This is a genomic window from Butyricicoccus faecihominis, from assembly GCF_024462775.1.
Lineage (GTDB): Bacteria > Bacillota > Clostridia > Oscillospirales > Butyricicoccaceae > Agathobaculum > Agathobaculum faecihominis_A.
Map to the genome: position 1 here is coordinate 1 of NZ_JANGCE010000028.1, position 49,268 is coordinate 49,268.

Sequence of the window (49,268 nt, forward strand, 5' to 3'; positions counted from 1 at the left end):
GCACCGGGATAAGTGAGAGCATCAAACAGGCTGGTACGGCCGAGCGAAGGGACATAGTTTCTCAGGAAGTGTTACATCCCTTCGAGACGGCGCGCCGGGGGCGTCGCGCCCTACTAGCTCGGTGATTCCCTTGTTTTTTCCTATGCGTTTCCCTTAACTAAATGTTATTGATGCCCCCGCGCCGGGCGGCGCGACCGTCCCCCCGCGGCTACCGCCGCGCATTTTATTGCGAACATAGCAAGCCCCGCTACTTCCCCACATACTCCTCCAAGCATTCGCCGGATTCCTTCATGGCAAGCGCGGCTTCCGGGCCGACATAGCGGTAATGCCACGGCTCGTAGTCGATGCCCGTGATATCCTCTTTTTCCTTGGGATAGCGCAGGATAAAGCCGTAATCCGCCGCGTGATCCTTGAGCCACTGGAAGGCGGCGGTCTCCGCAAAGCCCTCGTCCAGCGTGGGATGATAAGGCGCGACGATATCGAGCGCCAAGCCGATGTGGTGCTCGCTGCACCCGGGCGGCTGCACCGTGCGGCCCGCCTTTTTCTTGGCCTTATCCTCGGAAGCGCCCTTATCGGTAAATTCCTTTACCTTATCCTGATAAAGCTTCGTCTGTTGACTGACGCTGCGGTAGCCGGAGCAGATTTTCAGCTCCACGCCGTCCGCTTTGGCGGCGGCCAGCATCATTTTGACCAGATCGCCGATGCGCGCGTCCACCCGGATATCCTCCACCTTTTGCAGGTCGAGGGTAAAGGCCCGGTCGAGCGGCTTATCCGCGCCGACGAGCAGCAGGCTCCACCGCTTGGGCTGCTCCTGCACCGCTTCGGCGGAAGCCGCGTCCGGCTCGGTTTGATCGGCCGGCTTTGCGGGCCACACCTTCCACCGCAGGAAGAACAGCGCCGCCGCAAGCACCATAATGAGCAAAACGGCGGGCACGGCGCGGCGCTTACGCTTCGGCGCCGGTTTCGCCGGGGGCTGCTCCCGCCGGTTCCCCGGCTGGTTCGTTTGGCCGTATCTCCTTGGCACGTTGCTCCTCCTCCCTTCCGCCGCCGGCGGCCCTTGATCGGGCGGCGACGGACAAAATCTCCGCGTAAATGGTGGCGACCACCTGATACAGCTCCTCCGGGATGCGCGCGCCCACTTCCAGCATGCAAAGCAGGGAGGACGCGCTGTCGTCCCGGTAAACGGGAATGCCGCGCTGCTCGGCCACGTCGATGATATTTTCCGCAACGCGCCCATAGCCGGAGGCAATGACCACCGGAGCCATATCCTGATCCGCGTTGTATTTCAGGGCAACCGCCCTCTGTTCAGACTTTGACATCGACACCCACCCTTTTATACGGCAAGGTTTTAAAAACATCCATCAGCGAGCGGGGCTTTTCCAGCGCCGCCACCGTCATGCGGCCCAAATGGTAGGCCCCATCCGCCAGCTTGCCGGGCAGGCTGCGCCGCAGCGGCAGCAGCAGCGCTTCCATGCCGGGCGGCGCGTAGATCGCCAGATCGACCGTGCGGCGGTAGAAGAACAGCTCGGCTTCAAACCGGCCCACACCCTCCACATCGATCACCAGCAGCAGGTGGCGGCCCCCCGCCGCGCCCTCGGGCATTTCGCCCTCGCCGCTTTCCGGGTTGATCCAAACCTCCGCGAAGGCGCGCACGTCTTCAAACAAGGTGGGCACGACGAAGTGCAAAAGCGGCGTGAAATTGCACGGCGAGGACAGCAGGCTGTGCAGAATGCCGTCCAGCTTGGCTTCGTCCCCGGCGGAAAGCCCTTCCCTGCCGGACTGCCGCCCGATTAGCTGCGTGAGCGTTTCCATGACCCGGGAGCCGCTCCCGCGCGTGCCCTCGGTAAAGCCGGCGCGAAAGTCCGCCAGAAAACGCGATAGCTCGCGCCGCTGGGGCGCGGGCAGCAGCTGGCGCAAATAGGCCGCCGCGTCGTCCAAAAACTCGCCGCTGTCGTTATAGCGGGAGAGATTGTATACCGTGATGGACAGGTTTTTCGCCAGCTTGGGCGAATACAGGATGCTTTCGCTCACCTCGCGCAGCAGGGCGAGCGCTTCGTCCTTTAGCTGGGCAAAGTTATCGCCCGCGTCCTCCTGCCGGAAGCGCTCAGACAACGCGGCGAGCCGCCCGGACAGATCGGCGCTGGGGGCAAGGCTTTTGGACAGAAAACCCAAATTATTCGCCGCCGCGTCCAGCACGTCCCGGCGGCCAAGGCTGCTGTTCATGGCTTTCAGCAAATTGGCCACCGCGCCCGGCAGCTCGGAACCGGAGGGCGCGGAATCGCTCAGTTCGCGCAGAAAATCGAAAAACGGGCCGCGGAACACGGTCGCGTCCTCCCCCTGCCGCACCAGCTCGGCCGCAACATCCCCCGGCTGCGCCAGCAGGCCGCCGAAAAGCTGTTCCAGCTCGGTGGTAACGGTTTCGTTATTCGCGGGAAGCAGCTTGAAAACCTCTTCCAGCAGGAAAATGTTCTTAAGATACGTGGCCGCCACCGACGGGTCCTTTAACAGGTCCATCAGCATGGCCGCGCCCTCGCCGCCGTTCAAGCCGTTGTTTTGGGCCAGCACATCGCTTTGGTTATGGGGCTGCAACACGCGGCTGGTGGCTTGCAGGCTAAAGGGGTTGACCGGGTCGGCCCCCTGCTTGGGCGGCACCGCTTGACTTTGACTGACGAGCGGTGTGGTTACTTTGAGCAGCTCCGCCAAGGCGACGCCCCCTTTCCAAAAATGTTCCTGATTAGATTATGATATGAAAACCGCAAAACGAAAGCGGCGCGGGCAAAAAAACGCGGCGGACTGCGGCAACAATGTCATTCCGTTGAGGCCTTTTTCAACAATTTGTCATCCTGAGCGTAGCGAAGGATCTCGCGCGAACGCGCGGGGTCCACGTAAGCGTCGCGCGTCCGCGCGAGATCCTTCGGCCTAACGGCCTCAGGATGACAACCTGAATAGCGCTGAACAAAATAATATCGTTGCGGCGAGGCAGTCCGCCACGAATAGGGTTCTACCGCCGCAGGCCGTTCACGACCTGCTCCATCTCGTCCGAGGTCTGCACCACCCGGGCGCAGACCTGAAAGGCGCGCTGGGCGGACAGCATATCCATCATGCCGTCCATCATATTCGCGCCCGAGCCTTCCAAAAAGCCGTGCAGCAGGTCGTAGGAATCCTCGTCCGCGCGCTCGGCCACGCCGGAAAACTCGTTCGGCGTGTAGCCGCTGCCCATGGCGGGGGTCAGGGCGTTCGGGTTGTCGAAGCGGAACACGCCGATGCGGTCAATCAAATCGCCGGTGTCGATCGAGCCGTCGTCCTGCTGGGTGACGCGGATTGGGTTGCCGCGCCGGTCGAGCACTTGCGCGCCGTCGATCGTGCACAGGTAATCCCGGCTGCCCTCGACCGAAATGGCGAACGCGCCGTTGCGGGTGTAGCCGATATCCCCATCGTTATTGACGGCGAAGAAGCCGTTACCGACGATGGCGAAATCCAATTCGCCGCCGGTGAGCTGCGGGCTACCCTGCCCCACCAGCACGCCGGTGGACACGGTGCGCACGCCGCTGCCGGTAAGCGGCGCGCGGTCGGTATTGGCGTACATATCGGTATGGAGCAGATCCTCAAACGCCGTCGTTTCCTTCTGGTAGCCCACGGTATTTGTATTGGCCAGATTGTTGCCGATGGTGTTCATGGATTGCTGATAAGCGGAAAGGCCGGAAGCGCCGGCGTAAAATGCGGCTTTCATAATTAATTTCTCCCTCTTCCGAATTTAAATTGAAGCGATCTGCGAAGCGGCCTTGCGGTCCATCCCATCGATGATCTGCAAAGCGGAGCTGCAGCTTTGGAACGCGCGCTGGGTGGCGAGCAGGCCCGTCAGTTCCTGCTCCATATTGACGTTGGACAGCTCGAGGCTGCCCTGCACCAAATGCGCGTCGTTCACGATGCGCATGTTCGCGCCCTGCGGCGCGCGGAACAGGCCGCCGTCCAACTTGGTAAGCGCAGACCCCTCTTCCGGCGCGGTGAGCATCAGCGAGCCGACGCGGCGGTCGTCCTGATTGTAGACCTGACCGGTCTCGTCCACGCGGAAGCCCGGGCCGCCGACGCGGAGCGTGTCGCCGTTCCGGCCGAGCACGCGGCCCACGCCGGGCAAGACCAGATCGCCGTTTTCATCCGTATCGAAATTGCCGCCGCGCGTCAGCATGATCTGGCCGTTTTCCGCGCGGATGTTGAAAAAGCCGTCGCCGTTGATGGCAAGGTCGAACGAGCGGCCGGTTTCGCGCAGGTCGCCGTTTTGCATCAGCGTCGCCACTTCGCTCACCACGGCGGCGGGCGCGCCGCGCCCTAACGCCGCGTCGCCCGAAGCCTCGCGGCGGGTGGCAAGCTCCATTTCAAAGGGGGAGATGAGCGTACGGTCCGCCCGGTAGCCGGGCGTTTGCTGGTTGACAAGATTGTTGCCGATCACGTCCAGATCGCGCTGCTGACTCAGCATGCCGGACGCGACCGTGTAAAAACCGGATAGCATGGCGTATCCTCCTAATCGATATAATCCTTTAGTACCTCGCCCAGCGAAGCGATCGCCGCCGAGCGGATCTGCGACACCCGCTGTTGGGTCAGATCCAGCACTTCGCCGATCTCGCGCAGGTTTAGGTTTTCATAATAGCACAGGGTGATTACCTGCCGCTGCCGGGGCGGCAGCGCTTCGATCGCCGCGCCGAGTGCCGCGGTCAGCTCTTCCCGCATCAGGCCGCCCTCCGGGCCGTCCGCCGGGGCGTGGGGCCGGGCAAGGAGCGCCTCGCCCGTTTGGTCCAAAAGCGCTTCGAGCGATACCGCGTCTACCGCGGCGATTTCGCCCAGATATTGGCCGAGCTTTTGCTCGCTCAGCCCCATGGCGTCGGCCAGCTCGCGGTCGGTCGGCTCGCGCAGCAGGGTCTGCCGCAGCTCCTCCGCGGTTCTCAGTATATCGCGCCGCGCGGCCTGCACGCGGTTGGGCAGCCAATTCTGCCGCCGCAGGTAGTTTAAAAGCGCGCCCCGCACCGCGCGGAAGCTAAAGGTCTCGAAGCTCGCGCCCCGGTCGGGGTCGTACTTCTCGATGCACTCCATCAGCGCCACGATTCCCTGATTGAAAAAATCCTCCGCCGGAATGCGGGAGAGCAAAATGGAACGCATGCTGCGGATCGCGGCGGTGACGTTCGCGGCGTAGTGCAGCACCAGCTGATTGCGCAGCTCGGCGTCGCCCGATTCCTTGTAGCGCAGCATCACGCCTTCCGGATCGGCCAGACAAACGCCGGTCTGCAATTTATCCAGAGCCATGTCCGGCCCTCCTTTCCGCCGGGAACGGGCCCGCGGGTTAAATCTCGATCATGCCAAGGGACTGGATCTGCACGTTGCTGTCGATATCGTTGAAGGACAGCACGGTCACATCCGGATAGAATTGATCGAGCAGCTTTTTGAAATACACGCGCACCACCGGAGAGGTGAGGATGATAGGCGTTTGCACCAGCTTTTTCATCTGGGTCAGCTTATCGGTGGTCGCGGCGATGATCTTTTGAATGGTGTTCGGCTCCAGCGCCAGATAAGCGCCGCCGTCCAGTTTTTTAACGTTGTTCAAAATCAGGTTTTCCAGCCCGCCGTCCACGCTGAGCACCTTCATCTGCCCCGCTTCGGAGAAGCGGCGGGTGATGGTGCGCCGCAGCGCCTGCCGCACGTATTCGGTGAGCATGTCGCTGTCCTTCACGCTGGGCGCGTAATCGGACAGGGTCTCCAAAATGGTCTCCATATCGCCGATGGGGATGTCCTCCCGCAGCAGGCCCCGCAGCACCTTATGCAGCTCGTTGAGCGATACGGACGAAGGGATGGTATCGTCCACAATGGTATCGTTCGTTTTTTTCAGGTTGTCCAGAATGCGCTTTACCTCCTGCCGGGTGAGCAGCTCCCAAGCGTGCTTGCGAATCAGTTCGGACAAATGGGTGATGATGACCGAGGTCGGATCGATCAGCACGTAGCCCGCTACCTCGGCGCGCAGCTTTTTATCCTCGCTGATCCACTTGGCCGGCATGCCGAAGGCGGGCTCCACGGTCTCGATGCCATCGATGTTATCCGGTCCGTCCGCCGGGGCAAGGGCCAGATAATGGTCGATCAGCACCTCGCCGACGGCCACGCGCTCGCCCTTGAGCTTGATCTCGTACTGGTTGGGGTTGAGCTGGCTGGAATCCTTGAGGCGCACGGACGGAATGACCATGCCCATTTCATCGGCAAACTGCTTGCGCAGCATGACGATGCGGTCAAGGAAGTTGCCGCCGCTCGATTGATCCACCAGCGGCAGCAGGCTGTAGCCCACCTCCACGCCGATGGGGTCCACATTGAGAAGGCCGTACACATTGTCGAGGTTCTTGTAAAAGCTCACCTCGCTCGTGACCTCTTCGGTCACGGGCGGGCCTTGCTCCAAAGCGGCGGACGCGGCGCGGCTTTTGCGCAGCAGCAGCGTGCCGCCCACGAGCAGCAACGCGGAAAGCAGCAGCACCTGCGGCACGGGGAAGCCGATCAGGCACAGGAGCGGCAGCGCCGCGCCCGCGATGACCAGCACCAGCGGCTGCGAGGTAAACTGTTTGATCACATCGGTGTTCAGGTCCGCGTCCGACGCGGAACGGGTGACGATCATGCCGGTCGCCACCGAAATGAGCAGCGCGGGGATCTGACTCATCAGGCCGTCGCCCACGGTAGAGGTGGAATAAATGCTGACGATGGAGCCGATATCGCCCTGCCCGTTCAGCAGGCCGACCACAAGGCCGCCGATCAGGTTGACGAAGGTGACCACGATGGAGATGATCGCATCGCCCTTGACGAACTTGGAAGCGCCGTCCATGGAGCCGAAAAAGTCGGCTTCGCGCTGGATTTTGCTGCGGCGCTCGCGGGCCTGCGCCTCGTCGATCAGGCCGGAGGACAGGTCCGCGTCGATCGCCATCTGCTTGCCGGGCATCGCGTCCAGCGTAAAGCGGGCGGATACCTCGGCCACGCGCTCGGCGCCCTTGGTGATAACGATGAACTGCACCAGCACGATGATGAGGAACACCACAAGGCCGACGGCCACGTTATCTTGAATCACAAAGTGGCCGAAGGTGGCGATGACCTCGCCCGCGTAGCCCTCGCGCGTCAGGATGGAGCGGGTGGACGATACGTTCAGGCCTAGGCGAAACAGCGTGGTGATGAGCAGCAGGGAGGGAAAAATGGAAAACTCCAGCGGCTCCTTGATGTACATGGTCGTGAGCAGGATGATAAGGGAAAGCGCCAGATTCAGGATGAACATAAAGTCCAGCACTTGCGTACCCAGCGGCACGATGAGCAGGGTCACGATGAGCAGGACGAACACCGCGATGAAGTTGTTGAGCAGTTTCATGCGTTTCATGCTTTGCCGTTCCCTTTCAAGCTGTATACAAAGGCCAGCACCTCGGCAATGGCCTGATAGAATTGCTCTGGGATCTCCTGATCCAGATCGACGGATTCATAGAGCGCGCGGGCCAGCGGCCGGTTCTCGGTCACATACACGCCCGCGTCCTCCGCGGTTTTGACGATGCGCAGGGCCAGCGCGTCCACACCCTTGGCCAGCACGACCGGGGCGCGGTTCTTGCTGCTGTCGTACTTCACGGCAATGGCGTAGTGGGTCGGGTTACGAATGACCACGTCCGCGTTCGGCACGTTTTGCATCATGCGCTGGCGGGATTTTTGCTGCTGGCGCGAGCGGATGGCGCCCTTGATCTGGGGATCGCCTTCGAGCTGCTTATACTCTTCCTTGACCTCCTGCTTGGTCATGCGCAGGTTTTTCTCGTATTCCCACCACTGGTATAAATAATCCGCGGCGGCGAGGAACAGGAAGATCACCCCGGCCTTGAGCGCGATGGAGAGCACCAGCCCGCCCGCGCTGATGAGCGCCTGCCCGGGCTCCATATCCATCAGGCGGGCCAAGGCGGGTATTTCCTTTTCCAGCGTGATGTACAGCAGGTACAGAAGTACCGAGATCTTCAAAATGGACTTGAGCAGCTCGACCAGCCCGCGCATGGAGATCATTTTTTTCAGGCCGGCGAGCGGGTTGATGCGCTCGCCCTTGAAGGAAAACGCCTTAGCCGAAAACAGGCCCCGCGTTTGGAACATGGTGATCGCCACGGCCACCGCGCAGCAAAGCAGCAGCAGCGGCATGGCGGTGAGCGCGAACACGCGGCACGCGTCCGAAAAGAACGGGAGCAGATCGCCGGGGCCGACCGCCTCGGTCACGGCGCACAGGTCGATATAATCAGTAAGCAGCCCTTCCATATTGCGCAGGATGGAGGGCGAAAGCACCTTGAGCGCGAGAAAGCAGGACAGCAGCGAGGCCACGGTAACGGCTTCCTGACTGAGGAACACATTGCCCTTTTTTCGTTCGTCCGCTTTTCGTTTGGGTGTTGCTTTTTCGGTTTTCTCACCGGCCACGGCTGTGTTCCCCCCTTCCCCGCGTTGATCGGTCTACGCGAACGCTTTCAAAAGGTCGCTCATGCTGGCGAACATCGTTTCGATATACCCGTTCATAAATTCTGTCACCGGCACGGCAAAGAGGAACAGAAGGACCATGCCCAGCAGGATCTTGGTTTGAAAATGTATGACAAACACGTTGATCTGCGGGATCAGCTTCATCAAAATGCCCATGGACAGCTCCAAAACGAACGAAGCCGCCAGAAAGGGCAGGGTTAGGCGCATGATCAGGTCAAAGGCGGTGACGAACAGCCCCGCCAGCACGCTGCCGACCGCGCCGGTCAGCCGCGCCGCCCCCATGGGCACCACGTCGTACGACGCGGTCATCACGCGGATGAGCAGCAAGTGGCTGTCCGTTGCGAAGAAATAAAGGATGAACAGCAGCTGCAGCAGGTTGCCAGACAGCGACATTTGAATGCTGCTGCCCGGGTCGAACACCTTGGCCATGGACAGGCCGAAGCCGGTGTCGATCACATCGCCCGCGAAAAAAAGCAGATAGAAAAAGAACTGCAAAACAATGCCGCAGGCGACCCCGATCATGAGTTCCTGCGCCGAGAGCATGATCAGCCGGAATGCCGCAGGCTCCTGCGGCATTCCGCCCCCTTTAAGAGGGGCGACGATGATTGCCAGACCGAGCGCAAGCCCTGCCCGGATGCCGGCGGGCACGCTGCGGCGGGACAGCACGGGGTTGAAGAACAGCGCGCCGCCCATGCGGCAAAAAGCCAGCAGCACGGCCGAAAACGCGCCGTATGTGATCTCCCAGCTCATACTCACAGCCCCGCCATCAGGGTCATAAGGGATTCAAAAAAATCGCTGAGCGAGGTGAGCATCCACGAACCCAGCACCAGAAGGAGCAGCGCCGTGAGCAGAATCTTGGGCACAAAGGTGATGGTTTGCTCGTGAATCTGCGTGGCCGCTTGAAAAACGGAGATCAGAAGGCCGACGGCCATGCTGACGATCAGCAGCGGCGCGGAAAGCTTTAAGATCAGCCCGATTGTTTCTCCAAATACCACCAGCACATCCTGCTGGGCCATGCGGCCACCTCCCCTCGTTTAAGAATCAAATACGCTAATAGAAGCTGCTCACCAGCATCTCCATGACGCGGCTCCAACCGTTTACCACCACAAAAAGCATCAGCTTAAAGGGCAGCGAGATCATGGAGGGCGGCAGCATCACCATGCCCATGCTCATCAAGGTGGAGGATACCACCATATCGATCACGAGGAAGGGCAGGTATAACAGAAAACCCATGGTAAACGCCCGCTTGAGCTCGCTCGTCACGAATGAAGGCACGACCACGTGCAGCGGCAGCTCGGTCAGGTTTTCGGGGGTTGATACGTCCAATTCCTCCTGCCCGTCGAGCGAGCAGAACAGGTTCAGATCAGCCGAGCGGGTCTGCTTGAGCATGAACACCTTGATCGGCTGCTGCATATTGGCGAGCGCCTGCTGCTGGGTGATCTCGCCCCGGTTTAGCGGCTCGATCGCGGCTTCGTTAATCTCGCCCAGAACGGGCGACATGATGAAAAGCGACAGCGCCAGCGCCAAGCCGATCAGCACCTGATTGGGCGGCGTTTGCTGTAAGCCGATGGCGTTGCGCAGCAGCGAAAACACGATGACGATGCGGGTGAAGCTGGTCATCATGAGCAGCAGCGTAGGCGCGAGCGCGATGACCGCGAACAGAAACAAAAGCTGCATGGTATCCGCGCCGCCCGCGCCGCTGGTGTTGATCTCTAGTGAGGCCGCTGCCGCGGGGGCCGTGAACGCGGCGGCCGCGGCGGCCGAAACCGGCAGCAGCCGTTTCAGGGCGAGCATGCGCCGGGGCGCTTCGTCGCCCGGCTGAATTTGCGTGTTCCATGTCATTGGCGCGGCCCGTCCTCCCCGTTTTGTTTTCCCCGTTTTTCCCGCACGGCCTTTTTCAGGCAATCCATAAAATCCGGCGGCGTGCGTGCCGCCTCCCCTTCCGGGTACAGCGCGGGGTCAAGCTCGTCCAGCTTCTGGATCTGGTGCGGGGTAACGCCCAAAAGCAGGACGCGGTCGCCCGCCCGCACCACGGCGAGCGAGCTGTCCCGGCCCACGGGGGTGCGTTCCAGCACCGTGACCCGGCTGCCGCCGGGCATTTTCAGTTGTCCGGCGCGGCCCACCAAACGCGAGACCCACCAAGCGCCGAGCAGCGTGAGCAGCATCAGCGCCAGCGTGCCGCCCATGGCCAGAATGGCCTTCCCTTGCTCCCAGTTCACCGCCCTATCACCTCGACATATTCAGCGAATCGAGCAAATCCTTGGTGCCCACGATCTCGGTGATGCGCACGCCGTAGTTGTCGCCGATCACGATCACATCGCCATAGGCCAACAGCTGGCCGTTTACGACGATCTCGGCGGGCGCGCCGGTCTGCTTGTCCAGATCGATGACGGTGCCCGGGCCAAATTCCAGAATATCGCGGATGCGCCGTTTGGTCTTGCCGATGACGATGGACACATCGAGCGGCACGTTCATCAGCAGGCTGGCGTTCACGCTGGTCAGCGCCTGCACCGCGCTGCTTTGGTCGGTGAATTGAGGGAACCGGGGACGGCGCACGTCCAGCTCGGGCGCTGTCTGCGCCGCCGGGGGCGCGGCCTGCACGGGCGCGAGATTCTGCTCCGCCGGCGCGGGCGCGGGGGCCGGCGCGGACGGCGCGGGCATTTCCGGCGCGGGCTCGCTATGGCTGTCCGCCAGCGCGAGGCCCAGCTCCGCCGGGATCAGGCAGCACAGCCGCCCTTCCAGCACGTCCCGGATGCTCTGCACGCCGGTCAGCGACAGAAGCGGCCGCCCCGCGGGCAACAGCGCCGCGAATTCCGCCGGAGAATCGACCGCCACGCCCTGCTCCACGGCAAAGCGCACCGGCCGCCCCATATGCGCGGCCAGCGCACCGGCCGCGGCGTCCAGCGCCTGACCGACCACCTCCATGGCCGCGGACATGTTCATTTCGTCAAAGGGCATGCCCTCCATGGCGGCGGGATCGCCGCCCATCAGGATGCCCAGCACCTGCCGCATGTCGTCCTGCGGAAGCAGCACAAGGCCCTTCTGTTCCGCGTCGTCCCCGGCGGTTACCTGAAACGCAAGGCTTTCGCCCAGCTCCGGTACCCGGAGCGCGCCGAAAACGCCCTGCTCCACGCCTTCCTCTCGCAGGCTCACCTGCCGGTTCAGCATGCCGGACAGGGCCGACCCCGCCGAAGCCAGCGCGCCGCCAAGGCCGTCCCTCACGGCGAGAAGCGCCTTATCGTCAAGGTGCATGCCGCCCTTATTCTGCTCTACACTGCCCATCATGGTATCCCTCACTTTAATTCTCTGCTACATCCACGATTTTGACCGCCTTTTTCCTGTCGGTCTCCCCCAGTCGCCCATGGTACCAGGGTACGCCCTCCACGGTGACGCATATGTTATCGCTGATTCGTTTGTTCAGCGTGATCACGTCGCCCACCTGAATGCGGAGGATGTCTCCAAGATTCATTTCGCACTGATCCAAAATGGCGCAGAGCTCTAGGTCGGAACGCTTTAAGTAGTCCATCATCAGGTCTTTTTTCTGAATTTCAAGCTGCGGGTCCGGGTGCTTGACCGCCCGGGTGTACCGCTGTGCAAAGCTGTGGATCAGCTTTTCTAGATTTTCCGCCAGCATACAGATGCGGATGGTGCCGCCGAAGCCCTCGCCCTCCAAGCTTAGGGTGACGCTCACCACCACATCCTGCGGGGAGTAAGCCTGCAGCAGCCTGCCGTTTGTCTCCACGCTGCGCAGCGCGGTCTCTACCTCTAGGTAGCTGCCCCACGCCTCGCGCAGGTAGTCGGATAAATGCTCCATCGCATACCGCAGCAGCGCGAGCTCAACCTCGGTATAGGTCCGCGCCGGTACCCACGGCGCTTCCGAGCCGCCCATCAGGCGCTCGACCAACAAATAGCCGAACGCGGTGGACATATCGAGCAGCAGGTTGCTTTCCTCATACCGGGCGTCCAGCGGCTTAAAATCGATCACACCGACCAGCGCGGTATCCGATAGGGAGTTTCCAAATTCGGTATACCGCTGCTCCTCGATCTTCGCCACGCCTACCTCGCACATGGTGCGCAGCACGTTGGTGAAGTACGAGGAGATCATGCGGCAGAAATGCTCATATAGGCTGGTCAGCGAATTGAGCTGATCCTTGGTGAACTTTTTCGGTGAAGAAAAGTCATATGCCTTGATTTCAGCCGGTTTTTTTACCTCTACCCGTTCCAGCCGGCCCGCCCAGCTCTGGGCGGCGTCCCCCTGCCGGGTCTCCATGTCTTCCATTCGGCTTATAACCCCTTTCTTCCGTGGCGCGCCTCAGTCGTCATAGGGGGAAACGTTCTTTTCCACGTCTCCCGCCCGGCCGCCAGAGGGGGCGCCGGGGTTCAGCAGATCCTCCGCCCCGCCGTAGGTGGGGTAGTAGCCGCTGTCGTAAAAGCTTTTCAGTTCCGCGTTGTCCAGACTGTTGCCGATAATCACCAGCTCGACGCGGCGGTTTGCCTGCCGCCCTTCGGCGGTGCCGTTGTCCTTAACAGGGTTGGTGTTGCCGTAGCCCATCACAATCATCTTATCCTCGGGAAAGCCCTGCTTCCCATCCAGATAATCGGCCACGGCGGCGGCCCGCTCGCCGGACAGCATCCAGCTGGACACGCCGTAGTTCGGGTCGCCCGTCGACGCGGTATAACCGCAGATGTTGATGTGCTGGATCTGGCTTTCGCACTGCTTCAGCGCGCCCGCCACCTTTTCCAGCACCGGCTCGCTGCCGGGCAGCAGCTTTGCGCTGTCCGGCTGGAACAGCATGCTGTTGTTAAAACGGATGTAAAGCACATCGTCGCTCTTGACCAGCTGCACATCGTCCTGCATGGCGGACTCGTTGACAAAGCTGTCTAGGCTGTAATACAGCTCGTTCAGATCCTGAATGGAGCCTAAATTGTCGCCCGAGCCGCCCATGCCGGGTTCTCCCGTGCCGCCAAGGCCCTGATTGCCCGGGCCGGAATCGCTCACGGTGACATCCGGGTAGCGCGCTTGCAGGGATTCGACAAAAGCGTTGAACTTCTCCTCATTGACCGAGGAAAAGCTGAGCATAACGGCAAAAAAGGTAAGCAGCAGCGTCACCATATCGGCATAGGTGTTCAGCCAGGTGCCGGTATCCGTTTCATCGCCCAGTCGCTTTCTGTTTCTCATGGCGCCTGACGCCCCCTTTCCGCCCCAGTTGGGCTTAGCCCCGCGTCTTGCGGGATCTGCCGGAGCCAGCCTCCTCGCCCTGCTCGTCCAGCTTTTGCTGGCGGTACACGGGCAGGATGTTGGTCAGGCGTTCCTCGATAAACTTCGGGTTCTCACCGGCTTGGATCGCCTCCACGCCCTCGCAGATGATGAGCTTGCAGAGGTACTCCTCCTCATGGCGGACGCGCAGCTTATTGGCGATCGGCATAAAGACCACGTTGGACAGGATGCTGCCGTAGAACGTGGTGACCAGCGCGACGGCCATGTTCGGGCCGACGGACTCGACTTCCTGCAGCTTGTCCATCATGTTGATCAGGCCGATCAGCGTGCCGATCATACCGAAGGCGGGCGCGTAGGCCGCACCCTTTTCATAAAAGGTGCGCTCCGAGGCGTGGCGCTCCTCCATATTGTCCATCCATGCGGCGAGCTGCGCCTTGACCTTTTCCGGGTCGACCGAGTCGACGACCATTAAAAGGCTGGCGCGCAAAAAGGTGTCCTCCATGCCGTCCAGCTCTTCCTCCAGCGCGAGCAGGCCGTTGATGCGGGCTTTTTTCGCGCACTCGACCAGCGTTTCGATGTACTGCTGGGGATCGTACTGGGTCGGATGGAAAATGATGCTCAGATGCTTGGGGATCTTCGTGAGCTGAGAAAGCGGAAAGGAGATCATCAGCACGCCCAGCGTGCCGCCCAAAACAATGAAAACGCTGGGCAGATCGCGGAACATCTTTAAGCGGAGCGGTTCCATATGGAAGCCCTCATCGGTCTGCACCAGCATGATACCGATCACCATGACGCAAACGGCCAAAATCAGGCCAAAAATGGACATCAAGTCAGATTTCTTTCTCACGGTCTCAGCTCCTGCCTTCCCCATTTTCTACCCTGCCGGGCAGGCCGGCCCGCAGTCTTTTGCGGAACGCGACCACCTCGTCCACGACCTCCTCGAGCGTTTCCCGCACGATCAGCAAGTGGCCGTTCGTCAGATGGATCGTGGTATCGGGCGTTCGCTCTATGGTCTCGATCAGATCGTCGTTTAGGACGAAAGGCACGCCGTTCAGTTTTGTTAACGTAATCATGTTCAGGGCTCCTTTCCGATCCCGCGTCCGGCGGGTCTGCCCCCGCCGGGCGGGCGCGGATGCGCGTTTTGCGCGCGATATTACCGCTTGAGGTTAATGAGCTCCTCCAGCATGGTGTCGCTTACCGTGATGACACGGGAATTTGCTTGGAAGCCGCGCTGGGTGGTGATCATGTCGGCAAATTCGGAGGAAAGGTCGACATTGCTCATTTCCAGAGCGCTGCTCTTGAGCGCGCCGGTGCCGCTGCTGCCCGGATCGGCCAGCTTGGCGTCGCCGGAGTTCGCGGTCGTGGTGTAGTAGTTATTGCCCACCAGCTGCAAGCCGGCCGGGTTCGAGAAGGTGGCGAGCGAAATTTTGCCCGCGGCCACCGTGCCCTTTTCGGCGTGGTTGACGGTGATGATGCCGTCCGAGCCGATCGAAATGCTGGCAAGCTGGTCGAGCGAGATCGAGCCGCCCTCGGTGCCGCCCACCAGCGCGAAGCTCGTGGTGCCGAGGCCGAGATCGCGCGACGGCTCGGCGGCCGTGATGTCGAGCTCTTGTCCGCCGGTCAGGCCTTCGGCCTTGGAGCCGTCGGCGGCGTCCGCGCCGTTTTGGGTCTTGCTCAGTTCGCCCAGCGCGTCATAGCCGGGGTTGGTGAATTGGAGATAGTCGCCGCTGCTGCTCTTCATCAGAATCGAGGCCGCGGTGGTGTTTTCATCGATCTTCGCTTCATAGGTCTTGCCGCCAAGGCTCATGGCGACCGTCCAGAACGGAGCGTCCGTTCCGTTATCGGTAAAGGTGGCGGTGACGTTGTTCACGGTGCCCTCGCCGGAAAAGTCGTTGCTGCTCTTCTGGAACGTCATCAGGCCGCCGAACAGGTTGTTCGCGCCCGTGCCGGTCACCTTGCCGCCGGTCACATCAAAGGTGCCTCCGGCAATCTCCGCGCCCGTGCGCGCTTCGGTAACGGCGTCCTGCGCGGGCACCGCGCTGTAGTTGTGATGCCCAAGGCTGTTCTGGATGGCCGTATTCAAACCAGCTTCGGCCACGCCAAAGTTTTTCAGCATGGTATCCTTGCTGGGGATGGAGAGCGAAATGGTGCCGTCCGCGTCGCTGCCGGTGGACAGCGTTACGGTGCTGCCAAACGACGCGCCGGTGCATTTGTAGGTTTTACCGCTGGCGGTTTTGGCGGTAACATCAATCTTACCATCCGCACTGATATTGGTGCATTCAAAGGTCAGCGCGCCCTGTCCAGCGAAGTTGTTGCTTACGCTGATGCTCGCGCCGCCCATAAAGAACTTGGGCGGTGTGCCGTCCGCCTGTTTGATCAATGTTTGCGCCGGATTGGCGTTGAACGGGCTGAGCGCGTCCCGGAACTTGGCGGCGTCGGTCACCGACAGGCTGATCGAGCCGTCGCCCGAGGCGGGCTTCATGGTGATGCCGGTATCGCTGGGCTTGAATTTTCCCTCATACGTCATGCCGCCAAAGGTCGCCTTGATTGTATAGGGGTTGGAATCCGCCGCGTTATAGGTCACTTCAAAATTATACTGGGCATCTCCAATGCCCTGCGGGATATTGATATCCTTGATTGAAAGGCCTTGGAAGAAGCTGCTGCCCGCGGTCAATGTAGCCGCCTGCTTGAAGGCGTTGCCGGTAAAGGTGCCGTTGGTCGAGCTGGTGCCGAACAGGTTTTTATCCGCCGAAATGGTAAAGCTGCCTGCCGCAAGCTGCTTGCCGCCGTTCGCCTCCACGATGGCCGCGTTGACCGCGCTGTTCAGGTCCGCCATCGAGGTGAAGGACTCGAAGGCGTTGAGCTGCACGGTCACCGCGCCGTTGGGCGAAATGGTGGCGTGCGCGCGCTGGCCCGCGGGCAGCGATTCGCTGGCGCCGAGGGTGAAGGACACGTTGCCGTACTTGGACGCGTTCGAGGACTTGACGGTGTACTTGACGCCGTTGATCTCCTGCGTATCCTCCGGCTGCTTGGAGTTGACCGAGCCGATATTATCGAGCTTGATCTTCTTGGTGCCGGGCTTGCCGTCCACATTGGTCGCGCCGAGAACGAAGTTGCCGTTGATATCGGTCAGGTAGCCGTTGGAATCATAGTCGAGCATACCGGCCTTGGTGTAGAAAATGTTGCCGTCCGGGTCCATGACCTGCAAAAAGCCTTCGCCGGTGATGGCCACGTCCATGCCGAAACCGGTGTTCTGCATGCTGGACTGGGTCATCTGCGTTTGAACGGCGTTCAGCGTCGAGCCGTAGCCCACGCTGGAAGGGTTGACGCCGCCGCGGCTCGAGCTGCCGGAGGACGCGCCCCTGAGGGTCTGATAATAAATATCGCTGAACACGGCGCGCTGGGATTTATAACCGTATGTATTGACGTTGGCAATGTTATTGCCGATTACGTCCATTTTGGTCTGGTGGGCTTTCATGCCCGCCACGCCTGAAAACATGGCTCTGTTCATTTGAAACTCCTTTTCCGGGAACCGCCGCGCCCGTCAGTCAGTCGGGGCGCGAAAATAGCCTCCTCAAAAGGTCCGGCTTAAACAATTACGGTTCCATCGATGTTGGTAAATACATTGCCCTTCATGTCGCTGCTGTCCACCGTGGTGATCACGGTGCGGTTTTTTACATTGACGAGAAAGGCGGTCCGGTCCACTAGGATCAGGGTATCCTCTAGGTTCTTTTCCTCCGCCAGCTTGACGCCCTCGCCCAAACGGTTGAGGCTGTCCTCGTCCAGCTCGATCTGGTGATCGATGGTGCGCTTGACGGCATGCTTGGAAAACGCCACGCCGCTTGTCTCCTGCAGCTGACGCTTGAGTACGTTTTGGAAGGACTCTCCCGATTCCTGCTGCTCCGCAGTCCGGCCGGGGGCCTGTCCGCCGGGTAGGATCGGCGTTCCCGTTATGATCGGGCGATAAAATTTGATCTCATCCATGCGATCTCCTCCTTCCGCGTCAATCCTGCCGCTTGGTCTTGATGGTCACCGGCTTGTAGACCGATTTCTCACCGTTTTGATCGGTCACGACCACGTTGATATAGTAGCCGGTCTCCGCTTCGAGCCCGTCGATCGATTGGCTGGTGACTGCCTTTTGCTCCTTGGGGCCCGCCATGGTGCCAGCTTCGACTGCCTCGACGGTGTCAAACGGGCCTTCCTTGCCGTAATAGACGGTGTAACGCAGGCCGGCAGCGGACGCTTCGTCCTCCGTGGGCACTTCCCACTTGACGGTGGCCGATGAACTGTCCACATCCTCGGTTTTTACAGAATAGTTGGTGGGGGTGACCAGACTGACGCCGGACGATACGCCGTTCGACACATCCATGATCTGGTTCATGCTATACTTTTTACCGCCCACATAGACGACATATTCGTCGTCCACCAGTGAAATCCGCTGCACGGGGCCCGTGGTGGTGTCCAGTTCGCCGTTCACCTTAAAGCGGGAGGCGGTCACCGTTTTGCCCACAAGGCTCATGGCGTAGTTGCTGCGGGCATAGCCTGCCATCTCCTGCATCTGCTGCATGTTGGAGAACTGCACCATCTGTTCGACCATCTGGTTGTTGTCCATCGGGTTCATAAAATCCTGATTTTGCATCTGCGCCACGATCAGCTTGAGAAAATCGGACTGATCCATGGTCGAATTATCGGTCTTATCGGTAAACACCGCGTCATAAACGCCGCTTGATTTGCCCATGGCCCGTTCCTGACCCGATACATTGCCAACGCCCATATCCATCCTCCTCTCTTTAAATGTAGGTATCCAGTCCCGCCCGGATCAGGGCCGGGGCTGAAAACAGCTGCATGGGATCGTCCCGCGCCGCTTTTTCGCCGTAGAATACGTTTTGGTTTTGCCCGTGGAAGCTTTGCCGCTGGCCGCCAAACTGCTGCGCGAATTGGCGCGCCATGTCGAACTGCTGGCTTTGCGCCTGCGCGCCGGCATTTTCCGCCGCCTTTGGCACCGCCTGCTGCACCTCTACGCCCATGGGACGCATGGCTTCCCGCAGCGCCGCCAGCTCGTGATTGATCGCCTTGGCCGTGCCCGTGCTTGCCGTTAGGATGGACAGGGTGGTTTTCCCTTCCGCTTCCGTGAGCTTGACCGTGATCTCGCCCAGCGATTCCGGCTTCAGCTTCATGCTGAATTCCTTTCGCCCAAGCGCCATCTCGCGAGACAGGCCCTCGTCCAGCTGCCGGGATAGCGGAGGCGCTTCGCCGGTCTCCCGGTTTTCCCGGAGGGTTTCGGTAAAGTCTGTGTGTTTGGCCCCTTCGGTCGCCGCCAAATCCTGCCGCCCTGCCGCGCTGTTTTCCGCCGTGGGCTGCTCCAACTGCCGCTTGGCCGCCTGCACCGCGCTGCGGAACCGGCCTTCCGCCTGATAATCCTGCGCCGCGCTGTCGGTTTGCCGACCCGACGGCTGCTCGACGTAAGAGGTCTCGAGCACCCGTACCTGCTCGTCGCCCGCCGCCGCTTGCTCTGTCTGCGCCGCGCCGGATTCCGCGAAAGGCTGTGTGGCCGCGCCTTCGCGCCGCGCCGCCGCGTCCGATACGCCGGATACGCCTGCCGCCTGCACCACCGCGCCGGGCTGATCGGGCCGCATCACGGGCTGTATCAGCGCCATACCGGCAAGCTCGCTCATCATCGCGCGCGCTTGCTGCTCGGCGTCGCCGCCGTCCGCCGTGCCCATCGCGGCCAGCAGTTCGGCCATCGCGCCTTCCAGTTGCTCCGGGTCGCCGTCCTGCAGCAGCCCTTCGCCGCCGTTTTCGGTCATTTGCTCCATCATGCTTTGGAAGATCGCCATGAACGGATCGCCCGCCGGCTCTGTGCCCAGACCGCGCCGCAGCTGTTCCAGCCCCGCGTTCAGTCTGGCTTCGCTTCGCAAATTCACTTGTTCCATCTCTTTCTCACCTCCTTTCCCTGAAGATATCTATATCGATCGCGCGGCGCGGCCAAGTGCCGTGCGCGCGAATCGAACGAAAGAATGGGCGTATCCGCGCGACGCGTTTATACGCTTCTGCTGCGGATCACCTGTGAGGATACAAATTCAGAAAGAATCTTTTCGCGTTCCTTGCCTTCTTCTAAGCGGTATTCCTCCCGCTGGCGGTCCTCCAGCTTGTCCAGCGAGGTGACCTCCTGCGAGGCGGCCACCACGACCTGCAACTGTGCTTCCGACGCCTGCCGGGCCGCTTCGAGCGCCTGCCGGAGCTGTTCCCCGCTGCGGCGGCCGTTTTCCAGATACAAGCGGTAGACCATCAGTTCGCCCGAATCCATGCCTTGGCGCTGGCGCTCGGCCAGCTCGTGCGATTTTTGCTGCAGCTCGCCGGATAGGGCGCGCATTTGCGCTTCGATCTCCCGCTCCCGTGCCCGGCAGCGGGCCAGCGCGTCCTTCTCCCGGTCGAGCAGCTGGTTTTTATAGGAGCGCATCCGCTCCAGACTGAATTTGAAGTTTTTCATCGAATGACTTCCTCCAACAGCTGCATGGTCTGTTCAAAATCGATCTTTTCCTCGACCCGCTGCGTCAGGAACCCGTTGATGCGTCCCATATGGGCCACGGCGGTGTCCAGCTCGGGGTTGGTGCCGCTTTTATACGCGCCAATGGAGATCAGATCCTCGTTATCGCGGTAGATCGACATCATGTTGCGAATCTGTCCCGCCGTTTGCACATGTTCGGGCGAGGCGATCTCGTTCATCAAACGGCTGACGCTGCCCAGCACGTCGATGGCGGGATAGTGGTTTTTCGCCGCGAGGCGGCGCGACAGGATGATATGCCCGTCGATAATGCCGCGCACGGTATCGGAAATGGGTTCGTTGGTATCGTCGCCCTCGACCAACACGGTGTAAATGCCGGTGATCGATCCGGTCTCAAAATTACCGGAGCGCTCGAGCAGCTTGGGCAGGGCGGAATAGATCGAAGGGGTATAGCCTCTGGCCACGGGCGCTTCGCCGGTGGCCAGCCCGATCTCGCGCTGGGCCATGGCAAAGCGCGTGAGCGAATCCATCATCAGCAGCACATGCCGCCCCCGGCGCTGGAAATATTCCGCGATCGAGGTGGCGGTCATCGCGCATTTGAAGCGCATCATCGCCGGCTGGTCGGAGGTCGCCACCACCAGCACCGAACGGGCCAGCCCTTCGGGCCCTAGATCCCGGTTCATGAATTCGACGACCTCGCGCCCGCGTTCGCCCACGAGCGCGATCACGTTGATATCCGCCTTGACGTTGCGCGCGATCATGCCCATCAGCGTGGACTTGCCCACGCCGCTGCCCGCGAAGATGCCCATACGCTGTCCCTTGCCGATGGTGAGCAGGCCGTCGATCGACTTGACCCCCATCTCCATGGGTTCGCTGATGGGCGGGCGTTCCATCGGGTTGGCGGGCGTGCCGCCGATCGAGATGGTGTCGCCGCCTGTGACCGGCCCGCCGCCGTCAATGGGCACGCCCAGCGCGTCCACGGTGCGGCCGATCAGCTCGTCGCTGACCCGAACGGTCAGCTTGCGGCCCGTATTGCGCACGGGACAGCCGAAGCCGATCCCGTCCGTTTCCTGATAAGGCATCAGATAGACCCGGTTTTCCGCGATCCCGACGACCTCGGAGACCAGCGTTTTATCCTCCCGGTCGCTTCGGATGGTACAGATATCGCCGATGCTGCAGGCAAGGCCTGTGGCTTCCAGCGTCATACCGGCGATCTTGCTGATGCGCCCTTCGTGATCCAAAAGATCGCTCAAATGCACCATACGGCGGAAACGGCTCATATCCAAATCATGGTGCTTCATTGCGCGTCTCTCCCGTACCGGCGTCCATATCGGCAAAGGCCTCGCGCAGGTGCCCCGTCTGCACGGACAGCGTGGCCACCAGCGTGCCTTCGTCTGTATTCACACGGCAGGTGTCGTCCGGGCTGGGCGTGGGGGCGACCTCCGCGGTGCCGCGGTATTCCGGTTTTTTCAGTTCTTCATTTAAGTAACCCACCAGACCGACCAGCCGCTCGGACACGTCCACGGTCAGCCAGCGGGAGTGCTTGACGGAGGAGACCGTCTTTAACACCAGCGGCGCGAGCGCCAGATCGTCCTCCGCGAGCTTTTGCAGCATCACCTTTTCGGCGATGTCCACCGCCAGATATTTCAGCTCTCTGGCGTACTGTTCCATATATTGATCCTGCTGCTCTTGCAGCTCGATCAGCAGTGCGTCCACACGATCCAGCGCCTCGCGCAGCTCGCCGCGCTTTTGATGGATCGCGTCCGCGTAGGCGCGCTCGGCCGCCTCGGCCTTGACCTTTTCCAGTTCCTCTGCAAAAAGAACGGCCATTTCCTCCCGCGTGGGTGGGGTGGGCGGTTCGGGCGGTATTTCTTCCGGTTCCGGCGGTTCGGGTTCGGGCGGCGGGGAAAGGTCGATATCCGGGATGCACACCGCATCCTCCCACTCCCGGAAGGCCGCCTGTTTCAGGATATCAGGCAATGATCTCATCCCCTCCTCTGGAAATGGTGATCTCGCCGCTCTCCTCCAGAGAACGGATGATGTTTACGATGCGCTGCTGCGCTTCCTCCACGTCCCGCATACGGATGTTGTGCAAGTATTCGATATCGGTCAGGATATTTTCCTGCGCGCGCTTGGACATATTGCTCAGCAGGATGCTCTTGACCTCTTCGTTGGAGCCCTTGATGGCGATCGCCAGATCCTGACTGTCGACCTCGCGCAGGAAGCGCTGGATATCCATGTCGTCCAGCTTGACGATATCCTCGAACACGAACATGAGCTTGCGGATATTTTCGGAAAGCTCGGGATCCTTCTGGCCCAGTTCGTCGAAAATGCGTTTTTCCGTTGTCCGGTCGGTGTGGTTCATGATATCGGCCACGTAGTTGACGCCGCCGATCTCGGCCAGATTGTCGGACGCAATGCCCGAGAAGCGCTTTTCCAGCACCTTTTCCACAATATGAACAATTTCGGGCGACACGCTTTCCAGCCTCGCGATACGCTGGATCACATCGAGCTGCACCTCGCGCGGAAGCGCGGAAACCACCTGCGAGGCCTGCTCCGACCGGGCGTAGGACAGGATGAGCGCAATGGTCTGCGGGTGCTCGTTTTGCAGCATCATCATGAGGCCCCGGTAACTGGATTTACGCACAAATTCAAAGGGATGCTTTTGCATGGCCTGCCGGATGCGCTCCATATAGGACCCGGCGCGCTGCGTGCCGAAGGCTTTTTCCAAAATATTGCGCGCGTAATCCACGCCGCCCTCGGAAATGACCTTTTGCGTGACGCAGAGGCCGTAAAAATCCTCCATAACGGCTTCCAGCTCCGCCGTGGGCAGGTGCTTAAGCCGCGCTACCTCGAGCGAGATGGCTTCGATCTCATCCTCGCGCAGGTATTTATAAACGGACGAAGCCGATTCCGCGCCCATCGCCACGACGACCGCCGCCGCCTTGGTCACGGGGGAAAGGCCCTTTTTGCCGCTTTCCTCCGGCACGGCGGCCTGTATCGTTTCCTCACTCACGATTCATCCGCCTCCTTTAACCAAGTGCGAAGCAGCTCCGCGGTGATCTCCGGGTTGGTTTTTGCGAAATTGCGGACCTCGTTGATGATCTCGCTGCCGCTGTCCTCGCTGACAACTTCGGGGGCGGGCTGCCGCTGGGCGGTCTCCTCCGCCAGCCGCCGTTCGGCTTCCAGCTCCGCTTCCAGCAGCGCGTCCTCCTGCCGCCGCCTTTTGCGCCGGACGAGCAAAAGGACCGTTACCAAAATGACGATAAGCAGGATCACGCCGCCCACGATCGCCCAGACCCACCACGGAATTCCGGTTAAGGTCAGCGCTTGGTTTTCATCCTCCGCGGGCGTGCCCGGCGCATCCGCCGCAGCGGTGCGGAAGGTGCCCACGCTGATCAGGGCGGGCGGGATATCCGCGCCCTTGGAAATGTTATCGATCAGCTCCTGCCGGCGCACGTTGTTGAGCGTCGGATCGTCCACCATGACGGCGATGGTCGCGCGGCTGATCACGGCGTTGCCCTTCTCGATCTGGGTCTTGATATAGTTGTAATCGATCGTCACGTCGCGGCTGAAGCGGGTGCCCCCGCCGTCCGCGCCCGGGTCGGCATAGACATAGCCCGGGATATCGGTGTTGTTTTCCTCGCCCGCGATGCCCTTGGAGAGCGATACCTCGCCGTTCACCGCGCCCGCCTGACTGCTGTGCGTCACATAGCCGTTATTCGTCGGCTTGCCGTTTTTGTCGGGCACGCCGCTCATATCGTACTTTTCGGTCATCATGGCGTCAAAATCAAGGGTGATCTTGGCCACGGCCACCACGCCGTCCTTGCCGTAGATAGGCGTGAGCAGGCGCACGATATTATCCTCGATATGCTGCTGCACCATCTGCTCCAGCTCCAGATTTTTGCCGGCGGAGTAGCCGCTCTGCTCCTCGTCCGTTCCGGTGAGCTCCTTCAAGGTGGCGGCGTCCGCCACCTCGACATCGGCGGAGGCGAGCTTATAGATGCTGGCCGAAACCAGATTTTTTACAGTCTGCACCTGCGCGGGCGACAGCTCCACCCCGCTTTTCAGGGTGAGCAGCACGCTGGCCGTGGCTTTGCTGTCCTCCGCGGCCTGCTGCCAAATATAGTCGCTTTCCCGCGCGGGGGTGATGGTCACCGCGGCCCCGCTCACGCCGTCGATCTTTTTCAGCGTATCCTGAATGCGGTCCTGCAGCTGATACAGCTTGTACTGATCCATCTGCGCCTCGGTCGTGGTCAAGCCGGAATGGCTGTCGAACACATCGTAGGCAAGGCCGCTTTTGGGCAGGCCCTCGCTCGCAAGCTGCAGCAGGCTTTTGTCGTACAATTCCGCGCGCACCAAAATATCGCCGTTACCGTCCATCTGCGGCTGCGCGCCCATCTCCTGCAGGCGGCTGTAAACAGAGGAAGCCTCGGCGGTTTCCAGACCGGAATAGAGCACGCGATAGTCGCTCTTTTTGCTGTTCAGCGCGACCGTTACGATCACGGCGAACACCAAAAGCGCAACGATAAAAGCTCCCCAAAAAATTTTTCGTTTCTTGGGGAGTGCGATAATGTAATTTTTAATATTTATCACGGAATCCTTTACGGTATTCCCGTGTTCCTTCGCAGCCACTTCACTCACCCCTATGAATCGTTAGACCAAAACGCGTTTCCCCCCGGTTTTGGTCACACCTGCATTTGCATGATCTCCTTGTAGGCGTTCACGATCCGTGTCGTCAACTGCACAGTGGTTTGAACCATACTTTCCGCCTTGAGCATGTTGACCTGTACCTGCGCCAAATCGTCCACATCCCCGATCGCCAAACGATAAGCGTCCCCCTCGGCCGTGGCCTGCGCCTGCTGCAGCGCGGTCACCGCGTCTTCCAGTACGTTTTCAAAGGGAATCTGCGTCTGCTGCCGAACGGTTTCCGGCTTTGCCGCTGTTTTGATCGGATCCATCGGGGTGATCGGAATAAATACCATTCTGGCCGCCTCGCTTTCCAAAACTCAAAAAAATGGGCCGCCATTGCATGAAACCACTGTTTTACACAAAAAAAGCTTTTTTGTTATAGTGGTTACACTCGTTCACTTTTGCAATGAAGGCGATATTTTTATGTATCTTCAATAAGTATAAGCTTATTTCAACATTTTGTAAAGAGAAACTGTTGAAACGTGTCGATGTTTTTGTAGACTATGCCGAAATTTTTACATGCCGAGGTAAAAAATACCACTAAAAGGTAAAAAACAAAGGCAGCCGAAGCTGCCTTTGTTTTTTACCTTTTTACTTGTTCCGCGCCCGCGCCATCGGTTCACGCCTGCTGCGGCGCGCCGCCTTCTCTGGCGGCAAACCACTCGCGGCGAAACGCTTGATAGCAATCAGTCACCATATCCTCGTATTCGATACCGAAAAACGAAGGCGCGAGATAGCCGAAAATAAAGCCGGGATCGGCTTCGCGCAGAAACAGCGCGGCCATCACCTCGGTGATGAGCACGGCCTCCAAAAACTGAGGCCCCGCATAGCCGGAAGCCAAAATGGTTTGGTAGAGGATGCGGCGGATCTGCTCGACGTTTTTCACATCCATATAAAGCTGAACCGCTTTTTTGAGAAAGGGCGTCGCCTGCTGCGACCACGGGCCGTCCATCAGCTCTTCGAGCGTTTTTACGCCGCCCTGCGCGGAGAACGCCACCGTGGCGAGCGCCGGGATGATGCGCAGGCATTCCTCTTTATCCTTGCGGGAGCACTGGATGTGCTGGGCAAAATATTCCGCGTCCATGGGCCACTCCATACTCATTTGCTCAGCTCCAGCGTTTTATTCACCATCGCCTTGATGACGCCGAGCGCCGTCAGGTTGGTATCGTAGGCGTTGCTGGCCGCCATCAGATCGATCATTTCCTCCGTGGTATCCACGTTGGGATAGCTGACATAGCCGTTTGCGTCGGCTTGCGGGTGGCTCGGATCGTACACCAGCCGGAAATCCCGGTCGCTCTCGACGACCTCGGCCACGCGCACGCCGCCCGAGGTTCCGGCCGTGGCGCGGTAGGCCTGCCCCGCCGTTTCCAGCGCGTCCCCAAAGGTCATGGGGCGTTCCTCCAGCACCACCTGCTTGCGGCGGTAGGGTTCGCCGTCCTCGGTCACGGTGGTTTTATAGTTGGCTAAATTCTGCGCGATCACATCGGTGCGGTACCGTTCGGCGGTAAGGGCGGAGCCCACGATATCCATTGAACCTAAAAAACCCACGGGAACCGCCTCCTTACTTCATGCCGTTGTTGATCACGGCGTTATAATTGGTAAATTCGCTTTTCATCTTATCGAGCAGCATGCTGTACTGGGCGTAAGCCTTATAAAGCTCGACGCCTTCTTTATCCGCGTCGACGTTGTTGCCGTCGGGCCGGATGGAGGTGTTTTCCTCCGTAACGGTTCTGGCCTGATAGACCTTGCCGCCCTGCGCATCCTCCAGCACCTTTTCAAACACCATGCTTTTGGTTTTATAGCCGGGTGTTTCGAGGTTGGCCAGATTTTGCAAATGAAGCTGCTGCTGCTGCCAAGTGACGGCCGTGCCGTTTTCCAAGGCCTTGAACGCGCCGGATTGAAAGAACATGGTTCCGCCCCTCTCTGTCAGGCCTCCTTGGCCCGTGTCTGCCGGTCGGCCTGAATATAGGCGTCGCGCAGCTCGGTGATAAAGCCTGTTACCTCTTTCAGCCCGGCGGGGTCCTTATGGATATTCGCCTGAACCGTGAGGTGGATAAAGTAAGTATACAGCTCGTCCAGATTTTTTGCAATATCATATTTGAAATTGAGCGTGCTCTTCAGGTGGTTCAGGATGCGCTGCACCTTTTGCAGGCCGCGGTTGACCTCGGGCCAATCCTGCCGTTCAAAGGCCAGCTCCGCGAGGCCAAGCTCCTTGAGCGCGCCGTCGTATAGAGTCGTGAGCATATCGCCGGTCGTCATGGTCATAATGGACTGCTGGCGATAGGCCTGATAGGTATTTTTCATCATTTTGCGTTTCCCTCTCTTCCGCGGTCTCAATAGCCGGAGCTGAACTGCTGGGCGATCATGTTGCTTTGCGAGTTAAAATTGGCCAGCGCGCTTTCCATGGCGTTGAACTGGTTCCAGTAGCGCGCCCGCTCGGATTCGTACTTTGCCTGTAGATCCTTGATGCGGGAAGCGATGCTGCTGATCGAATTGGTCAAATTGTTATTGGTCTCGCTGGCCCAGCCCTTCACGCCGGCGATCTGCACCAGCGTGCCGGGGGACGCCGCGCTGGGGTTGGCCGCGTCCTTGATAATATCGGACAGGACGGCGCCCAGACCGTCGGTCTTGGAGGTGAACAGCGTCATCACGCTCGTGGGGTCCGAAGCCAGCGCGTTGCGCAGCGCGGTCTCGTCCATTTTGAGCTGGCCTTTGTCCTCCCACTTGGTGGTCTCGATGCCGATATCGTACAGGGCAAGCTTTGCGCCCGCGGGCTTGGTATACAGCGCCAGACGCATCTGGCTGAGAAAGCTGTCCACAGCCGAATCGCGGTGCAGCAGGCCTTCCTTGGCCTTTTCCTCCCACAATTCGATCTGGCGCTCGCTCATCTTATCCTTCTGCTCGTCCGTCAGGGGCGCGTATTCGCGGAAGCTTTGCTTTTCATCCACCAGATCGGTGAGCTTTTTCACCAGCTTGTTGTAATCCTCCACAAAGGATTTGAAGCCGTCGACGATGGTCTCCGTGTCGCGCTTGGTGCCGATCGTGGTTTCCGCGCCTTCCTTGACGGCCTCCATCGTGATGCCGTCGATGGTGAAGGTGTTGCTGGAACGCGTGGTATCCACGCCGTTCACGGTCATTTCCAGATCCTTGCCTTGCGCAACCGCGTCCGCCGCCAGCTGGCCGTCGCCCACGATCAGGCCGCCCGCGCCGTTTACCGCCGACGCGCCGAACAGTTCGGTGAGTTGCGAGGAGCCGAGCGGGGGCACCGTGCCGGTGAGCACCAGCCGCCCATCCTTAAAGGCGGCGGACAGCTCCGGGGTGATGGTCAGCCCGGCGAGCTGTACCGCGTCTGCCAGATTGTCCTTTGTCGCCACGTTGGACGCACCCTCCAACGTAAAACCCATCACAAGGCCAAGATCGGATTTTTTTGCCTCCGCCAGCGCGGTGGAATTGTACGTATCGACCGAGGTCTTTGCGAACTTGACCACGCTGTCGTCCGTCACGTTGAGCGCGCCGGTGTCCTTATCGTAGGTAAGACGCGCGTTGCCGGAATCGTCCTGAAAATTGGTTGCCAGCCACGCGTTAAACTGCCCGGCGATCTCGTCCTTGGAATAGGTGACGGCCTCGCCGTTCACCTGCGGCAGCGTGAAGGTGTAGTTCACGCCGTCCACGCTGAATTTCAGGCTCGCGCCGCTCTTGGCGGAGTAGTCGTCCTGCATCGCCGTGCCGTCCACATGGTCGACGGTCAGCTCGCGGCTGGTAAGGCTTCCGGCGGCGTGCACCGCGCTGTCGCCGAACATGCCGCTTAAAAGGTTGCCCTGCGTCTGCTCGATCTTGATGCCGTACTCCTTGCCGGTGGCGGTGGCTTCCATCTGGAAGCTGTCGGTCAAAGCGGAGTACGTCATGCGCACCCCGGCGCCACTGTTATTGATGGTATTCATCACCGTGCCGACGGAGTCGTTGCCGGTGAAGGAAAAGTTCGTGCCGTTGATGGTGAATTCATATTTGTCGCCGGTCAGCCCAAGCGTCGCCATGTCCTTGAGCTTGGTGCCGGTGTTGAGCGCGGTGGTGGAACCCGGGGTGATGCCGAGAACCTTGGCGTCCACGCCGGTGACATACAGCTCGTGGCCCTTGCCGTTGTCGGGAAAGCTGGTCGTGAGCGTCAGCTTGCCGTCCGCCGTCAGCGAAGCGGCGACATAGTCGCCAAAAGCTTTTTTCAGCTCGGTATCCAGCGCTTTTTGCGCATCCTGCGCGGTCACCTTGCCGCCGGTCGTGGTAACGGAATTGAGCGTGATCTGTTTTTGCACCCCGTCCAGCGTGACAGTGAAGCTGGGGCCCGCCGCCGCGTTCGCATAGCTGCCGCGCAGCATCCGGCGGTCGTTGCCGTCCGCGTCCGTCACCTTGCCGGTCGAATAGGAACTCAGGCCCGTCATCGAAAGGCCGAGCGAGGTCGTTTTATCCGCGTCCACGCCGACCGCGACGCTTTCATCGCTGATCAGGCGCAGGCGGCCGTCGAAAATTTCGGCCTTTACATCAAGGCTTTGCGCGGCGAACGCGTCGTTGATGGCCTTCACCATGCCGTCGTCCGTGGTGATCCCGTTCAGATCGACCTGCACGGAATCCGCGCCCACGGTAAAGCCGATCTTCTTATCGAGCTTGGCGGTCAGCGTATCTTCATTCAGGACAGCGCCGACGATGCTGCCGGTGCTGACCCGTTTGGAGGAACCAAGCGTGGCCGCGGTAGCGAGCTGGCCGATCTTGACCTTGGTGATCCCTTCCGCGGCGGAGGTGCCGGTGGATACCACGCGCACGCCGTCCCCGCCGGTGACGGAGGAGATCATGGAGTTGAAAAAGGCCGTGCTGGCGAAATTCGTGGTCAGGCTCGAGCCGTAGGAGGTATCCAGATACTTGGCCTGAAAATCGTTGATGGAGGAGATGATATCGCGGTAGATCTCCTGTTTCCACTCCGTTTGCTGTTTCAGACCGAGCTGCTTGTCGATCTTGCTTTGTGTGCCGGCGAGCATCTGCTTGACCATGCTTTCGGTGTCCATACCCGAGACCATGCCCGACATACCTTTATTCGTGCTGGCGCTGACGCTGAAATAGTTGGAAGAGCTGATATCCATATTGCGGCGCCTCCTTATCGATCAATTCTTGATATGAGGATTATCCTCCGTTTTTTCAAAAACGAAAGGCTGTTTTACACTTTTTTCTCCCGCCCCGGCGCGGGCGGCCGGGTCACGCCGGTCTGCACCGACCGGTGATAGCGTCCGGCCACGGCGGAGGCGCTGCTGTTCATCTTTTGCAGCTGCTCGAGCGCGCGCAGGCGCTCGCTTTCGAGCCGCAGGCGGACGGTCTCCTCCACCCGCAAAATGCGGCTGGCCACTGTTTTTACCGCGAGCGACGCGTCGTACAGCTCGGCCAATTCGTCCGGCAGCTCGCCGCGCCCGCAGGTGTGGTTGAGCGCGGCCCGCGCCGCGCCGTCCCCAACGGCCAGCGCACGTATTTCCAGATCGAGCGAGGCGATCCGGTCCAGCGCCCGCTGCCGCTTTGCGACCTGCCCCTCCAGCTCTTCGGCCGGACAGGCGCATAAGTTTTCCGTTGCCTGTTCGCATTCCAGCATCCGCTCGCGTTTTTCCGCGAGCAGCGCCAGCAGCCTGTTCCGTCCGTCCACAGTTTTCCCTTCCTTTTCCCCGGCCGGGGGCTTTTCATTTCCGCCCCGCTGTGTTATGATTTGGGTAAATCTATCCCACTTTCGCAGGAGGCGTCCCATGTTGCATGGAACCATTGAAACTGAATTTCCCGCTTATTTAAAAGATGAAAACGGCGCGCCGCTTGCAGAAGGACGCGCCCGTGTTTCCCGCGCCGACCGCACGGTCACCTTCACCGCGGACTTTGTGCCGCTTTATCCGGTCGGCACGCCCATGCAGGTGGTGCGCGTAAACGGCGGACGGGAGATCCACCGCTTTTTCGGCCAAACCTATCTTTCGGACAAACACCTGCTCCGCCTTGTCTCGGTGGAGGACGAGGTGCTCCCCGGCGCGGAGGAGGTATACTGCACCGGCCTATCCCTGCCCGCCCGCGTCACCGTGCCGGCGGGGGCCGATCCCGGCCTGCTGCGCCGCCTGTTTTCCGGCCCGGCGAAGGAGCGGCAGTACGAGGTGACCGTTACCTCGCTGACCCGGCGCGAGGCCGAGTTTTTGCTTGATTGCAGACCCCCGCTCGAGGAGGGCAGCGCGCTTCATTTGACCTTTGAATCCGCGACCGGCCTGCCCGCCTGCGAGGCGCGCGTCATCCGGTCGATCCTGTTCGGGCCAACGCCCGCCTACCGCTGCGCGCTGTCCGGCCTGAGCGCCGAGGAATCCTCGGCCTTGCAAGCCTACCTGCGGCAGTGGGCGCAGACCGCGTGCAAGTGCTTTTAGGCGGGCCCTTCTTTGCCGCCTAGCTGGCGCGCAAGGCCGCGCAGCGCGGAAACGCCCTCGGCCGCCTGCCGGTTGGCCTGCACGGTCTGGTAAAGCTCGGCGCGCCAGATGCGGCAGCTCGCCGGGGCGGTGATGCCCAGCCGGGCCTGATTGCCCGTCAGCTCGGCCACCTGTATCTCCACCGTCTCGCCGCCCGGCAGTTCGAGCAAAAAGGATTCGCCGGTCTTTCTCGTCAGGATCAGCATGGCCCCGCCTCCGTTTCCCCTGTCAGCGGGCAGCGGACCGGATAATCCTGATCCAGTATCAGCTGCATGCCCCGTCCGGTCGCCCAGTTGACCAGTACGGGGCTTTTTAAATTCACGGTGGAATGCTGTATATCCGCCCCGAGCACCGTCACGACCCAGCAGTCGTACTCGCCCTCGCCCAAGGCCCGCGCGGCCTCGTCCGGAATGCTGGGCGAATAGGGCACGCGCAGCGCGGAAGGGTCCATCAGCACAAAGCACAATTCCGGCGTTTCCAGCGATTGCAGGCAGCCGATATGCGGGCCAAGCGCGGGATCGGTCAGCAGCGCGAAGCGGCGGCGGTCCTCAAAACCGAACATGGGCTGGACAAATTCCACGATCCGCGCTTCGTCCAAATCGATCAAACCGAATTCTCGGGTCTCTATGGTCATGGGGCATCCTCCTGTACGCAGCGTGTGTAAAAACTCCCGCGCCGCAGCGCGCCATTCAATGAAAAGATCCTTTAGGCTGTTTCCGGCGCCGAGGACGGCGGGAAGTACAGCGGCGTGCCGGTATAGCGGATATCCACGCTGGGATACTGCAGAATTTGAAGCCGCACGCTTCCCGGCACATAATTCAGCGCATGGCGCATCTCGTTCCAATCATAATGCAGCTGGCCCGGATCGACCCGCGTTTCCAGCCGGTTCGGCACCCAAGAGATCTCGGCGCCGGCGCTGGGCAAAAAGGCGGTGTACATTTCGCCCGCGCCGCTTTTCAGCTTTTGGCGAATGATCTGCTTGATGGACGCGCCATCCTCCACGCGGGACATGGCCTGCCCCATCTCGACGTATTCCCGGGTCTTTTCGCGGACATGCCGCATGCCTTCCTGCGCGCGGGCGCGGATGCGGTCCCCGACCCGCTCGATGCCGAGCGAGCGGCGCGCTTCATAGGAGTCCAGCCGCAGCTGCACGTTTTGGCTGTGCAGCTCGACCCGGGCGGGCGTGTGCTCCACCTCCGCCGTGGGCAGGTGATCCTGCCGCCGTTCGAGGCGCGCGTGCTCCACCTGTATTTCGTACTGGACCGGCGTTGTCGTGATCTCTAACAGTTGCATTTCATCACCCCACAGTGAAAAGCGCGGGCGTTAACCCAAGAAGTCCATCAGGGATACCGGCAAGATCCGGGAGCCCATCTGCAAGACCGCCTTGAGCACATAGTCGTTCATACTTTGGTTGGTGGCTTCCTCGGCGTCGTTCACGCCGATCAGGTCGCTGATGCGGCGGGAATAGCTGTCCACCGTGTCGCTCAGCCGTCCCTCAATGGTGCTCAGAAAGCCGGTGCGCGCGCCGATATCGGTCAGGTGGGTGCGGAAGCCGTCGGTCAGCTTGGAAAGCTTATCGTCCGCCGCGTCCAGCTTTTCCGCGTCGTACGTGCCGATGCTCTCGCGCACCTCGTTCAGGATATTGAAAATATTGTTCGACAGGCCGTCCGCGTCCGTGCCGAAGCCCAAAAAGTCCAAGCCGGAGAAGGAAATCAAAAAGCCCGTGTCCGGATCGACGTTCGGACCGCTCATCTTAATGCCGAGGCCCACGTCCATATACACATCGCCATCCATGGGGATCTCTTTGCGCACCTTGTCGCCGGTGTCCGGATCGGTGACCTCGTAGAAATAGCCCGCGTCGTCCTTCTGGATGCTGTCCACGTCCACGCCGTTGTAGAGCAGCTTGCCCGTATCCTTATCCTGCGTAAAGGGCGCGGTATAGCTGTTGGTGCCGCCGAACACATATTTTTTCCCGTACTGCGTGTTGGCGAACTGCAAGATCTCCTGCTGGAGCGACTTGATTTCGCCCGCGATGACCGAGCGGCCCGAAGCGCCGGCGTTTTCGCTTTTGGCAGCCGTGACCTTGACGTTATGGATCTCGGTCAGGATATCGGAAATATCGGTCATGGCGTTTTCGGTGGTGGTCATTTCCTCGTTCACGCCCTTGACGTTGTCGAGCTGCTTCTGCGCTTTATACAGGTCGGTCTTGGTGCGGATCACGCGCGAACCCGCGGAAACGTCCTCGGAAATATCCTTGAACCGCACGCCCGACGCCACGCGTTCGTTGGTCTTGGCATAGTCGTTTTTGGCCTTATTCAAATAGGTCAGATAATTTCTGGCCGTGCTGCGATCGGCTACTCTCATGTTCGTTCGCTCCTGTCCAAAGTTACAGGCCCACGCGGCCCGTGCGGTTGATGAGTACGTCGAGCAGCTCGTCCATGGTGGTCATCATGCGGGCCGCCGCCTCATAGGATTTCTGGTACATCAGCATGTTGGTGGTCTCCTCGTCCTTGGACACGCCCGAGATCTCGTCCCGCCGATTGAGGAAATCGTCCGCCACCTCGGCGGATGCGTCGCGCCGTCCGGTCTCAAAGGCCTGATCCGCGCCCAGCTTGGTGATAAAATCGGTCACATATTCTTCAAAGGTGCCGGTGAACTGCTCACCGTACGAAACAAAGGTGCTGTCCTGCCCGGTCAGGGCGGTGACGAGCTGCTGCGCGTACTGCGGCGCGTTCTCCTGCTTATTGTAAATGAAATACCCGGCCCCGCCGTTCGTCCACTGTTCGCTGATTGAGATATTGCCGGCCGAGACCTGCGTTTTCGGGTTGTCCGAGCCGCCCGCGGTCAGCAGGGTCTTATAAACGGTGTTGCCGTTCCCATCCACTTGGGGCTTGCCGTCCGCGCCCAGTTCTGGAATGGTATTGTTGGCCGCCTTGGCGAGCTGGTTTGCAAACAGGTTCAGCCGGTCGCGGTAATACAAAACGCCCTGCTTGGAGGTCTCGTTCGGGCTCTGCACATTGCTGCCCCGGCCGTTCAAGTAATCGAGCGCCGCCTGCATCGAGCCGCCGGACAGGCGCACGTTTTCGCCGCTGCCCCGCCATTTGAGGCTGACGGTATCGTCCTCATTCTGGGTGAGGAACACCTTGTTGTAGTCGCCGCCCGAAACCAGCGCGTGGCCCGCCAGATCGACGTCGACCGAGCCGTCGGACTTTTGCTTGACGCTGATATCGCCGTAGCCGGCCAGCTCGTCCAGCAGCAGGTTGCGCTGGTCGAGCAGCTCGTTGGCGCGGTAATGCTCGTTGTCCAGACCGGAGGTGGCCGCGGCGTCGCCCACGATCTGCTGATTTAGGCTCGCCACCTGCGCGGCGATATCGTTGACCCGGTCCGCGTTGACCCCAAGGTCGTAAATCTGCTGCTGGGCCACGCCGGTGAGCTTGCTGTCCATCTGCTGCAATACCTGCGTGACGTTGCGAAAAGCGGAGAGCACCAGATTGGCCTGCGTATCCATGGTCGGGTCGCCCGCATAATCGTTTAAGCTGGTGTATAGCTGTTGAATCGCGCCCAGCAGGCCGGAATCGGCCGTTAGGTCGCTGCCGTCGCCAAGGGCGCTTTGGATTTCTCCCAATATACCGGCCGCCTGACTGTGGTAGCTGGTTTTGGAGTATTCGTCGCGAAAGCGCTTGTCCAAAAAGGAGTCGCGGGTCTGGGACACGCCCAGCGCTTCCACGCCCTGCCCCGCCAGCTCCACCCGGCCGGCCGCCGTTCTGGTGCGGAACGCGGTGGAGGCGATGGAGCTTGTATCCACCCGCTGGCGGGTGTAGCCGTTGGTGTTGACGTTGGCCAAGTTGTTGCCGACGATATCCAAGGCCTTCTGGTTGGTGAAAATGGCGCTTTTGGCTGTTTCAAGCCCAAGAAAAGATGGACGCAAGGTGATTCCCCCGATCTATATTAAGTAGGTACGGTCATGATTTAAATCTTCTGTTCAAAGGAGGCGCCGCCGTTCCAATTCTGCCCCGGCTGCTGTCCGGGCCGGTAGGTCGGGCCGTCGTTCGCCCGGCCGAGGAACTGCAACTGCTTTTCCGCGATCTCCATGGCGGTACGGTTCAGCTCGCGCAGCTCCTTCGCCGCGGCGCGCAGCCGCGTGAGCAGGGCCGCAAGCTCGCTTTTCGCCGCTTCATCGGCAAGGGAAGAGACGATCTCGTCGCCCGTGGCCCCTTCCGAAAAGCCCAGCGCTTGCTGCGCGCCCAGCCGCTTGCGTTCGAGCACGTCGAGCGACATGACCGCGGCCTGCTGTTCCTTGATCACACTTTCCAGCCGGGGGCCGCCGCCCGCCAGCAGCGCCTGCCGCTTTTCGCGCTCGCTCCCAAGCATGCTTTCGCATTGGTCGGCGCACCGGGCGGTGGCGTCCAGATATTCGCGCAGTTCGGTCGTCATTCGGCACCGTCCTTATCTTCCGGCATGCTCCGGTTCAGCAGCGCGGCGGCCACGTCGCGGCCCGGAACCGGGCAAGCGTCGCCCAAATATTTCTGGCGCAGGCTTTGCAGCCGCCGGGCGTCCATGCTTTGCTCGGCCGCGCCCGGCTTGGCAGTAGCGCCGAGCTTTGCGCGCAGCGCCGCTTCGGGGCTGATCTCGATCACGTCGCCGCTCGTGGCGGCGGCGTCCTGCGCGCCCTCCGCCTGCTGGCGGCGCGCGGTCAGGTTCTTGTTCTGCGTCGAACGCAGCTGGTATATATCGTGCACACCTTTAATATCCATAAAATAACACCTCTTTCAGGCCGCATAACCCTTCTGTTCAGATTATCACACAGACCGTCTGAAAATGAAAGGGTCGCGGCGGAATTTTTTGTTTTTCGTCAAAAAATCCGCCGTACCTGTTTTCTTTTCGCGGCTTTTATATTATAATTGAAAATATTATCATAGCAGGGCCCAGCCGATCGGGGCCCGCCGGAAAGCGGTGCAGATATGGCCAAAATCATCTCTCTCATCAACCAAAAGGGCGGGGCGGGCAAAACAGCGTCTACCAACGCCCTTTCTGTCTGCCTGAAGCACAAGGGCTACCGCGTGCTCAGCGTGGATTTCGACCCGCAGGGCTACCTCACCTTCAGCATGGGGGCGGATACCAGAGAGCACCCCTCCATTTACGATGCGCTCAAGCATCAGGTATCCTGCAAGGACGCGGTGCAGCACGCTCCCGTTTGCGACATCATCCCGGCGGACGCGCTGCTCGGCAACATCGAGCGGGAATTTACCGGCCCCGGCAGCGAGCGCGCCCTGCGCGACTGTCTCAAGACCGTGGCCCCGCTTTACGATTACATCCTGATCGATTCCCCGCCCCAGCTCGGGCCGCTGTCGGTCAACGCCGTGGTGGCCTCCGATGTGGTGCTCATTCCCGGTCTGGCGGACGGCTACAGCCTGCAAGGCATCATTCAGGTGCATGAGACCATCGTGCGCGTGCAGCGGGCTTTCAACCCCACGCTCACCATAGGCGGCATGTTTCTGGTGCGCTATTACCCGCGCGAGGAGCTTTCCCGCATCACCTGCGAGACCGCGCAGCTGATCGCCGAGCATTTGGGCATGCCCCTGCTCGATACCAAAATCCGCCACAGCAACGTGATCAGCAAGGCCATGACGACCCTGCAGCAGGACATCGTCGAATGCGCGCCGCGCAATAACGCCGTGAGGGACTATCTCCAGCTGGTCGAAGAGCTGTTCGAGAGGAGGCTCCTCTAATCCATGGCGAAATCGAAAAAGGTGCTGGATCGGGACATGATGTTCCGCAAGATCATGCCGGCGCTGGCGGACAATCCCTTCTCCGCTCCCGTGACCGAAGCGTCGCTGCTCGGCGAAGAGCCGGACGCGCCCGCGCCGCAGCCCGAACCCGAGGCGGCCCCGGCGCCCGAGCCGGCCGCCGTGACTGAGGCGGCGCCCGAACCGGTCGTCCCCGCGCCCGCAAAACCCAAACCGGCGGCAAAGCCCCGCTGCAAAACGCTGGCGGAAGCGCCCTTTACCCAAACCGCGCCCGCGCCGGAGGAGAGCGACGAGCTTTCCGTTCTGCGCGCCCGGCTGTTCGCCCGGTCGGACAACGCCGAAGCCGGGTTAGAGCAGGTATCCACGGTCAACCTGATGGAAAGTCTGGTGCTGCGCCATCTGGACACGGTGATCCAGCGCTTCAACTGCTGCCGCTGCGACCGCTGCCGCCGCGACGTGGCCGCGTGCTCGCTCAACCATTTGCCGCCCAAATACGTGGTGGCCGACCCCGACCGGCTGGATTCCATGGCCGAGACCATCCCCGCCAAAACCGTGTACGACGCGCTGATCAAGGCCGTTTTAAAGGTCCGCGCCAATCCGCACCACTAAAAAATACCGCTCGCCAAACGGAAGGAAGATTCCTATGACAGCGCAAAACGAATCCGCACCCGGCGGCAAGCCGGGGCGCTCGCTGAAAAGCCGGCTCGCCGCGCTTTTCAGCCCCAGCTTGGAAACGCCGCCGCCCGCGGCGGAAGCGACGCCGGACGAAGAGCCGGCGTCGGCCCCGCTCCCCGCGCCCCTGCCGGCGGCGGGCGCGCTGCTGCGCCTATACGAAGCATGGAAGGGCGAATTGCCGGACGAAGCATGGGAACCCGGTTTTTTCTTTTTGAACAGCGCCGCGCCTTCGCAGGAGGAAAAACGCGCGCTCGATCAGTTCCGGCAGGAAGCCGAGCAGTACCTGACCCCCGCGCCGGACGGCGCGGAGGAGAGCTCCGCCCCTTCGTGCGGTATCCCGGTGGACGCCACCTACAGTCTGCGCCTGTCGGACGACCGGCTTTCCGCGTGGCTGTTCCTTTTTCCGCCCCTTGGCGGCGGCGCCGATCTGACGCGGGACGATGTGGATTCCGCGCTAAAGGGCGGCGGCGTGGTATTCGGCACCGACGAAGCGCTGCTCGATACCATGGCGAAGGACCATATCTATATGAAAATGGCCCTTGTCGCCCGGGGGCGTTTGCCCGTGGACGGCGTGGACGGCTACGTGATCGACCGTGTGCCGCGCACAAAGGAGATTTCCTTTACCGAAAACGCGGACGGCTCGGTCAATTTTAAGGAGACCAACCTGATCGATCACATTGCCGCGGGCGATACGATCTGCGAGATCGTCGCGGCGGTGCCCCCGCAGGACGGCCGCGACGTGGAAGGCACCACCCTGCCCGGCCGCGAGGGCCAGCCGCCCACGGTGCCCATGGGACGGCACACCCGCCTGAACAGCGAAAAGACCGCGCTTATTTCCGAGATAGACGGCCAGATCAGCTTTGCGGCGGGCAAATTCAACGTGGAATCCGTGCTCACCGTGCCCGGCAACGTGGACGCCGCGACCGGTAATATGGATGTGATCGGCAGCGTGGTGATCGGCGGCGACGTGCTGGAAGGCTATACGGTCAAGGCCACGGCCGATATCACCATTCGCGGCATCGCGGAGGGCTGCACGCTGATCGCGGGCGGCAACGTCACCCTTTACCGGGGCATCAACGGCAACCAGCGCGGCGTGATCCAAGCGGGCGGGTCGGTAACCGCTAAATTTTTGGAAAATTGCACGGTGGACGCAACCGGCTCCATTCGCAGCGAAAGCATCATCAACTGCACCGTCGTCAGCCAAGGGCAGGTGCTGGCGAATCAGGGACGCGGCGTGTTGATCGGCGGCGAGATCACCGCCTGTCAGGGCGTGGAAGCCCGCATCATCGGCACCAATTCCCACCGGGCGACCAGCATCGTGGTGGGCTCCACCCCGGATTTTCTGCAAAGCCTAGCCGAAACTTCTTTGGCGGTGGAGGATATGTCGCGCGAGCTCGAACAGCTTGAGCGGAACATTACCTACCTGCGCGGGCTGGACGCCCTTTCCCCCGCCCAAACCGCGAAGTACAACCAGAATAAGCTGCGCCGTTCGGTGCTGCGCATCCAGCACGGGAGGCGCGCGCAAGAGCTTGAAGAGATGGACCGGCGGCTTGCCGGCATGAAAAGCTGCTATGTCAAGGCGCAAACCATTTTCCCCGGCGTCAAGGTCTCCATCGGGCTCGAAACGCGGCACATCACCTCGATCGAGCAAACGTGCCGCCTGTATCTCGGCGCGGACGGCATCACGCTGGGCGCGGTTTGACCCGCGTCCGGCACCCCTACCCGAATTAAAAAAAACCGCTGTCCCGGCCCTGTCCGGCAGCGGTTTTTTGCAATATATGTTATTTTTGCATGTCTTGAGAATGCAAGCATTTTCCTGTATACTATAGGTCAAGAAGGTTTTGTCGAATGGCGGTGAAGCAAATGGGATCAGCCCCCAATGAAAACGCTTATGTTTGCGTGCGCTCGGGCAGCCTGTTCTTTTGGCTGCCGATGGATCAGCTGCTGTATATCACATCCAGCCATACGCTGCGCGACGCTATGGTGGAGCGAAAAGACCCCCGCGACGCGCCCGTGGCGCTGCTGGACGGCCGCCGCATCGGCGTATTTTCTCTGCGCGGGCTGCTCGGCCGCCCCGGCGCGGACGAAGAGCGGCACGCCCTGATCCTGCAAGCGAACGGCGCGCTGTGCGGCCTGCTGGTAGACGAGGTGACCGATACCATAAGCGCCGGCGCATATACGATTCTACCGCTGCCGGACGCGGTAAAAAGCCCGGAAAACACCTTTTTGCAAGGCCTGATCTGGATGGAAAACCGAGGCGCGCCGGCTTTTTTGACCGAGCCGGAACTGCTGCTGTCCATTTCGGGACAAGAAGCGGGGCAAGCGATATGATGATCAGAATAGACGGTGCATGGCACGGGCTGGACCGGCGGCAGGTGGAACAGATTTTATCCGACCCGGCTGTTTTCGACGTGCCCAAAGCGCCCGCGGGCGTAATCGGGCTGGTGTATTATGGGGGGCAAATCGTGCCCGTGCTGGAACATCCGGAAGCGCGCGGCAAGGCCGGCAAGCGCCGTTTTGTGGTCTTGGTGCGGGACGGCGGCGCGCTGCGCGGCTTGGCCGTGGACGAGGTAACAGAAAAATTTGTGTTCGAGGAAGAGAACATTGATCAAATTTACCGATGAAGAATTTCAGCGCCTGACGGCATACATCAGCGAGGGCTACGGGATCGATCTGAGCAAAAAGCGAACGCTGGCGGAATGTCGGATGAGTCTGGAAATGGAAAAACGGCAGATCTCTTCGCTGACCGAATTTTTAAGCCAAATGCGGGCGGATAAGACCGGCAGGCTCGCCGCCGCCCTGATTGACCGGCTCACCACCAATTACACCTTTTTTCTGCGGGAGCAAGCCCATTTCGACTTTTTGGAGCAAGAGATCCTGCCCCAGCTGTCCCCTGCCGCCGCCTCTTTTCAAATTTGGTGCGCCGGCTGTTCCACGGGAGAGGAATGCTACACGCTGGCCATGCTGCTGGCCGCTTACCGCGACCACGGCGGCTGGCTGCCGCCCGTGCGTATTCTGGCCACCGATATCTCCGAACAGGCGCTGCGGGTGGCCATGGAGGCGCGCTATCCCTCCAAGGCGCTGGAACAGCTGCCCGAGGCATGGCGCCGCACCTATTGCCGGACGGACGGAACTGGCTTCTTTACCCTGCGCGACGATCTCCGCAAAATGGTTTCCTTCCGCAAAATGAACCTGATGCGGCCCTATGCCGGACACGAGCAGTATGATCTGGTCCTGTGCCGCAACGTCATGATCTATTTCAACGACGCCGCCCGTAAACAGCTGACGCAGCGCCTAGCCGGCAGCCTGAAAAAAGGCGGCTACCTGTTTATCGGCCATACCGAACTGCTTCCCGCGGAGCAAACACTTTTGACCTGCGTCCGCCCGGCGATCTATCAAAAGGCAAGGAGAGATGGACATGAGAAAGGTCAGCGCCGCGTTAGCGGCGGAATCGGCTGAGCTGCAGCAGCTGGTGCTGGACGTTCTTGGCCCGGCGCAGCGGGGCGCGCTCGCCTTCTCGCTGCTGCGGGCCGGCGAAAATCCGGCCCAAACGCCGGACCTCGCGATCTTTATCGGCAATGCGCCCAACTTTTGGGAGCGGTGCCGGCCCGCGCTCCTCCGTCTGGCGCGGAGGGGCGGCCGGATCGTCTGCATCTGCCGCGCCGCGCCCGACTGGCTCGGCGGCGTTGCAAACGGCGAAATCCTGCCGCTCCCGGAAGCGCAGGATGCGCGCGCGATGGACCTGTTCCGTAAATCGCTGCTGATCCGCGTAAAATCGGTCGCCGCCCACCGCGACGATCCCGCCGGACCGGTTCCCACGCGCCGGCCCAGCGGACGGCTTGTCGGCATCGGCTCCTCCACAGGCGGCCCGCAGGTGCTGCTTTCCATCCTAAACGACTTGCCGCCGGATACCTGTGGGATTCTCATCGTGCAGCATCTCAGCACCGGGTTTTCCTCCCGCTTTTCCGACTATCTCGACGAGCTTTGCGCCATGCGCGTCAAGCAGGCTGAAAACGGCGAGGTCGTGGAGGACGGCACGGTCTATTTAGCCGAGGACGGCCGCCATCTGACCGTCGTCCGCCAGCCGGACGGCTACCGCCTGCGCAGCCTGCCGGGGGAAAAGGTGAACGGCTTTTGCCCCTCGGCCGACCGGCTCTTTGAAAGCCTTGCCGCACAGGCGGGCGGCAGCGCCATGGGCATCGTGCTGACCGGCCTCGGAAACGACGGCGCCGAGGGGCTTTTGCACCTGCGGCAGGCGGGCGGACAGGGTCTTGCGCAAAGCGAAAGCAGCTGCGCCGCTCCTAGCATGCCGCGCGAGGCCGCGCGGCTGGGCGGCGCGGAGGAACAGCTTACCCCCGCCGCGCTGGCCGAGCGCATCCGGCGGTTCGCTTTCGCTTCGCCCCACGCGCCGTTTCGTCAAACATAGCGCATTTGTATTTCTTTTCTTGCATTCCCGCGCGCTTGGGTTAAAATGATAAATAGGGAGATGATCAGATTGGCAGCTAAGATCCTAGTGGCGGACGACGCCAAGTTCATGCGGCGGCTTCTGCGGCGTATGCTGGCCGAGGGGGGCTATCACGATATCATAGAGGCCGCGGACGGCGAGCAGGCGATCGCGCTGTACCGGGCCGAACGCCCCGATCTGGTGCTGCTCGACATCACCATGCCGGGCAAGCCGGGGATGGAAGTGCTGTCCGATCTGCACTCGCTCGATCCCGCGGCCAAGATCGTCATGTGCTCCGCGGTGGGGCAGGAAACCGTGGCCGCCCAAGCCAAGCAGCAGGGCGCCTGCGGCTTTCTGCGCAAGCCGTTTGTCCAAAGCGAACTGATCAACGCGGTCGGTCAGGCCATTTTGCCGCAAGCCGATACGCAAAACAGATAAAGGGGAAGCAAAAAATGGATATGAAGCGGAACAGGCTGAACAACATGAAGGTCGGCAAAAAGCTGATGAGCGCCTACGGCGTCATCATGATTTTTTATATCGTTACGGTCGCGGCGTCCCTTTTGGGCATTCATACCGTGGCGAGCACCATGGACAATTTTTACAACCATTCCTTTCAAATGACCAGCTCCGCGCAGGGCGTGCGGGCTGCGATCCAAGGCATCGGACGCGATATTTTAAGCGCGGCGACCAACACGGATGAAACGGCGGACGCGGCCTATATCGCGGAAGCAAAAACCTATGCCGAGCTGGCAAACAGCGGCCTTGAAAAGCTTGAAACGAATTTTAAATCCGATCCCGCCCTTCTGTCGGAGCTTTCAAGCGGTATGGGGCAGCTTATCCCCCTCCGTAACCAGCTTATCAGCCTTTTGGAGGAAGGTCAAAAAGGCAATGAAGCGGAAGTTCTAGCGCTGTACAGCACACAGTATGAGCCGACCGCCTCCAGTGTGCGCAATCTGCTCAAACAGGTGGAAACGAAGGCCAAGCAGGATGCCAGCGATTATATGGAGGAAAGCCATAAGATTAAGCAGGACATCACCGTCATGCTGGTCGTGCTGGCCGTGGTGCTGCTCGCCATCACGATTTTCCTCTGTGTCAAGATCACGCGCAGCATCACCCGCCCCGTGCGCGAGCTGGAAGCGGTCTCCCGCCAGCTGGCCGACGGCTATCTGGACGCGGCGATCACATACCGGTCGCAGGACGAGCTCGGTTCGCTTGCCGAAAGCATGCGCAGCACCGTCACCACGCTCAAGCTGTACATATCCGAGATCGAGCTGGGCATGCGGGCGCTGGGCAGCGGCAAGCTGAATTACCAGACGCAGGTGGACTTCAAGGGTGATTTTAAGGTGCTGGGCGAATCGCTCGATCATATTTCCGCCATGCTGAGCAGCGCGATTTTGCAGATCGGCAACAGCGCCGAGCAGGTCGCGGGCGGCGCCGAACAGGTGGCCAGCGGCGCGCAGGTGCTTTCGCAGGGCGCGGTGGAGCAGGCCAGCTCTATTGAAGAGCTGGCGGCCAATGTCAACGAGATATCCGACTCCGTGCGCAGCAACGCGGACGACGCCGTGAGCGCCAGCGCGCTGGCCGACGAGGTGGGCGGCAAGGTGCTCGACAGCGACGCGCAGATGACCCAGATGAGCGACATCATCCAAAAGATCAAGCAAAATTCCTATCAGATCACCGAGATCGTCAAGGAAATTGAGGATATCGCGTTTCAAACCAATATTTTGGCGCTTAACGCGGCGGTCGAGGCGGCCCGCGCGGGCGAGGCGGGGCGCGGCTTCGCCGTGGTGGCGAGCGAAGTGCGCCATCTGGCCTCCAAGACCACCGAGGCCTCTAAAATGACGGCGGAGCTTGCCATGCAGACCACCCGAACGGTGGACGAAGGCGCTTTAGCGGCCGATAAAACCACGGAATCCATGAAAAAGGTCGTGGACGGCGTGCAGAAGGTCTCCGCCATGATGGACCGGATCTCCGACGCCTCGCTCCGGCAGGCGGATTCCATCATTCAGGTGCGGCAGAGCATCGACCTGATCTCCGAAATCGTGCAGGGCAACTCCGCGACCAGCGAGGAGAGCGCCGCCGCCAGCGAGGAGCTTTCCGCGCAGGCACAGCTGCTGAAAAAGCTGGTGGAGGAATTTGAAGTATCATGAGTGATAAAGTAATGATCGTGGACGACGCGCTGTTCATGCGCGCCATGCTGCGCAAGACGCTGTCCGCAGCCGAGGGGCTGGAAATACTGGAAGCGCCGGACGGCCCCACCGCCGTGCGGCTTTATCAGAGCGAGCGCCCCGGGCTGGTGCTGCTTGACATCTCCATGCCCGGCATGAGCGGCATCGATGTGCTGCGTCAAATCCGCGCGATCGACAGGCTGGCCCGCGTGGTCATGTGCTCCGCCATCGGGCAGGACAGCATGATGATGGAGGCGATCTCGGGTGGCGCGGTGGACTTCATCGTAAAGCCCTTTAAGCCCGAACAAATCCTCCGCGCGGTGCAAGCGGCCTTCCCCCACCGGCAAGGCAAGGAGGGGAATCCATGAAAAGCTATGCGGAGCTGAGCGAGGACGCGCGCGACGTGCTGGCCGAAATAGGCAATATCGGCACCGGCAACGCCGTTGCCGCGCTTTCCAGCATGCTGGGCGCGCAGATCGATATGGCGCTGCCCGCGATCCGGCTGCTGCCCTACCGCGACGTGCCCGGCCAGCTGGGCGGTTCGGAAACGCTGGAGGTCGGCATCCTGCTGGAAACGACCGGCGATATCAACGGCATGTTCATGTTCCTGCTGAGCGAGGAATTTACCGCCGCCCTGCTGACCGGCCTGCTGGGCGAAGCGCCTACGGACAGCACGCAGCTTTCCGAAATGGACCGCTCGGCTATTTGCGAGGTGGGCAACATCATGTGCTGCTCCTATATCAACGCGCTGGCCCGGATGATGGACGTGACGGTGGAAATCTCGGTGCCGCGTATGTGCAGCGATATGCTGGGCGCGCTGCTCAGCGTGCCGATGATCCGCTTTGCAAACCTCAGCGACGAAATGCTGCTGATCGAAAACAAGTACCATCTGAACGAGACTAACGTGGTCAGCCATATCCTGTTCCTTCCGGAAGTCGATTCGATCGTAAAAATCCTAAAGGCGCTGGATCTGCCCTATGAAACATGAAAGCGGGCTGATCGTAGGCATAGCCGAGGGCAAGGTGGCTCAAGGGGACGGCGAGCTGATCAGCTACGCGCTGGGTTCCTGCGTGGGCGTTTGCCTGTACGACGGGGCGCGGCATATCGCGGGGCTGGCCCACATTCTGCTGCCCAGCCGCGCGCTGGCCACGGAAAAAACCAACCCCTATAAATTCGCCGACAGCGGAACCGAAGCGCTGGTGCTGGCCATGGAGCGCATGGGCGCCGTGCGCGCGGCGCTGACGGCCAAGATCGCGGGCGGCGCGAAAATGTTTCAGGTGCCGGAGGGGCAGCAGTCCGTTGGGGATAAAAACGTTTTGGCCGTGCGGCAGGCGCTTTACGCGCTGCATATCCCGATCCGCGCGCAGGATGTGGGCGCGGAGCACGGCAGAAGCATCTATTTCTCCGTTAGGACCGGCATGCTGCGGGTCAAGTCCATCCGGGCCGGCGAGCGCATGCTCTAACAAAGAAAGCGAGCGATATAGTTTATGGAATTAAGCAACAAACGGACCGTTCTGGCGGTGGACGACAGCCTGATGATCTGCCAGCAGATCGAAGCCGCGCTGAAAAACGAGGACCTTGATATCCATATCGCGCATAACGGCCGGGACGCGCTGGCCCTGATGGAGCAGTGTCAGCCCGATCTGATCCTGCTCGATATCATTTTGCCCGATATGGAGGGGTATGAGCTGTTCGGCAAGATCAAGGAGCGCGACCGCAACAACGCCTCGATCGTGTTCATCACCTCCAAGGACAGCGAGCGCGACGTGATCCGGGGCTTTTCCATGGGCGCGAGCGATTATATCAAGAAGCCCTTCCGGCAGGAAGAGATGAAAAGCCGGGTCATCGCCCACCTATCCGCCAAGCGGCAGAAGGACGAGCTCAAGCATATGAACGAGGAACTGCGCGCCAGCATGGAACGGCTGGGCACCATGGTATACCGGGATGAGCTGACCGGCCTGTACAACCGCCATTATTTTGCCGAAAAGATGGAGCGCGAGCTGGAAACCGCGGCGCGGCAGGACGCGTTCATCATGATCGACGTGGACAATTTCAAGCATATCAACGATTCCTACGGACACGACGCGGGCGACACGGTTTTGGTCTGTATCGCCAGCATTATGGAAAGCATTTGCAGGCGGCACCGGGTCATTCGCTGGGGCGGCGAGGAATTCCTCATCGTGCTGATGGACGCGGACCGGGAAGAGGCCATGCGGATCGCCGAACAGATCCGCGTGGAGATCGCCGAATTCCCGATGCTTTATAAAGACGTGACTTTTTTCTGTACCGTGACGCTGGGCGTCAGCGCCTACCAAAGGGGAAAAAGCATCAAACAGAATATCGACCGCGCCGACCGCGCGCTGTATTGCGGCAAAAAGAGCGGCAAAAACTGTTGCATATGGAGCGATGAGGGCGATGCGTAGGAGGCGGGAGGCCTTACATGTCATTTTTTGATCAGGAAATGGAATCCATGCTCGAGGTTTATCTGCTCGAAACCAGCCAGCTGCTCGAGCAGCTCGACGCGATTCTGCTGCACGCGGAAAAGGCGGGCCTGCTGACGCAGGAGGAGATCAACGGCGTTTTCCGGGTCATGCACACCACGAAAAGCTCCTCCGCCATGATGGGGCTGCATGACCTTTCCGAATTGGCCCACAAGCTGGAAGACCTGTTCGCCGTTTTCCGGGAGGACGCGGGCAAGCTGCAAGGCGTGGAAAAGGACGTGTTCGATCTGGTTTTCGAGGCTTCCGATTTCATACGGGCCGAGCTTGCGGCCATGCAAAACGAGGGGTATCAGCCGCAGCGCGCCTCGGCGCTGCTTTTGCAGATCGGTCTGGTCACGCAAAAGCTGGGCAGCGGCAGCCGCGTGGTGGTGCGGCTGCGCTTTGAAAAGGACTGCAAAATGGAAAACGTCCGCGCCTTCATGGTGGCCCGGCAGGTCCGCCAGCTCTGTACGGACATGCGCCTTTATCCGGAGGATGTGGAAAAGAACCCTGAAACAGCCGACTATATCCGGAAAAACGGCTTTTATATCAGCTTTATCGCGGAGGACCGCGAGCAGGTGCTCGATCTGCTGCGCGGGGCCCTCTTTGTCGAGGAGTGCCGGGTGGTGGATGAGATCCCGGTAAAGGAGCAGGAGCCCGAACCCGAGGTGCAGGGCCATGCCGAGCCGGGCAGCCAATATATCAGCGTGCGCGTCGAGCGGCTGGACGAGCTGCAAAACCTGACCGGCGAGCTGCTCATCGCGGCTTCGGCCGTGGGCGACGGCGGCGCGGGGCAAGCCGCCCTGTCCGACGGCGCCGTGCACCAGCTTGATCAGCTTCTGGGCGAGCTGGAAGGCATCGTGATCTCCATCCGTATGATCCCGTTCAGCGGAATCGCCCCCAAGCTCAACCGTATCGTGCGGGACATGTGCAAAAAGGAGAAAAAAGAGGTAGCCTTTGTCATGACCGGTCAAGAGGTCGAGGTGGACAAAAACATCGTCGACAGCATCTTCGACCCCTTGATGCACCTATTGCGCAACGCGATCGACCACGGCATCGAGCCGCCGGAAACGCGCGAAGGCCTTGGCAAAAAACGCGCCGGCAGGGTCGCCATCCATTTTGAGAGCCACGGCGGCGAGGTGCTTTGCACCGTCAGCGACGACGGGCGTGGCATCGATACCGACCTTGTCTGCAAGAAGGCCCGGCAACGGGGCCTGCTCACCCAGCCGGAGGAGCGCTACACCCGGCAGGAATTGCTGGAGACCTGCTTTTTGCCCGGCTTTTCCACGCGGGAAAGCGCGACCGAGTTTTCGGGCCGGGGCGTCGGTCTGGACGTGGTCAAGGCCATGATCGAGCGGTTCGGCGGTCATTTGGGCATTGAAAGCGAAAAGGGCGCGGGCACGTGCATTACCATGCATTTGCCCTTGAGCCTCACCATCATAGACTGCTTCAAATTTGAGGCCGGCGGCCAGATTTTCGCCGTGCCCGCCTATCAGGTGGAGCAGTTCTTCCCCTTCGACCCGTCCAGCCCCTGTTACCGGGAGCAGGACGGCCGGGGGCACTGGATCTTCGAGGAGCGCTGCCAGCAGGTGCTGTCCCTTTGCGAGTTTTACGGGCTGGAACGCCGGGAAAACGCGCGCAAGCAGCTGATCTGCGTGCGTGGCGCGACCCGATCCGCCTGTATGCTGGCCGATCATGTCATCGGGCGGCAAAGTCTGGTGGATAAGCCCCTGCCCGGCCTGTTCGGCCCCCGTTTCAAGCAGAAAACGGGCATTGCTGGCAGCAGCATTCTGGGGGACGGCACCATCTGCGCCCTGCTGGACGTAGAGGATCTGATCAAATCGGCACTGGAGGGACGCGGGGAATGACGGATAAAAGTGCGGAAAACAGCTTTGAGCTTTTGTGCCTGCCGCTGGACGGCGCGTACTATGGCTTTCCGCTGGATGTGATTACCGAAACGCTCCAACGCGTACAGATTACCCCGTTCCCCTGCTTGCCGCCGCATTACTGCGGCGTGTGTAACCGCAAGGGCTCCATCCTGCCGGTGGTCAGCCTGCGCCGTATGACGGGCGGCGCGCAGGCCGCCGATGAAGGGCACCCGGTCACGGTCATCGTCAAATGCGGCGCGTATGAATGCGGCTTTCTCACCGAAACGCAGCCGGTATTGCTGACCGTTTCCCCCGACAGGCTGGTGCGGGAAGCGGCCGACGAGCTTTCCGGCCCGCTGTGCGTGGTCGACGCGGTTTACGCCACGGACAGCGGCGTCGTGCTCGCCGTGGACGCCGCCGCCACGCTGGAACGCCTCGTGGTAAACCGGTAACAAAAAAGGGGCTGTAAAAAAACTGTTGCAAAACAGAAGAATACCCAAATGTCATT

At 60.8% G+C, this 49,268-nt stretch carries 56 protein-coding genes; 16 read left to right on the forward strand and 40 right to left on the reverse strand.

Features of this window, described 5'->3' with window-relative positions; all coding sequences use genetic code 11:
• Window positions 1-247: 247 nt before the first annotated feature.
• From NE562_RS13330 to NE562_RS13490, 33 genes are all read right to left on the reverse strand, one after another.
• Entirely contained in the window at window positions 248-1,024 is a 777-nt protein-coding gene (locus tag NE562_RS13330) for a M15 family metallopeptidase (RefSeq protein WP_280962926.1), read from the reverse strand.
• Window positions 945-1,319: an EscU/YscU/HrcU family type III secretion system export apparatus switch protein gene (locus NE562_RS13335; RefSeq protein WP_280962927.1), complete on the reverse strand. Its 375-nt coding sequence runs from the start codon at window positions 1,317-1,319 to the stop codon at window positions 945-947. Before NE562_RS13335 ends, NE562_RS13330 begins: the two co-directional genes overlap by 80 nt.
• Entirely contained in the window at window positions 1,306-2,703 is a 1,398-nt protein-coding gene (locus NE562_RS13340; protein ID WP_280962928.1) for an antitoxin, read from the reverse strand. The genes NE562_RS13335 and NE562_RS13340 overlap by 14 nt, the downstream gene beginning before the upstream one ends.
• Window positions 2,704-3,001: 298 nt before the next feature.
• Window positions 3,002-3,730 carry a flagellar hook-basal body protein gene (locus NE562_RS13345; RefSeq protein WP_280962929.1) on the reverse strand — a complete coding sequence of 243 codons (729 nt, stop codon included), beginning with the start codon at window positions 3,728-3,730 and terminating at the stop codon, window positions 3,002-3,004.
• 24 nt (window positions 3,731-3,754) lie between these two features.
• On the reverse strand, window positions 3,755-4,507 hold the full coding sequence (locus NE562_RS13350; RefSeq protein WP_280962930.1) for a flagellar hook-basal body protein: 753 nt from the start codon (window positions 4,505-4,507) through the stop codon (window positions 3,755-3,757).
• Between the two features lie 11 nt (window positions 4,508-4,518).
• The gene (locus NE562_RS13355) at window positions 4,519-5,295 is read right to left on the reverse strand and encodes a sigma-70 family RNA polymerase sigma factor (protein WP_280962931.1); all 777 of its coding nucleotides are present in this window, start codon (window positions 5,293-5,295) and stop codon (window positions 4,519-4,521) included.
• A 37-nt stretch (window positions 5,296-5,332) separates the two neighbouring features.
• Window positions 5,333-7,387 (reverse strand): flagellar biosynthesis protein FlhA, encoded by a 2,055-nt coding sequence (gene flhA / locus NE562_RS13360; protein WP_419196009.1) that lies wholly within the window; start codon window positions 7,385-7,387, stop codon window positions 5,333-5,335.
• Window positions 7,384-8,445, reverse strand: a complete 1,062-nt coding sequence (gene flhB / locus NE562_RS13365; RefSeq protein ID WP_280962932.1) for a flagellar biosynthesis protein FlhB — start codon at window positions 8,443-8,445, stop codon at window positions 7,384-7,386. The genes flhA and flhB overlap by 4 nt, the downstream gene beginning before the upstream one ends.
• Window positions 8,446-8,478: 33 nt before the next feature.
• On the reverse strand, window positions 8,479-9,252 hold the full coding sequence (gene fliR / locus NE562_RS13370) for a flagellar biosynthetic protein FliR (RefSeq protein ID WP_280962933.1): 774 nt from the start codon (window positions 9,250-9,252) through the stop codon (window positions 8,479-8,481).
• Between the two features lie 2 nt (window positions 9,253-9,254).
• Entirely contained in the window at window positions 9,255-9,518 is a 264-nt protein-coding gene (gene fliQ, locus NE562_RS13375; RefSeq protein WP_280962934.1) for a flagellar biosynthesis protein FliQ, read from the reverse strand.
• Between the two features lie 34 nt (window positions 9,519-9,552).
• Complete coding sequence (gene fliP, locus NE562_RS13380; protein WP_280962935.1) at window positions 9,553-10,344, reverse strand: flagellar type III secretion system pore protein FliP; 792 nt, start codon at window positions 10,342-10,344, stop codon at window positions 9,553-9,555.
• Window positions 10,341-10,721, reverse strand: coding sequence for a flagellar biosynthetic protein FliO (gene fliO / locus NE562_RS13385; RefSeq protein ID WP_280962936.1), 381 nt, complete (start codon window positions 10,719-10,721; stop codon window positions 10,341-10,343). Before fliO ends, fliP begins: the two co-directional genes overlap by 4 nt.
• A gap of 7 nt (window positions 10,722-10,728) precedes the next feature.
• A complete protein-coding gene (gene fliN, locus NE562_RS13390; RefSeq protein ID WP_280962937.1) occupies window positions 10,729-11,787 on the reverse strand; it encodes a flagellar motor switch protein FliN in 1,059 nt (352 codons plus the stop codon).
• Window positions 11,788-11,800: 13 nt separating this feature from the next.
• Entirely contained in the window at window positions 11,801-12,781 is a 981-nt protein-coding gene (locus NE562_RS13395) for a flagellar motor switch protein FliM (RefSeq protein WP_280962938.1), read from the reverse strand.
• Between the two features lie 33 nt (window positions 12,782-12,814).
• Window positions 12,815-13,681, reverse strand: a complete 867-nt coding sequence (locus NE562_RS13400) for an OmpA/MotB family protein (RefSeq protein ID WP_280962939.1) — start codon at window positions 13,679-13,681, stop codon at window positions 12,815-12,817.
• A 34-nt stretch (window positions 13,682-13,715) separates the two neighbouring features.
• The gene (locus NE562_RS13405; RefSeq protein WP_280962940.1) at window positions 13,716-14,567 is read right to left on the reverse strand and encodes a motility protein A; all 852 of its coding nucleotides are present in this window, start codon (window positions 14,565-14,567) and stop codon (window positions 13,716-13,718) included.
• A 4-nt stretch (window positions 14,568-14,571) separates the two neighbouring features.
• Window positions 14,572-14,793, reverse strand: coding sequence for a flagellar FlbD family protein (locus tag NE562_RS13410; RefSeq protein WP_280962941.1), 222 nt, complete (start codon window positions 14,791-14,793; stop codon window positions 14,572-14,574).
• Between the two features lie 80 nt (window positions 14,794-14,873).
• Window positions 14,874-17,231: a flagellar hook-basal body complex protein gene (locus NE562_RS13415; protein WP_280962942.1), complete on the reverse strand. Its 2,358-nt coding sequence runs from the start codon at window positions 17,229-17,231 to the stop codon at window positions 14,874-14,876.
• 77 nt (window positions 17,232-17,308) lie between these two features.
• Window positions 17,309-17,704 (reverse strand): TIGR02530 family flagellar biosynthesis protein, encoded by a 396-nt coding sequence (locus NE562_RS13420; protein WP_280962943.1) that lies wholly within the window; start codon window positions 17,702-17,704, stop codon window positions 17,309-17,311.
• 19 nt (window positions 17,705-17,723) lie between these two features.
• Entirely contained in the window at window positions 17,724-18,494 is a 771-nt protein-coding gene (locus NE562_RS13425; protein ID WP_280962944.1) for a flagellar hook capping FlgD N-terminal domain-containing protein, read from the reverse strand.
• A 16-nt stretch (window positions 18,495-18,510) separates the two neighbouring features.
• Window positions 18,511-19,653 (reverse strand): flagellar hook-length control protein FliK, encoded by a 1,143-nt coding sequence (locus NE562_RS13430; RefSeq protein ID WP_280962945.1) that lies wholly within the window; start codon window positions 19,651-19,653, stop codon window positions 18,511-18,513.
• 107 nt (window positions 19,654-19,760) lie between these two features.
• A complete protein-coding gene (locus NE562_RS13435; protein ID WP_280962946.1) occupies window positions 19,761-20,210 on the reverse strand; it encodes a flagellar FliJ family protein in 450 nt (149 codons plus the stop codon).
• Window positions 20,207-21,526 (reverse strand): flagellar protein export ATPase FliI, encoded by a 1,320-nt coding sequence (gene fliI, locus NE562_RS13440; protein ID WP_419196010.1) that lies wholly within the window; start codon window positions 21,524-21,526, stop codon window positions 20,207-20,209. Before fliI ends, NE562_RS13435 begins: the two co-directional genes overlap by 4 nt.
• A complete protein-coding gene (locus NE562_RS13445) occupies window positions 21,513-22,214 on the reverse strand; it encodes a FliH/SctL family protein (RefSeq protein ID WP_280962947.1) in 702 nt (233 codons plus the stop codon). The genes fliI and NE562_RS13445 overlap by 14 nt, the downstream gene beginning before the upstream one ends.
• Complete coding sequence (gene fliG / locus NE562_RS13450; RefSeq protein WP_419196011.1) at window positions 22,198-23,241, reverse strand: flagellar motor switch protein FliG; 1,044 nt, start codon at window positions 23,239-23,241, stop codon at window positions 22,198-22,200. Before fliG ends, NE562_RS13445 begins: the two co-directional genes overlap by 17 nt.
• Window positions 23,238-24,821 (reverse strand): flagellar M-ring protein FliF C-terminal domain-containing protein, encoded by a 1,584-nt coding sequence (locus NE562_RS13455; protein ID WP_280962948.1) that lies wholly within the window; start codon window positions 24,819-24,821, stop codon window positions 23,238-23,240. The genes fliG and NE562_RS13455 overlap by 4 nt, the downstream gene beginning before the upstream one ends.
• A gap of 92 nt (window positions 24,822-24,913) precedes the next feature.
• Window positions 24,914-25,210, reverse strand: coding sequence for a flagellar hook-basal body complex protein FliE (gene fliE, locus NE562_RS13460; protein ID WP_280962949.1), 297 nt, complete (start codon window positions 25,208-25,210; stop codon window positions 24,914-24,916).
• Between the two features lie 326 nt (window positions 25,211-25,536).
• Entirely contained in the window at window positions 25,537-26,013 is a 477-nt protein-coding gene (locus NE562_RS13465; RefSeq protein ID WP_280962950.1) for a hypothetical protein, read from the reverse strand.
• A gap of 2 nt (window positions 26,014-26,015) precedes the next feature.
• Window positions 26,016-26,465, reverse strand: a complete 450-nt coding sequence (gene flgC, locus NE562_RS13470) for a flagellar basal body rod protein FlgC (protein ID WP_280962951.1) — start codon at window positions 26,463-26,465, stop codon at window positions 26,016-26,018.
• Window positions 26,466-26,478: 13 nt separating this feature from the next.
• Window positions 26,479-26,826 carry a flagellar basal body rod protein FlgB gene (locus NE562_RS13475; RefSeq protein ID WP_280962952.1) on the reverse strand — a complete coding sequence of 116 codons (348 nt, stop codon included), beginning with the start codon at window positions 26,824-26,826 and terminating at the stop codon, window positions 26,479-26,481.
• Between the two features lie 17 nt (window positions 26,827-26,843).
• Complete coding sequence (fliS, locus tag NE562_RS13480; RefSeq protein WP_280962953.1) at window positions 26,844-27,224, reverse strand: flagellar export chaperone FliS; 381 nt, start codon at window positions 27,222-27,224, stop codon at window positions 26,844-26,846.
• Between the two features lie 26 nt (window positions 27,225-27,250).
• Window positions 27,251-30,043 (reverse strand): flagellar filament capping protein FliD, encoded by a 2,793-nt coding sequence (gene fliD, locus NE562_RS13485; RefSeq protein ID WP_280962954.1) that lies wholly within the window; start codon window positions 30,041-30,043, stop codon window positions 27,251-27,253.
• A 74-nt stretch (window positions 30,044-30,117) separates the two neighbouring features.
• Window positions 30,118-30,591: a hypothetical protein gene (locus tag NE562_RS13490; RefSeq protein ID WP_280962955.1), complete on the reverse strand. Its 474-nt coding sequence runs from the start codon at window positions 30,589-30,591 to the stop codon at window positions 30,118-30,120.
• Between the two features lie 97 nt (window positions 30,592-30,688).
• Here NE562_RS13490 and NE562_RS13495 point away from each other — a divergent pair, with 97 nt between their 5' ends.
• The gene (locus NE562_RS13495) at window positions 30,689-31,339 is read left to right on the forward strand and encodes a hypothetical protein (RefSeq protein WP_280962956.1); all 651 of its coding nucleotides are present in this window, start codon (window positions 30,689-30,691) and stop codon (window positions 31,337-31,339) included.
• On the opposite strand, the gene NE562_RS13500 is transcribed toward NE562_RS13495, so the two are convergent.
• From NE562_RS13500 to NE562_RS13530, 7 genes are all read right to left on the reverse strand, one after another.
• Window positions 31,336-31,584 (reverse strand): carbon storage regulator, encoded by a 249-nt coding sequence (locus NE562_RS13500; RefSeq protein WP_280962957.1) that lies wholly within the window; start codon window positions 31,582-31,584, stop codon window positions 31,336-31,338. The genes NE562_RS13495 and NE562_RS13500 overlap by 4 nt on opposite strands.
• Window positions 31,578-32,012 carry a flagellar assembly protein FliW gene (gene fliW / locus NE562_RS13505; RefSeq protein ID WP_280962958.1) on the reverse strand — a complete coding sequence of 145 codons (435 nt, stop codon included), beginning with the start codon at window positions 32,010-32,012 and terminating at the stop codon, window positions 31,578-31,580. Before fliW ends, NE562_RS13500 begins: the two co-directional genes overlap by 7 nt.
• Before the next feature lie 71 nt (window positions 32,013-32,083).
• Entirely contained in the window at window positions 32,084-32,671 is a 588-nt protein-coding gene (locus NE562_RS13510) for a DUF6470 family protein (RefSeq protein WP_280962959.1), read from the reverse strand.
• Between the two features lie 30 nt (window positions 32,672-32,701).
• Window positions 32,702-33,742 carry a hypothetical protein gene (locus NE562_RS13515; RefSeq protein ID WP_280962960.1) on the reverse strand — a complete coding sequence of 347 codons (1,041 nt, stop codon included), beginning with the start codon at window positions 33,740-33,742 and terminating at the stop codon, window positions 32,702-32,704.
• Window positions 33,743-33,764: 22 nt separating this feature from the next.
• Window positions 33,765-35,306, reverse strand: a complete 1,542-nt coding sequence (gene flgK, locus NE562_RS13520; RefSeq protein ID WP_280962961.1) for a flagellar hook-associated protein FlgK — start codon at window positions 35,304-35,306, stop codon at window positions 33,765-33,767.
• 41 nt (window positions 35,307-35,347) lie between these two features.
• Entirely contained in the window at window positions 35,348-35,812 is a 465-nt protein-coding gene (locus NE562_RS13525) for a flagellar protein FlgN (protein ID WP_280962962.1), read from the reverse strand.
• Window positions 35,809-36,132, reverse strand: a complete 324-nt coding sequence (locus NE562_RS13530; RefSeq protein WP_280962963.1) for a hypothetical protein — start codon at window positions 36,130-36,132, stop codon at window positions 35,809-35,811. The genes NE562_RS13525 and NE562_RS13530 overlap by 4 nt, the downstream gene beginning before the upstream one ends.
• Before the next feature lie 207 nt (window positions 36,133-36,339).
• Between NE562_RS13530 and NE562_RS13535 the strand changes: the two genes are divergently transcribed.
• The 15 genes from NE562_RS13535 to NE562_RS13605 all read left to right on the forward strand — a co-directional run bounded on the left by NE562_RS13535 (window position 36,340) and on the right by NE562_RS13605 (window position 49,212).
• Window positions 36,340-37,107, forward strand: a complete 768-nt coding sequence (locus tag NE562_RS13535; RefSeq protein ID WP_280962964.1) for a ParA family protein — start codon at window positions 36,340-36,342, stop codon at window positions 37,105-37,107.
• A gap of 3 nt (window positions 37,108-37,110) precedes the next feature.
• Window positions 37,111-37,734 (forward strand): late competence development ComFB family protein, encoded by a 624-nt coding sequence (locus NE562_RS13540; protein ID WP_280962965.1) that lies wholly within the window; start codon window positions 37,111-37,113, stop codon window positions 37,732-37,734.
• A gap of 34 nt (window positions 37,735-37,768) precedes the next feature.
• Entirely contained in the window at window positions 37,769-39,502 is a 1,734-nt protein-coding gene (locus NE562_RS13545) for a DUF342 domain-containing protein (protein WP_280962966.1), read from the forward strand.
• Between the two features lie 146 nt (window positions 39,503-39,648).
• Window positions 39,649-40,131: a chemotaxis protein CheW gene (locus NE562_RS13550; RefSeq protein WP_280962967.1), complete on the forward strand. Its 483-nt coding sequence runs from the start codon at window positions 39,649-39,651 to the stop codon at window positions 40,129-40,131.
• The gene (locus NE562_RS13555; protein WP_280962968.1) at window positions 40,128-40,424 is read left to right on the forward strand and encodes a chemotaxis protein CheW; all 297 of its coding nucleotides are present in this window, start codon (window positions 40,128-40,130) and stop codon (window positions 40,422-40,424) included. The genes NE562_RS13550 and NE562_RS13555 overlap by 4 nt, the downstream gene beginning before the upstream one ends.
• The gene (locus tag NE562_RS13560; RefSeq protein ID WP_280962969.1) at window positions 40,405-41,259 is read left to right on the forward strand and encodes a CheR family methyltransferase; all 855 of its coding nucleotides are present in this window, start codon (window positions 40,405-40,407) and stop codon (window positions 41,257-41,259) included. The genes NE562_RS13555 and NE562_RS13560 overlap by 20 nt, the downstream gene beginning before the upstream one ends.
• Entirely contained in the window at window positions 41,219-42,226 is a 1,008-nt protein-coding gene (locus NE562_RS13565; RefSeq protein ID WP_280962970.1) for a CheB methylesterase domain-containing protein, read from the forward strand. Before NE562_RS13560 ends, NE562_RS13565 begins: the two co-directional genes overlap by 41 nt.
• Before the next feature lie 69 nt (window positions 42,227-42,295).
• Window positions 42,296-42,682, forward strand: a complete 387-nt coding sequence (locus tag NE562_RS13570) for a response regulator (protein ID WP_280962971.1) — start codon at window positions 42,296-42,298, stop codon at window positions 42,680-42,682.
• A gap of 14 nt (window positions 42,683-42,696) precedes the next feature.
• Window positions 42,697-44,394, forward strand: coding sequence for a methyl-accepting chemotaxis protein (locus tag NE562_RS13575; RefSeq protein WP_280962972.1), 1,698 nt, complete (start codon window positions 42,697-42,699; stop codon window positions 44,392-44,394).
• Window positions 44,391-44,780, forward strand: coding sequence for a response regulator (locus NE562_RS13580; protein ID WP_280962973.1), 390 nt, complete (start codon window positions 44,391-44,393; stop codon window positions 44,778-44,780). The genes NE562_RS13575 and NE562_RS13580 overlap by 4 nt, the downstream gene beginning before the upstream one ends.
• Window positions 44,777-45,400: a chemotaxis protein CheC gene (locus tag NE562_RS13585; protein WP_280962974.1), complete on the forward strand. Its 624-nt coding sequence runs from the start codon at window positions 44,777-44,779 to the stop codon at window positions 45,398-45,400. Before NE562_RS13580 ends, NE562_RS13585 begins: the two co-directional genes overlap by 4 nt.
• Window positions 45,390-45,875: a chemotaxis protein CheD gene (locus NE562_RS13590; RefSeq protein ID WP_280962975.1), complete on the forward strand. Its 486-nt coding sequence runs from the start codon at window positions 45,390-45,392 to the stop codon at window positions 45,873-45,875. The genes NE562_RS13585 and NE562_RS13590 overlap by 11 nt, the downstream gene beginning before the upstream one ends.
• A 24-nt stretch (window positions 45,876-45,899) precedes the next feature.
• Entirely contained in the window at window positions 45,900-46,835 is a 936-nt protein-coding gene (locus NE562_RS13595; RefSeq protein ID WP_280962976.1) for a diguanylate cyclase, read from the forward strand.
• A 17-nt stretch (window positions 46,836-46,852) separates the two neighbouring features.
• Window positions 46,853-48,760, forward strand: coding sequence for a chemotaxis protein CheA (locus tag NE562_RS13600; protein WP_280962977.1), 1,908 nt, complete (start codon window positions 46,853-46,855; stop codon window positions 48,758-48,760).
• Window positions 48,757-49,212, forward strand: a complete 456-nt coding sequence (locus tag NE562_RS13605) for a chemotaxis protein CheW (protein WP_280962978.1) — start codon at window positions 48,757-48,759, stop codon at window positions 49,210-49,212. The genes NE562_RS13600 and NE562_RS13605 overlap by 4 nt, the downstream gene beginning before the upstream one ends.
• The last annotated feature ends 56 nt before the right edge of the window (window positions 49,213-49,268 follow it).

Coding starts and splice junctions, on each gene's coding strand:
- NE562_RS13335 (WP_280962927.1), bottom strand. CDS start 1,319: ATGTCAAAGTCTGAACAGAGGGCGGTTGCCCTGAAATACAACGCGGAT.
- NE562_RS13345 (WP_280962929.1), bottom strand. CDS start 3,730: ATGAAAGCCGCATTTTACGCCGGCGCTTCCGGCCTTTCCGCTTATCAG.
- NE562_RS13350 (WP_280962930.1), bottom strand. CDS start 4,507: ATGCTATCCGGTTTTTACACGGTCGCGTCCGGCATGCTGAGTCAGCAG.
- NE562_RS13355 (WP_280962931.1), bottom strand. CDS start 5,295: ATGGCTCTGGATAAATTGCAGACCGGCGTTTGTCTGGCCGATCCGGAA.
- flhA (WP_419196009.1), bottom strand. CDS start 7,387: ATGAAACGCATGAAACTGCTCAACAACTTCATCGCGGTGTTCGTCCTG.
- fliR (WP_280962933.1), bottom strand. CDS start 9,252: ATGAGCTGGGAGATCACATACGGCGCGTTTTCGGCCGTGCTGCTGGCT.
- fliQ (WP_280962934.1), bottom strand. CDS start 9,518: ATGGCCCAGCAGGATGTGCTGGTGGTATTTGGAGAAACAATCGGGCTG.
- fliP (WP_280962935.1), bottom strand. CDS start 10,344: ATGACATGGAACACGCAAATTCAGCCGGGCGACGAAGCGCCCCGGCGC.
- fliN (WP_280962937.1), bottom strand. CDS start 11,787: ATGATGGGCAGTGTAGAGCAGAATAAGGGCGGCATGCACCTTGACGAT.
- NE562_RS13395 (WP_280962938.1), bottom strand. CDS start 12,781: ATGGAAGACATGGAGACCCGGCAGGGGGACGCCGCCCAGAGCTGGGCG.
- NE562_RS13400 (WP_280962939.1), bottom strand. CDS start 13,681: ATGAGAAACAGAAAGCGACTGGGCGATGAAACGGATACCGGCACCTGG.
- NE562_RS13410 (WP_280962941.1), bottom strand. CDS start 14,793: ATGATTACGTTAACAAAACTGAACGGCGTGCCTTTCGTCCTAAACGAC.
- NE562_RS13415 (WP_280962942.1), bottom strand. CDS start 17,231: ATGAACAGAGCCATGTTTTCAGGCGTGGCGGGCATGAAAGCCCACCAG.
- NE562_RS13420 (WP_280962943.1), bottom strand. CDS start 17,704: ATGGATGAGATCAAATTTTATCGCCCGATCATAACGGGAACGCCGATC.
- NE562_RS13425 (WP_280962944.1), bottom strand. CDS start 18,494: ATGGGCGTTGGCAATGTATCGGGTCAGGAACGGGCCATGGGCAAATCA.
- NE562_RS13430 (WP_280962945.1), bottom strand. CDS start 19,653: ATGGAACAAGTGAATTTGCGAAGCGAAGCCAGACTGAACGCGGGGCTG.
- NE562_RS13435 (WP_280962946.1), bottom strand. CDS start 20,210: ATGAAAAACTTCAAATTCAGTCTGGAGCGGATGCGCTCCTATAAAAAC.
- fliI (WP_419196010.1), bottom strand. CDS start 21,526: ATGAAGCACCATGATTTGGATATGAGCCGTTTCCGCCGTATGGTGCAT.
- NE562_RS13445 (WP_280962947.1), bottom strand. CDS start 22,214: ATGAGATCATTGCCTGATATCCTGAAACAGGCGGCCTTCCGGGAGTGG.
- fliE (WP_280962949.1), bottom strand. CDS start 25,210: ATGGTATTTATTCCGATCACCCCGATGGATCCGATCAAAACAGCGGCA.
- NE562_RS13465 (WP_280962950.1), bottom strand. CDS start 26,013: ATGGAGTGGCCCATGGACGCGGAATATTTTGCCCAGCACATCCAGTGC.
- NE562_RS13475 (WP_280962952.1), bottom strand. CDS start 26,826: ATGTTCTTTCAATCCGGCGCGTTCAAGGCCTTGGAAAACGGCACGGCC.
- fliS (WP_280962953.1), bottom strand. CDS start 27,224: ATGATGAAAAATACCTATCAGGCCTATCGCCAGCAGTCCATTATGACC.
- fliD (WP_280962954.1), bottom strand. CDS start 30,043: ATGGATATCAGCTCTTCCAACTATTTCAGCGTCAGCGCCAGCACGAAT.
- NE562_RS13495 (WP_280962956.1), top strand. CDS start 30,689: ATGTTGCATGGAACCATTGAAACTGAATTTCCCGCTTATTTAAAAGAT.
- NE562_RS13500 (WP_280962957.1), bottom strand. CDS start 31,584: ATGCTGATCCTGACGAGAAAGACCGGCGAATCCTTTTTGCTCGAACTG.
- fliW (WP_280962958.1), bottom strand. CDS start 32,012: ATGACCATAGAGACCCGAGAATTCGGTTTGATCGATTTGGACGAAGCG.
- NE562_RS13510 (WP_280962959.1), bottom strand. CDS start 32,671: ATGCAACTGTTAGAGATCACGACAACGCCGGTCCAGTACGAAATACAG.
- NE562_RS13515 (WP_280962960.1), bottom strand. CDS start 33,742: ATGAGAGTAGCCGATCGCAGCACGGCCAGAAATTATCTGACCTATTTG.
- NE562_RS13525 (WP_280962962.1), bottom strand. CDS start 35,812: ATGACGACCGAACTGCGCGAATATCTGGACGCCACCGCCCGGTGCGCC.
- NE562_RS13530 (WP_280962963.1), bottom strand. CDS start 36,132: ATGGATATTAAAGGTGTGCACGATATATACCAGCTGCGTTCGACGCAG.
- NE562_RS13535 (WP_280962964.1), top strand. CDS start 36,340: ATGGCCAAAATCATCTCTCTCATCAACCAAAAGGGCGGGGCGGGCAAA.
- NE562_RS13540 (WP_280962965.1), top strand. CDS start 37,111: ATGGCGAAATCGAAAAAGGTGCTGGATCGGGACATGATGTTCCGCAAG.
- NE562_RS13545 (WP_280962966.1), top strand. CDS start 37,769: ATGACAGCGCAAAACGAATCCGCACCCGGCGGCAAGCCGGGGCGCTCG.
- NE562_RS13550 (WP_280962967.1), top strand. CDS start 39,649: ATGGCGGTGAAGCAAATGGGATCAGCCCCCAATGAAAACGCTTATGTT.
- NE562_RS13555 (WP_280962968.1), top strand. CDS start 40,128: ATGATGATCAGAATAGACGGTGCATGGCACGGGCTGGACCGGCGGCAG.
- NE562_RS13565 (WP_280962970.1), top strand. CDS start 41,219: ATGAGAAAGGTCAGCGCCGCGTTAGCGGCGGAATCGGCTGAGCTGCAG.
- NE562_RS13575 (WP_280962972.1), top strand. CDS start 42,697: ATGGATATGAAGCGGAACAGGCTGAACAACATGAAGGTCGGCAAAAAG.
- NE562_RS13580 (WP_280962973.1), top strand. CDS start 44,391: ATGAGTGATAAAGTAATGATCGTGGACGACGCGCTGTTCATGCGCGCC.
- NE562_RS13585 (WP_280962974.1), top strand. CDS start 44,777: ATGAAAAGCTATGCGGAGCTGAGCGAGGACGCGCGCGACGTGCTGGCC.
- NE562_RS13590 (WP_280962975.1), top strand. CDS start 45,390: ATGAAACATGAAAGCGGGCTGATCGTAGGCATAGCCGAGGGCAAGGTG.
- NE562_RS13595 (WP_280962976.1), top strand. CDS start 45,900: ATGGAATTAAGCAACAAACGGACCGTTCTGGCGGTGGACGACAGCCTG.
- NE562_RS13600 (WP_280962977.1), top strand. CDS start 46,853: ATGTCATTTTTTGATCAGGAAATGGAATCCATGCTCGAGGTTTATCTG.
- NE562_RS13605 (WP_280962978.1), top strand. CDS start 48,757: ATGACGGATAAAAGTGCGGAAAACAGCTTTGAGCTTTTGTGCCTGCCG.